Raw genomic sequence first — 57,155 nt, 5'->3', positions numbered from 1 at the left:
AGTTCGAACACGTTGCGGAGCAATTCCGGCTCCTGGTACGGCTTGCCCAGGTAGCGGTTCACGCCGATGTCGAAGGCGCGCTGGCGGTGCTTCTCGCCGGTACGCGAGGTGATCATCACGATCGGGACGTTGCGCAGGCGCGGGTCGGACTTCATCGCCGTGGCGAGTTCGTAACCGTCCATGCGCGGCATCTCGATGTCGAGGAGCATCAGGTCGGGCACGTGCTCGACCATCTTTTCCAGGGCATCCAGGCCGTCCTTCGCGGTGAGGACCTCGAAGTTGTTGCGCTCGAGCACGCGGCCCGTGACCTTGCGCATGGTGACCGAGTCGTCGACCACCATGACCATCGGAACCCGGCGCGCTTCGACCACGGGCGCGACCGGCAGGCGCTCGGGCGCAAGCACGGCCTGGCGGCGCACCAGCGGCGCGACGTCGAGGATCACCACGACGCTGCCGTCGCCCATGATGGTGGCGCCGAAGATGCCCGGCACCGATGCGACCTGCGGACCCACCGGCTTCACCACGATTTCGCGGTTGCCGATGACGTGGTCGACGCTGACCGCGGCACGCAGGTCACCGGCGCGGATCAGCAGCAACGGCATCTGCAGCTGGCCTTCGGCCTTCGCCGTGGCATGGCCGACCAGGTTGCCGAGGTCGTGCACCGGATAGTCTTCGCCGCCGTACTGGTAGACCGCATCGGCCTGCGCCAACTGGTCGCGCGGGATGCGGCCCACGCCGCGTACCGAGGCGATCGGCACCGCGAAGCTGGTTTCACCGATGCGCACGAACACAGCCTGGGTGACCGCGAGCGTCTGCGGCAGGCGCAGGATGAAGCGCGTGCCCTCGCCCGGCCTCGAGTCGATATCGATGGTGCCGCCGAGCTGGCGCACTTCCGATGCGACCACGTCCATGCCGACGCCGCGACCGGCCAGGCGGCTGACTTCGTCGGCCGTCGAGAAGCCCGGCTCGAAGATCAGCATGTCGAGGTCGCTGTTGCTCAGCACCGCGTCGCTGCGGACCAGGCCGCGTTCCTCACCGCGCTTGCGGATCGCGTCGCGGTTGAGGCCGGCGCCGTCGTCGGCGACTTCCAGCACCACTTCCGAACCTTCACGGCGGATCGCGATGCTGATGGAGCCTTCTTCCGCCTTGCCCGCCTTCTTGCGCTTGTCGGGCTTTTCCAGGCCATGCGCGACTGCGTTGCGGAGCATGTGCTCCAGCGGCGCGGTCATGCGTTCGAGCACGTTGCGGTCGAGTTCGCCCTGGGCGTTGCCGAGCTTGAGCTGGACGTTTTTGCCCAGTTCGCCCGAGGCCTGGCGCACGACGCGACGCAGGCGCGGCACGAGCGCATCGAACGGCACCATGCGGGTGCGCATCAGCCCTTCCTGCAGCTCCGAGCTCACGCGCGACTGTTGCAGCAGCAGGGTTTCGTACTGGCGCGTCAGGTCGTCGAGCGTGGTCTGCAGGCTGGTCTGGTCGGCCGCGGACTCGGCGAGCGCGCGCGACAGCTGCTGCAGGGTGGAGAAGCGGTCGAGTTCGAGCGGGTCGAACGTCGCGTCCGGCGTCTCGTTCTCACGCTGGTAGCGGGCCATGATCTGCGCTTCGGTCTCGATCTCGAGACGGCGCAGCTGGTCGCGCATACGGATGTTGGTCTGGTCCATTTCCGCGATGGCGCCGCGGAACGCACCCAACTGCTGTTCCAGGCGGGCGCGATAAATCGCGACTTCACCGGCGTAATTGACCAGGCGGTCGAGCAGGTCGGCGCGAATGCGCACCTGCTCCTGCGGTGCGCGTGCTGCGATGTCGTCTTCGTCGACCTGCGCGGCATCGAACATCGGTGCCGACAGCGGCTTGAGTTCCAGGGCGGGCGCGGCGGCGCGTTGCGGCGTGCCGGTGACCTCGTCCGTGGGCGCAGCGAGTCGTTGGCCCCGCGAGCGTGCGTCGAATTCGGCGATGAGCGCTTCGGGCATCGCGATCGCCTGGCGCGCACCGACGCGCGTGACCATCGCATGCAGGCGGTCGAAGCCGCGTTCGAGCAGTGGCACGCCATCGCTGCCGAGTTCGACGCGGTTCTCGACCACGGACTCGAGCAGCGATTCCATGGTGTGGCCGAGTTCGCCCACGGCCATGATGCCGGCCATGCGGGCACCGCCCTTGAGCGTGTGCAGGTCGCGCTGCAGTCCGATCAGCGGTTCACGCAAATCCGGGGCCGCGCGCAATTCGGCGAGCAGGCCGTCGGAATGATCGAGCAGGTCGGCGCCTTCCTCGACAAAGATGTCGACCAGCTCCGGATCGAGGCCGGTAAGGTCGAGGGCTTCGTCGGGATCTTCTCCGCCGGCCTGGGCCTGCGCCAGGATCGCCGCGACCGCGGGTTCCGGTTCCGGCAGGGTGCTGGCAGCGGCCAGCGCGGCGGCCGCAGCGGCGGCATCGCGCTGTGCCTGGGCTTCGGCTTCGCCGACTTCCTCGGCACGACGCACGGCTTCGGCTTCCGCCTCGGCGGCGGCTTGCGCGGCGGCAGCCTGCTCCACGGCGAGGCGTTCGGCTTCGAGACGCTCTTCGTCGGCGAGGCGCTGCGCTTCCGCCCGCTGGGCTTCCTCGGCAGCGGCAAGCTCGGCGGCAATGCGTTCGGCTTCGGCCTGTTCGGCCGCGATGCGTTCGGCTTCCGCAGCCTCGCGCTGCGCCTGGGCGAGGCGCTGGGCTTCGGCGTACTCGACTTCGAGACGCGCGTATTCGGCTTCTTCCTCGGCGGCGGCACGTTCGGCTTCGGCACGTTCGGCTTCGGCACGTTCGGCTTCGGCACGTTCGGCTTCGGCACGTTCGGCTTCGGCACGTTCGGCTTCGGCACGTTCGGCTTCGGCACGTTCGGCTTCGGCACGTTCGGCTTCGACGCGTTCGGCTTCGACGCGTTCGGCTTCGACGCGTTCGGCTTCGGAACCTTCGCCACCGTCAGCCAGTGGGCGTTCGGCTTCGAGGCGCTCGGCTTCGAGGCGTTCGGCTTCGAGGCGTTCGGCTTCGAGGCGTTCGGCTTCGAGGCGTTCGGCTTCGAGGCGCTCGGCTTCGAGGCGTTCGGCTTCGAAGCGTTCGGTTTCGAGACGTTCGGCTTCAACGCGTTCGGCCTCGAAGCGTTCGGTTTCGAGACGTTCGGCTTCGACGCGTTCTGCTTCGAAGCGCTCGGCGTCGACGCGCTCGACTTCGAGCTGTGCGGCCTCGAGTTGGAGGTTCAGCGAGTTGTCGGCAACGGCATCGAAGTCGTCGATCGTGAATGCCTCGACCTCCTCCAACGCGACGTCACCGTGACCGGCTTCGAACGAGCCCGCATCAAGGGCAGCAGCGGTGAGGGCGGCAGCCGGCATGGACTGCACCAGACCACCCGTGCCAAGGTCGACGGCCAGATCGGTGAATTCGCTGAGATCGAACGAAGTGAGCTCGGCTTCGTGTGCCGCTTCTTCTTCGACCTGATGGTGGCGTGCCTCCGGCAGGCTGTCGCGGAGCGCCTGCATGCGCGCAGCCAGGCCTTCGAAGCGTGGCACATGGGCGATCGGGGCCTGCAGGCCCTGCATGGTGCCGCGAATCGCCGCGGCGACGTCGCCCATCGCGGCCACGCCTTCGTTCGCCGGCACGACGCCGGCAGCGAGGAGACGCTTGATGTATGTCTCGGTCGGACCGGTGATTTCCGTAATCACCGGAACTTCGGTCATCGCAAAGGCGCCGTTGAGCGTATGCACGGCGCGCTGCAGCGATTCGGTCGCCGGTTGCGGCCCTTGGCGCGCGGTGTCCAGCCAGTCCTCGATGGTGACGAGGTGGCCGCCGACTTCACCGGCGAGGATTTCCAGCAGCACGGCATCGACCGACGCGGGAACGCCCGGGATGACCATCTCTGCAGCGGCCGGCGGCATTGCCGCGGGTTCCTCGAACACCGCCTCGTTGAGTTCCCCACCCGGTTCGCCCAGGTCGATGGAAACCACGGCGGCTTCGGCCAGCTCCGGAATGGCTTCGACGACCGGTGCGGCCGCTGCCGGGGTGAAGAATGCTTCTTCACCGGCGGCAAGGCGATCGGCGACCGCTTCCATGCCGCGGAGATCCGCGGTGATGGCTGCATCGCCACGCAACGCGGCGTGCAGCTGCGGCAACGTGTCGTGTGCCTGGCCGACGAGGGCCACGACCGCGGGGCTGGCCGGACGCGTGCCATCCAGCACGCGGTTGAGCATGTTCTCGACTTTCCAGCTGAACTCACCGAGGGTCTTGGCGCCGACAAGCCGGCCACTGCCCTTGAGAGTGTGGAAAACGCGACGGATGGGACGCAGGCGTTCGGCGTCTTCCGGGTTGTCGCGCCAGGGCTTGAGCAGTTCGCCGAGGTTGGCGATTTCTTCCTGGAGTTCCTCGAGGAAGACTTCGCGGATTTCGTCGTCGATGTCGTCGCTGCGTTCGAAACCGCCGGCGGCGACAGCATCGGCACTGGCAGCCACCGGTGCCGGCGCGCTGACCGCGGCCACATCGGCAGTGGCTTCGACCACGCCGTTTGCCGGTGTCGTGGTCGTTGTTTCGACCGGGCTCGAATGAGCCAGGCCGCGGAACGGCTCGATCTTGCCGAAGTCGAGCGCGTCGGCGAGATCGGGCGACAGCTGGAGTGCTTCTGCCGTCGTCAACGGCGCGCCGACTTCCTCCAACGCCGGCAGTGGCCAGTAGCGCAGGCGCTCCAGGGCGTGGCGGGCGATTTCGAGGATCTCGTCGCGTCCGGGGCGCTGGTCGCGCAGCGCTTCGAGGTAGTACTCGAGGCTGGCCAGTGCATCGGCCATGGTGTCGAGCTGCTGGCTGTTCGGAACCCGCTTGCGCGTGATCAGCTCGACATCGACGTAGCGCTTCACCGCGACGAGGTAGTCGGCGGGAAGCTGCTGTTCGAGCATGCGCAGGGCGCCGCCGACTTCATCGAGCAGGCGCGGAACCTCGCCGAGCTCGGCATGGTCCCAGCCGGTCTCGACGAAGGCCACGAACGACTGGCGCGCATCGCCGAAATTGGCGATGGCTTCGCGCACGACGACGTCGATGACCTTGTTGTGTTCGCCGGAGACGAGGTCTTCGTCGCCAGCCGCATCCGGGCGGCCCAGGCGTGCAACCTGGTCGTCCAGCGATGCATCGACATACAGCAGCGCACCGGCGACATCGAGCAGCGCGCCTTCGTCGGCGGCACGGTGGCCAGCGACGATTTCGCGCATGGCGTCGCGCTGTTGCATCACGACGTTGCGCGCCACGCCCAGGCCCATCATGCCGAGCGTATCGCTGACGCGGGTGAGCGCATCGACCTGCTCGCGCAGTTCAGTGACGTCGGTCTGGCGCGTGCGCAGGTGCAGGTCCAGCGCGTCCTTGACGCGCAGGAGGTCTTCCTTGATTGCCGCGGAGACGGTGTCGAGCAGCGCGCGATTGCGCCCGCTAAGGCTGCCGCGGGCGTGCTCGAGTTCGTCTTCGCTGGGCAGCTGGCCGGCGAGGTCGAACGTCTGGCGCAGACTGTTGAGGGCAGGATGCTGAGCCTGGCTGTGGGCGACGTGGTACAGCAGCTGGCGGGTCGGTTCCGCCGCGGCATCGGTGCGCGGGGCGCCGAAGGCGAAGCTGTCTTCGATCAGTGTCTGGCGCGCTTCGCGTTCGACGCCGGCGAAGGCCTGGCGCATGCCACGGCTGGCGTTGAGGGCGCCATCGCGCAGGGCATCGGCGACGGACGACGCAACCCAGAGCATGCGGCGCAGCGGCTCGGTGTCCACCTGCGCAAGCAACGACTCGATGGTCTTCGCGAGCTGGGAGGCATCGGCGGGCGTACCGTCTTCCGGCCATGCAGCCAGCGCGTCGCGCAGCGCACCCAGGTGCGTCACCAGTTCGTCGCGGGCCGGCTTGGGCGCCGACGACGCAGGTGCGGGAACGTCTTCCGGCAAGGGCCGGTCGAGATCGGGCGAGAACAGCACGCTCTCGTTCAGGCCGGTCTCACCGCGCGTCGCACGCAGCTCATTGAGCAGCGGCAGCAGCACGATCGGGATGTCGCGATGGCCGCCCTGCAGGCGTTCCAGGTAATCGGGCAGCTGCACCACGCCGCGCATCAGCGCCGCGCAGGCGTCGTCGCGCTCGGAGACTTCACCCCGCAGCAGCGACAAGGCGAGGCGCTCCATTTCCTCGGCCACCATTGCCGGCGCATAGAGCTCGATCATGCGCAGCGTGCCGTGCACCTGGTGCATGTAACCCGCACAGGTGCGCATGTGCGCCGTCTGCGAGGGATTCTCGGCAAAGGACTCGATCTCGTCGCGCGCCAGGCGCAGCGTCGCATCGAGTTCGGGTTTGACCCAGCCCAGCGTGGTCGTGTCGATCGCGTCACGCAACACGGTCATCGATTGCCTCCGTATCGGCGCGCGGCCGCGGCGCCTGCCCCAGGGGCGGGCGCGTACGCGGGGCGATTTGCCTTCAAGCCGTCCATCTCGTTATCGGTTCCGTCTCGCGTCAGGCCGGCAGCTTGAAGTCGGCGACCGAGCGGCGCAGGTCGGCCGCAAGCTGCGCCAGGTTTCCGATCGATTGCGCCGTCTGGCTCGCACCCTGCGAGGTCTGCGCGGTAATCGACTGGATGGTGTTCATCGTGGCGGTGATGTTCGACGCCGCGCTGGACTGCTGCTTGGCGGCCGACGAGATGCCCTGAATGAGGCCCGACAAGTCGGACGACACCTTTTCGATCTCGCCCAGCGCCGTACCCGCGTCTTCCGCGAGGCGTGCACCCGCGACCACTTCCGAGGTCGTCTGCTCCATCGAGGACACCGCTTCGTTGGTGTCGGACTGAATCGTCTGGACCAGCGTTTCGATTCGCTTCGTCGCGTTCGAGGCGCGTTCTGCGAGTCGCTGCACTTCGTCGGCCACGACCGCGAACCCGCGGCCCGCTTCACCGGCCGAGGCCGCCTGGATCGCCGCGTTCAGCGCCAGGATGTTGGTCTGTTCCGAGATGTCGTTGATCAGTTCCACGATCGAGCCGATTTCCTGCGACGACTCACCCAGTCGCTTGATTCGCTTCGAGGTTTCCTGGATCTGGTCGCGGATCGAGTCCATGCCCGCGATGGTCTGGCGCACGACGCCGGCACCCTTGGTCGCGATCTGCACCGAGCGTTGCGCCACGTCCGCGGATTCGGCGGAGTTGCGCGACACCTGGTCGATGCTCGCCGCGATTTCGCTGATGCGGTCGGAGGCGGAGCTGATTTCATGCGCCTGGTGCTGGGCGGCTTCGGCGAGGTGCATCGCGGTCGCCTGCGTTTCCTGCGCGCTGGATGCCACCTGCACCGAGGTGTCGGTAATCGTCTGCACGAGGCTGCGCAGCTGCTCGACGGCGAAGTTGATCGAGTCCGCGATCGCGCCGGTCATGTCCTCGGTCACGGTCGCCTTCACGGTCAGGTCGCCTTCTGCGAGCGAACCCATTTCGTCCAGCAGGCGCATGATCGCCTCCTGGTTGCGGTCGTTGAGTTCCTTGGTGCTCTCGTAGCGCTTCTTCTGCGCGCTGTTCAACGAGAAGAGCAAGCCGGCGATGGCGAGGATCGCGGCGATACCGGACAGGACCGAGATCAGGATGTGGCCCAGCGGGTTCTTGCTGCGGACCGAACCGAAGGCGGTGAGCGAGCGGAACAGCGATTCGCTCTGGCCCAGCAGGGTGTTGGATTCGCTGGTGATGGTGCCCGCCGCGGCCTGCGCGGTGAACAGGTTCTTGGAGCCGGAGCTGATCGCGTCCAGGTCCTTCTTCATGTCGGTCCACAGCGCTTCGGCCTGGCCGAGCGCGGCCAGCGCGCCGCCGTTGGACAGCGGGGTCACGCCGAGCGCGGCGTCGCCCTTGCGCAGGCCGGCAAGCACGTTGCCGAACACGGCGGCGGTACGGGTCAGCTGGTCGCCCGCGATCGAGGCGCCCTGGCCGCCGGCGCGCATCGCGGTGATGTTCTTGTCGATCTGGCCCGCGAGCACGTTCTGGCGCAGCGCGAGGTAGACCTGCGAGGCCGGCGAACCGCTGGACGACATCGCGCGCACCAGTTCGTCCAGGCGCGCCTGCAGCTGCGGGACCTTGGCGGCGAAGCTGTCGGCGTTGCTCGCCAGGCCGGTCACCGCGCCTTCGGAGGCGATGACCTGGTCGGCGTTCTTGCCCACCAGGTCCCACGTATTGGCGACGTTGCCGATGTCGCCCGACACGCCCAGTTCGCCACCGAAGCGGTCGTTGAGCTGCTTCACGTCGGCGTCCATCTGCGCCTTGGTGGCCTTGAAGGCCGCGTAGGCCTCCTTGTCACCGCCCACGGCCTCGGCGCCCTGCACCGCGAGCCGCTGCGAGTTCACCTGCAGCGACGAAGCCGCGGAACTGGCGCTGGCGAGGCGCGAACCCTTCCAGGTGGCGTAGCCGGCGTTGACGCCGAAGATGACCACCGAGATACCGAGGATCGTCAACCAGGTATTGACACCGAGGCCGCGGCCCTTGGGATTCATCACAGTACTCATGGTTCAACCTCGTTGGCGATTGCTGCTTGTTGCGTGCGATTTGATGACCGGGACAGGCGTCAGCCTGCGGCGGCTTGGCGGAATTCGGGTGTACGGGCCAGCCGGTCCAGGCTGAAAATGCCCCACGGCTGCTCGTCGACGCGGTAGGCCCGGTCGATGAAGTGCGTGTAGCGTCCCTGGTAAAGCGGATCTTCGGCGACCTGCGCGTCGGCGACTTTCTGCGGTTCGGTGAAGCTGCGCTGGCCGTAAAGCTCGTCGATCAGCACGGCAACGTCGCCGCCGGGCTGGCGCACGAGCAGCGCGCGCTGGCTTTCATGCAGCACGGTGCGCTCGCCCTCAAGGAACTGCTTGAGGTCGACGATCGGCAGCAGGTTGCCGCGTACGTTGGCGACCCCCAGCATCCACGGTTGCGCGCCGGGCACCTGGGTGATGGGCGGCAGCGGCAGGATTTCGCGCACCTCGTCGAAGCCGGAGGCCAGGCGGTGCGTGCCCACGCGGTAACCCACGCCGCGCCACAGACCGGGCGCATCCAGCTGTTCGGGAAGGCCGGCGACGTGTTCGAGGCTGCGACGCTCGTAGTCGGCCAGCCGCTCGAACGGGCCGAGCGTGGTGACGTGTTTCTTCACTTCAGTGCCCCAGCACCGCGTTGATGCGGGCGATCAGTTCGGATTCGCGCGGCGGCTTGACGATGTAGTCCTTCGCGCCCTGGCGCATGCCCCACGCCCGGTCGGTGTCCATGTCCTTGGTGCTGACGATCAGCACCGGGATGGCGCTGGTGGCCGCATCGCGCGACAGCGCGCGCGTGGCCTGGAAACCATTCATCCCGGGCAGGACGACGTCCATGATGACGAGGTCGGGCAGCTCGCGCTTGCAGGCAGCGATGCCATCCTCGGCGCTGCCCGAGGCCAGGACCTGGTGTCCATTGCGCTCAAGCAGCTGGGTGAGGACCGCCACGTCAGTCGGCGAATCCTCGATCAACAGAATACGTGCCATTGGTGCCTTACCCCCCCGGTCAGGCGTTGCGTGCGGTGTCCTGCACGTGATTACGAATTGCGTCCAGCAGTTCCTCGCGAGTGAACGGCTTGGTCAGATATTGCTCGGACCCGACGATGCGGCCCCGCGCCTTGTCGAACAACCCGTCCTTGGACGACAGCATGATGACGGGCGTGCTCTTGAACAGTTGATTGTTCTTGATCAACGCACAGGTCTGATAACCATCCAGACGCGGCATCATGATGTCGACGAAAATGATCTGTGGCTGCTGGTCGGCGATCTTGGCCAAGGCTTCGAAGCCATCGGTCGCGGTCACCACATCGCAACCTTCCCGCTTGAGCAAGGTCTCCGCCGTACGGCGGATGGTCTTGGAATCATCGATCACCATGACCTTCAGCCCGTCGAGGCTGCCGTTGCGACCCTCTTGCATGCTTTCAATCCCCTGTGCGATCTCGGCGGTCTCCGCGCGTCGCGAAGTGCCTTTATTTCAAGCATAGCGCGGACTGTCAAGCACGAATTTCGCCGCTCCCGTCCCTGAATGTGCGCGGGTGCACAATCGCGACCCGGTTTGCACTTGCTGCGCCAGAACATGACGTTTTGCGGCAAGCACCGACTGGGGCGCAACCCCGCCTGCTACCATCGCCGGCATCGTTTTCACCGCCACCAACATGCCCTTCCAGCCGGGTGCCGACATCGTCGTCGTGATGGATCCGATCGGATCCATCAAGATCGCCAAGGACTCCACCTTTGCCATGCTGCTCGAGGGCCAGCGCCGGGGGCACCGGCTCTGGTACGTGCGCCCGGGCAGCCTGGCGGCCGCCGGGGGGCAGGCGCAGGCAACGGTCGCGCCGCTCACCGTGACCGACGATCCGGCCGGCTGGTACGAACTGGGCGAGTGGAGCCGGCTGGTCTTCGGCCCGGGCCAGGTCGTGCTCATGCGCAAGGACCCGCCGGTCGATACCGCGTACCTCAATGACACCCACCTGCTCGGCCTGGCGCAGCGCGCCGGCGCCCTGGTCCTCAATGATCCGCAGGGCCTGCGGGACATGAACGAAAAGCTCGCCGCGCTGGAATTCCCCCAGTGCGTGCCGCCGACCGTAGTGAGCCGCGAGGCAGCGGTGCTGAAGGCCTTCGTGGCCGAGCATGGCGACGTGGTGCTCAAGCCCCTGGACGGCATGGGCGGGCGTTCGATCTTCCGGGTCCGCGCCGGCGACGCCAACACCAACGTCATCCTGGAGACGCTGACTGCCGGCGGCCGCGACCTAGCGATGGCCCAGCGCTACTTGCCGGAAATCACCGAGGGCGACAAACGCATCCTCCTGGTCGATGGCGTGCCGGTCGACTACTGCCTGGCCCGCATCCCCCAGGGTGACGAATTCCGCGGCAACCTCGCCGCGGGTGGCAAGGGCCGCGGCCAGCCGCTGAGCGAGCGCGACCGCTGGATCGCCGCCCAGGTCGCTCCGGAATTGAAGCGCCGCGGCATGATCTTCGTCGGCCTGGACGTGATCGGCGACTACCTCACCGAGGTCAATGTCACCAGTCCGACCTGCATCCGTGAACTCGATGCGCAGTTCGGGATCAACATCGCAGGCATGCTGTTCGATGCGATCGAACGCAGGCTGGGGGCCGGAACCTAGGGGCCGGAGCCCCGGAACCCGCCTTCCCTTCTCGAGTCCAGTCCCTGTCCCCATGAGCACCGTCGCCGCCCGCGTCCCGCCCCACCCTGGCGAATATGCCCTGGGCGAGAACCGCCGCATCAGCGCCACCATGGTGTTGTCGGTGCTGGTCCACGCCATGCTCCTGCTCGGTGTGGGCTGGGCGGTGGAGAGCGCGGCGCCGGTGATGCCGACACTGGACGTGATCCTGACCCAGACCACGTCGCCCCTGACCCGCAAGCAGGCCGACTTCCTCGCCCAGGCCACCAACCAGGGCGGCGGCGAGCACGACAAGACCACCCGGCCGCGCGAAACCCAGTCGGGCCCGGCGCCCCTGCCGGAACCCGGCATCGCCCCGCGCACGCTGCGGGCGCAGTCACCCGCGCCGCAGCCCGCGCCGCAGGACCGGGTGATCAGCACCTTGCAGGCCGATACCCAGGTCGCCAAGGCACAGGCCACGCCGCCGCCCGACGAACGCGTGCTGCCGCCCGGCCGCGAGAAGATCGCCCGCGACATGGCGATGGCGCGCCTGGCCGCGGAGATCCACCTGCGCTCGGACCGCTACGCGAAACGTCCGAAGCGCAAGTTCGTATCGGCCAGCACGACCGAGTACGCCTGGGCCGCGTACCTGAGCGAATGGGTGAAGCGCGTGGAGCGCGTGGGCAACCTCAACTATCCGGACGAGGCGCGCAGCCGCCACCTTGCCGGCAAGGTCGTCATCACCATCGCGATCCGCCGCAACGGCACCGTCGAGCGCATGCAGATCGTGCAGTCGAGCGGGATCGCGCTGCTGGATTCCTCGGCCTTGCGCATTGCGCAGCTGGCCGAGCCTTACGCGCCGCTGCCGAAGACGGAAGAAAACCCGGACATCCTGCACGTCACCCGCACCTGGCTGTTCATGCCGGGCGGGGAACTGATCGACGATTGAGGTCCGGGCCGCGCGATCGACGCGATTACCTGCCGCGCATCCGCTTACTTGTTCGCATCGCGCAGAGCCTGCTGCTCGGCAATGGTGAGCGCGACGTTGTCGCGCAAGTACGCCGGTTCGGCGAATTCCGGAGCCACCGTTTCGCCACGCGCGTAGGCCAGCGCGGCCAGGCGGGCGACGTCGGCGGCATGCGGCAGCGCGGTGGCATCGATGGCGGCGAAATGCGCACGCGCACGCGCCGCCAGCGCACCGTCCTGCGCGGCGAAGCCGGTGCCGACGCCGTGCCATCCAGTTGCCTCGGGCAGGATCACCGCATCCGGTGGCAGCACCCGCTCGGCATCGAGCGCGATGGCATCGCCATCGCGCAGTTCGAACGAAGCCGCATAGACCTCGCCCATGCGCGCATCGATCGCGGCAAGCACGTGCGGCCCCGGCGCCTGCAGCGCGAGCGCTGCGAGCGTCGAGACCGGCACGATCGGCCGGTCCAGCGCGAGCGCGATGCCCTGCCCGAGCGCGATCGCCAGGCGCACGCCAGTGAAGGCGCCGGGACCGCGGCCGATCGCAATGGCATCGAGCTGCGATTTTTTCACCCCGGCCTGCGCGAGCAATTGCTCCGCCCACGGCAACGTGAGCTCGGCATGCCGCCGGGGCGCGATCTCGAAGCGCTCGTGCACTTCGCCGTCGAGCCAGAGGGCGACGGAGCAGGCTTCGGTGGCGGTTTCGATGGCTAGGAGTTTCATGGGCGGGGAACGGGGAACGGGGAACGGGGAACGGGGAACGGGGAACGGGGAACGGGGAAGAGCCTACCGTTTTTGCTCGTCATCCCGGCGAACGCCGGGATCCAGCCGTTGACTCTACGGGAACGCAAAAAGCTGGATCCCGGCCTTCGCCGGTATGACGAAATCAGTCAAGACTTTCATCGTGCGCCCGGCCTGCCTGCGCCGCTGACTCGACCGAGAAAAACCCAACCACATCCTCCACCTTGCGCGTCTTCGGCAATGGCGGCAGCGAATCCAAGAACACTTTGCCGTACGTTTTCGAGCTGATGCGCGGATCGCACAGCACCAGCACGCCGCGATCGGTCTCGCTGCGGATCAGGCGGCCGGCGCCCTGCTTCAACGAGATCACGGCCTGCGGCAGCTGTTCGTCGCGGAACGGGTTGCCGCCGCTGCGGCGAATCGCTTCCAGGCGCGCCTCGAACACCGGATCGTCCGGGGCGGCGAACGGCAGCTTGTCGATGATCACCACGCTCAGCGCTTCGCCTGCGACGTCGACGCCCTCGCGGAAGCTCGCCGCGCCCAGCAGCACGCCGTTGCCGGACGCACGGAAACGCTCCAGCAGCACCGGTCGCGGCGCTTCGCCCTGCACGAACAACGGCCAGGGACCGTCGCGCAGCAATTCCGCGGCTTCGCGCAGGGCGCGATGCGAGGCGAACAGGATGAAGGCGCGCCCGCTGGAGGCCTCGAGCACCGGACGCAGCTTGTCGACCAGGCTTTCGCCGTAATGGCGGACGGCCGGATCGGGCAAACCGGTCGGCAGGTAACACAGCGCCTGTCGCGGCCAGTCGAACGGGCTCGGTGCCAGCAGCGTGCGCGGATCGCGCAGTCCGAGCTTGGTGGCGTAGTGGTCGAAGCGGCCGCCGATCGCCAGAGTCGCGGATGTGAACACCCAGGCCGCGTGCGAGCGCTCGCGGTGTTGCGACAACGGCCCGGCGACATCCAGCGGCGTGCGGCTTAGGCGGAAGCCGCGCGCGGTGAGTTCGTACCAGTGGACACCGGTGTCTTCGCTGTCCGCCTGCTGCGAGGGCGGCGCATGGTCTTCGCCCGTCGTGGCTGGCGGGTCGTCGTGCAACGGCATGTCGAAGTCGTCGTCGCCCACCCCTTGCCCGGCGTCGCCGCGCCAGCGCCGCAGCCGCGACAGGAATTCGCGCGCGCGCGCGGCGCAGCTCTCGAAACCCGGCGCGGATTCGCGCAGCGGTTCGAGCGCGGCGGCCAGGTGTTCGAGCGCCGCGTCGAGCGCGTCGAAGGCCTGCTCCGAGGCATCCAGTTCCGCGGCGCGGCGGCGCGTGCCGCGCACCGGCAGCTCGTCCATCGCCGCGCGCAGGGCCCGCACGCCATGTTCGAGCTCGCGCGCCGGTCCCTGGATCGCCGCCAGCGAACCGGCGACGTCCTTGCATTCGGCGATCGCGTCGCGCGCCAGTTCCACCAGGGGACGCGCGCTCAGGGCCTCACCGAAAAACTGCGCGGCGAGATCCGGCAACTGGTGCGCTTCATCGACCACGAACGCCTGCGCGCCGGGCAGGATCTCGCCAAAGCCCTCCTGCTTGAGCGCCAGGTCGGCCAGCAGCAGGTGGTGGTTGACGACGACCACGTCCGCCGCCTGCGCACGCTGGCGGGCCTGCACGACGAAACAGTCGGCGAAGAACGGACACTCGCTGCCGAGGCAGTTGTCGGCCGTCGACGTCACCATCGGCAGCAGCGGCGAATCCTCGGGCAAGGCGTCGAGTTCGGAGAGATCGCCCATGCGCGTGCGCCCGCTCCAGGCGACGATGCGCTGGAACTGCACGATCTGCTCGCGGTTGGCGAACTTCGGTTCGCCCTTGGCGTGGTTGAGGCGATACAGGCACAGGTAGTTCGCGCGGCCCTTCAGCAGCGCGGTCTTCAAGCCGCGGCCCAGGGCGTCGCGCACGCGCGGCAGGTCGCGGTGGTAGAGCTGGTCCTGCAGCGCGCGCGTGCCGGTCGAGATGATGGTCTTCATCCCCGACAGCAACGCAGGCACCAGGTAGGCGAAGGTCTTGCCGGTGCCGGTACCGGCTTCGGCGATCAGCGTGCCGCGGGTTTCGAAGGCCTCTGCTATCGCCGCGGACAGGTCCTGCTGCGCCGCACGGGGCGCAAACGCGTCGATCCGCGACGCGAGCTCGCCCCCTTCGCTCAATGCCGCGCGACTGGCTTCGGCTAGGCGACTGGACATCAGTAGCGATTCAACGCGGCGACCGTACAGGCGTCGCGGCGCGTGCGTGCGGTGCGTGCGTCCGCGGCGGCGGCCTGCACGCGCGCGGTGGCCTGCGCCTCGCTTTCATCACGACGGATCACGCGATCGTTCGCGCGCAAGAGCGCTCCCTGCACGAGGGTTTCCCAATGGCGGCGGCACAGGGGACCGGTGGCGGAGCCCAGGTCGATCGCCTGCTTCGCGTAGAGCTCCGCCTGGGCGGCCTCGCCCAGCAGCAGCGCGACTTCAGCGCGTTCCTGCAGCAGGGCGGGATCCTCGGCATTGAGCTGCAGCGCGCGGTCGAGCAGGTCGGCCGCGTCGCGATACATGTGCTTCGCCTCGAGTTGCTCGGCCTGCTGGCGCAGGTCCTCGACCTGCGGGTCGCGCAGCGGCTGCACGTCGAGCTCGGTCGGACTGGCCGCCCCTGCCGCACGGATGGTCCGCACCAGCGCGGCGGCATCGAATGCGGGGGCATCGGATTCGGGGGCGGCAGGTTGCGGCGCCGGAGTCACGCAACCGCCGAGCACCAGTACCCCGGGCAACAGCCACGAACCGCGCGGGGTCGAGTGCAATCGGCTCATTGCTGGTCCGGCGGCGGAGGCGGTGCCGCGTCGCCCTGCTTGTCGTCGTCCTTGCGGCCGAACCCGAACCAGTCGCGCCAGCCACCGCCCTGCTCTTCCTGCGCTTCGGCCTGCATCGGGCACGGCGCGTACTGCGGCGCGAAACCGGCGACGAAGGCGAAGCGGCGCGCGCCCGCGCAGTCGGCGTCGGTGGTGTTGCTGCCGACCACCCACTGCCAGTCGACACCCTTGTCGCCCATCTGCAGCGAGGCGCTGGGCAGGCGCGAGAAGATCGCCGACCACACCCGCATCGCACCGGTGGCGCCGTACAGGCCGGTTTCCTTGTTCTGGTCGTTGCCTACCCAGATCACGGCGAGGTGGTCCCCCGTCCAGCCAGCGAACCAGCTGTCGCGGCCGTCGTTGCTGGTGCCGGTCTTGCCGGCGGCATTGAGACGGCCCAGGCCATCGCGCACCAGCTGCGCCGCGGTGCCGCTGGTGACGGTCTGCTGGCCCGCGATGGTGATCAGGCGCGCGGCGATGGCATCGCCTTCCTGCGCCGGCGCCGGCTTGGTGTCGTAACGATTGAGGGCGCGGCCATTGGCGTCGAGCACGCCGCGCACGGCATGCAGGGGCTGGATCTGGCCGCCACTGGCGAGGAACTGGTACAGCTGCGCCATCGCATACGGGCTCTGGTCGAGCGCGCCGAGGATCAACGACGGCCGCGGCTCGGCCTGGATGCCGGCGAGCGTGCGGATCAGGTCGGCGATGCGCTCGGGCGCGACCTTCATGCCCACGCGCACCGTGGCCTGGTTGTAGGACATCGCCAGCGCGTCGATCAGGCGCACGCTGCCGTGGCTGCGGCCATCGGAATTGCCCGGGCTCCACTTCTTGCCACGGCCGAGGTCGACGGTGACCGGGGAATCGTCGACATAGCTGGCCAGCGAATAGCGGTCCGGCGTCGCCAGCGCGAGCAGGTACACGAACGGCTTCAGCAGCGAGCCCACCGGACGCTGCGCTTCCACTGCACGGTTGAAGCCGTGCTCGCTGTACACGCGGCTGCCGACGACGGCAATGACTTCGCCGTTGTGCACGTCGGTCACGACCAGGCCGGCCTGCAGCGGCGGACGACGCTTGTTGTCGAGATCCTTGAGCGTGCGGGCCACCGCGCCTTCGGCGAGGGCCTGGGCCGATGGCGACATGCCCGTCATCACGCTCAGGCCGGCGCCGACGAGCTGGTCGGCGGGGTAATCGCGCGCCAGCTGGCGGCGGACGAGATCGACGTAGGCCGGGAAGCGGTTCGGCGCGAGGCTGCCGGGCACCTCGGTGATGCCCAGCGGCGCCTTCAGCGCGCGCTGGTATTCCTTCTCGTCGATCAGGTTGGTTTCGCGGAATTCGCCCAGGGCGAAGTTGCGGCGCTCCAGCGCACGCTCCGGATTGCGGCGCGGGTCGTACCACGACGGGCCGCGCACGATGCCGACGAGCAACGCCACCTGCTCGGTGCTCAGGTCGCGCAGGTCGCGGCCAAACCAGAATTCCGAGGCCGCCGCGACGCCGTGGATCGCCTGCGAACCGCGCTGGCCGAGGTAGACCTGGTTGAGGTAGGCCTCGAGGATGTCGCGCTTCTCGTAGCGCGCATCGATGATCAGCGCGTACAGGATCTCGTTGAACTTGCGGCTGAGCGTCTGCTCCTTGCCGATGCCGAGCAGGCCGCTGCGGGCAAGCTGCTGGGTCAGGGTGCTGGCGCCCTGCTTCGTGCCGGTCGCGGTCTTGAACGCCGCGCGCAGCATGCCGCTGAAGTCGATGCCGATGTGGTGGTTGAAGTCGCGGTCCTCGACCGCCTGCAGGCCGGTGACGAGCAGCTCGGGTACTTCCTCGATGCGGACCAGACGGCGCTCTTCCTGCTTCTGGCCGTAGAGCGTGGCGATGCGCGCCGGATCCAGGCGCGCCACCTGCAGCTTGCCCTTGCCGGCGACATCGCGAACGCTGGCCACGCGGCCGCCGGACACCACCGCTTCGATGCGCCGCGCCGGCACCGCACCGTCGACGTCGTTGAAGCCGCGGCTGGAAATCCTCCAACGCCCGCCGTTCTGGGAATAGCTGCCTTCGCGGCTGCCATCGCCCTCGTGGTAGCCCGCGGCGTCCAGCTCGGTCTTGAGCGTGCGGGAGTCCAGCACCAGCCCCGGCCGCAACGCCAGCGGGCGCGCATAGACGCGGGTCGGAATCTGCCACTGCAGGCGTCCGAAACGCTCGGTCACCTGGTGGTTCAGGTACAGCGTGTAGGGGATGAGGAAGCCCAGCCCCAGGCCCATCGCCGCCAGCGACCAGGTGACCAGGCGGCGCTTCCACTGTCCCGTTTCGTCGCCGTCCGCCGGGGCGCCGTCTTCGTCTTCGTCGTAATCGATTGCCACGAGATGCCAAAATAACCGGGCTTGGCCCGAACTGGGCGAGTCTAGCGCAGGCGGATCGTGGCTCCCCGCGCCGGCAGTCCCGGTTCCGGCATGCCGGTTCACGCGGGATTGAGGCAGTCATCGAAACGGAGTTGGACGCGAATCCCATGGGCATGAACTGGACCGACCTGCGGTTCTTCCTCAATCGAAGCGCGGGGCTGTTCAGGCGTGGACTCGCAAGCCTGCGCACGCGCGGGCTGCGGGCATCGTGGGCGCGCGTGCACAAGCACCTGCGCAGCGCACCGGTGTCGCAGCGGCGCGCGCTCTACTTCCCCGAGGCGGCGGCGTTCGCCCCCTTCGCCCTGCCCGCGGCATCGGCTGCCGCACCGCGGGCGAGCATCGTGATCCCGGTGTTCAACCAGTTCGCGCACACCCTGGCGTGCCTGCGGGCGCTGGCCGCGCACATGCCGCGCGCCTCGGTCGAAGTCATCGTCGTCGATGACGGCTCGTCGGACGAGACCGAGGCCGCGTTGCTGCAGGTGGCCGGGCTGCGCTACCACCGCCGCGCGCGCAACGGCGGCTTCATCGCCGCCTGCAACGACGGCGCCGCCCTGGCGCGCGGCGACTACCTGGTGTTCCTCAACAACGACACGATTCCGCAGCCGGGCTGGCTCGATGAGTTGCTGAGGACCTTCGCGGACCACCCCGACTGCGGCCTGGCCGGCGCGCAGCTGCTGTATCCGGACGGCCGCCTGCAGGAAGCCGGCGGGATTGTCTTTGCCGACGGCAGCGCGCACAACTACGGCCGCTTCGAATCGCCCGACGATCCGCGCGTTGCCTTCCTGCGCGAGGCCGACTATTGCTCCGGCGCGGCGATCGCGGTGCCCCGCGCCCTGTTCTCGCGACTGGGCGGCTTCGACACGCGCTATGCGCCGGCGTACTACGAAGACACGGACCTCGGCTTCGCGGTGCGCCAGGCCGGGCTCCGCGTGCTGTACCAGCCTGCCTCGCGCGTGGTGCACATGGAGGGCGCGACGGCGGGCACGGATACCAGCAGCGGCATGAAGGCGTACCAGGTACGCAACCGCTCGGTGTTCCAGGAGAAATGGCACGAGGCGCTCGCCGTGCAGCCCCGCGCCGACACCGATGCCGATGCCGCCGCCGTCCGGCGACGCCATCCCACCGTGCTGGTGATCGACGAATCCACGCCGCGACCCGACCGCGACTCCGGTTCGCTGCGCCTGGTCAACCTGATGCGCCTGCTGCGTGGTGAAGGCGCGCACGTGGTGTTCCTGCCCGCCGATCGCGCGCACGACGGCGCCTACACGGAGGCGTTGCAGCAACTCGGCATCGAGGCCTGGCACGCGCCCTTCGTCCAGAGTCCCGCGGCATGGCTGCGCCGGCATGGGCACCGCTTCGACACGGTCGTGGTCTGTCGCCATTTCGTCGCCCGCAACTTCCTGCCGATGCTGCGCCAGCACGCCCCACGGGCCCGGGTCGTGTTCGACAGTGTCGACCTGCACTACCTGCGCGAACGCCGCGGAGCCGAGCTCGCCGCCGACCCCGCGCTGCTGCGCGCCGCCGAGCGCACCCGGGCGCTGGAACTGGACGTGATCGCCCGCAGCGACGCCACGCTGGTGGTGAGCGAAACCGAGCGCGCGTTGCTGGCCCACGATGCCCCGCAGTCGCGGGTCGAAGTGCTGTCCAACCTGCACCATGTCGCCGGACCGGGCCGTCCGTTCGCGCAACGCCACGACATCGTCTTCGTCGGCGGTTTCCGGCATCCGCCCAACGCCGACGCGGTGCAATGGTTCGTGTCGGCGGTGTTTCCGCTCATCCGCATGCGCTTGCCCGCGGTGCGCTTCCATTGCATCGGCGGCGACGTTCCGGACGAAATCACGATGCTGGCTGCGCAGCCGGGGGTGGTCGTGCACGGGCACGTGCCCGACATCGCGCCCTACATGGACGGCGCGCGGATCGCAGTGGCGCCGCTGCGCTATGGCGCGGGTGTCAAGGGCAAGGTCAACCTGAGCATGGCGCACGGACAGCCGGTGGTGGCGACCTCATGCGCGGTGGAAGGCATGCACCTGCGCCACGCCGAGGATGTGCTGGTGGCCGACGACGCCCAGGCGTTCGCGGATGCCGTGCTGCAGGCCTACCAGGACGAAACCTTGTGGCGACGACTCTCCGCCAGCGGCCTGCTCAACGTGGAGCGCCACTTCTCACTGGATGCCGGACGCGATGTGGTGCGTCGCGTGCTGCTGGCCTGATCGCCACCGCGGTCAATACGAATCCTCCCGGTCCGCGGCGGCCGCGGCCATGCGCAGGCGATCCGCAAACGCGGCGAGCCCCGCCGCATCGGGATCCAGCGAACGCGCGGACTGCAGTGCGGCCTGTGCGCCGGCTATCTCACCGGCGCTGAGGCGCTGGTCGCCGAGCGCGATCCAGCGTTGTGCGAGTTCACGGCGACCGGCGCGCACGGCGCCGGTTTCGCCTTCCAGGGCGCGGCGCGCGTCAAGACACGCGCCCGCACGTACCAGGCGATTGCCGCGCAGCGCTTCGTTGAAGCATTGCATTGCGACGGGTGCCAGGCGCGCTGACGCCGCCTTGACCCCTGGGTCCTGCGGCGCGATCGCGCTCGCGGCGCGCAGCTTGTCGAAGGCGCTGTCGCCCGGCGGCGTGATGAGATCGCCGCGGGCCTGGGCGTTCGCGGCATCCGCCAGCAGTTGCGCGACGCGCCTGCGTTGCGATGCCGTGGGCGCCGGGACGGCGACCTGTCGTTGCGATTGACGCGCGCGAACGAGATGCTGCTGCGCTTCGGCAATGGCCGGCACCTGCGCGGCTGACGTGCCCGCTACCGTGCCCGCTATCGTGCGCGCCTGCGCCAGTTCGGCCTCGGCCTCGGAAAAACGGTAGTCGGCGGCGAAACGATCGCTGCGCTGGGCATGCGCCGATGCGACCGCATGCACGCCGCGTAGCGCATCGGCGTCGTCCGGATTTACCTGCAGCGCAGCCTCGTAAGCCTCCAGGGCCTGATCGAGTTCCTTACTTGCAAGATGATGATCTGCCTGCCTGCGCTTCTCTTCCGCGGCACGCGTCAGCGCGGCCAGCAGATCGGGGAGTTCGACATGGCCGGCATCGGCGGCCTGCACGCGCCGCACCACCGCGGCGGCGCCGGCCGCATCGCCCGCGGCCAGCTGCGTCTTTGCCTGCTGCAGCAGGTCCGAGAGCACGTCCTCACGCCCTTCCAGCGCCCCGATGCGATCGGGCTCCAGCTCGAGCACGCGCTGGTACAGCGGCAAGGCGCCATCGCTGCCTTCGAGCTTGCCCGCCGCATGCGCGCTCGCGGCCATGCGCAGCAGTGCGTCGATGCCGACCGAGCCGGCTTCGGCGCGCCGCAACTGCTCCCGCAACGCATCGGCCTGCGCACGCGGCACGGACAACTCGTCGGCGAGCTGCAAGGCCTCGTGTGCGCGCGCGAACTGGCGGCGCGCAACCGCCGCGCGCGCCTGCGCCAGCGCGGCCTGGCCCACGCGGTCCAGCCCGGCGCGCGCGTTGGCGCGGTCGGGATCCAGCGCCAGTGCGGCCGCGTAGAGCTCGCGCGCGCCGCTGCCATCGGCGGCGGTGAGCCGGCCCTGGGCGAGGGCGCGCTCGGCCTGCATGCTCAGCCGTTCGGCGCGGGTCTGCGGCCACAACCAGTCGGCCAGCGGTTGCCGCAGGCCGAACAGGAGCACGGCGAAACACAGGGCGATGGCGATGATCCATTGCCAGTCCCACGAGCGGAGTCGCCGTGCGATGACATTTGCACCCGATTCGTCGAAACGCCCCAGCGACAGCGGGCGTCGTTGCGAACGTTCGGGGTCGGGATCGTGACCGGGACCGGGATCGTGCATCGTCATTGCGGCGAGGATAACGCCATGCGAAACGGAGGCCGTGAGCGCAGTCAGACTTCGACCCGGTTAACAGGCGTCAGGTGCGGTTGGCATGTTCCACGCCGGGAAGCGCCGAAAGCTTGCCGAGCAGGGCCGACAGTTGGCCATAGTCGTTCACGCGCAAGCGCACGCGCAGGCGTACGTGCGCGCCATTGCGCTCCAGCTGGCTGCTGATGCTGGCGACATGGGCATTGGCCTGCGCGATCACGTTACTGACTTCCTTCAGCAGCCACTTGCGGTCGAGCGCCAGCACTTCCACATCCACTTCGTAGCCGCCGCCCTTGCTGCCCCATTCCACCGGCAATTCCCGCTGTGGCTGCGCCGCGACGAGGCGCAGGTACGAGGGACAATCCGGACGGTGCACGCTGACACCACGGCCGCGGGTGAGGTAACCCACGATGGGTTCGCCGGCCACTGGCTGGCAGCAGCGTGCGAGCTGCACCAGCAGGTTGCCGACGCCCTCCACGGTGAACTCCGTACTCCCCCGCGCCACCTTGCGCGGCGCGCGCGGCACCTGGATGCCGGTAGTTGCGGATTCGTCCGGCACCGTCGCCGCGCGCTCGAGTTCCAGCAGCACGCGACCCACCTGGTGCGGGCCGACATCGCCCAATGCCACCAGCACGTGCAGGTCGCCGTCGCTGTCGACGTTGAAGCGTTGGTGCACCGGCGCGAGGTCGGCGCCGAGCAAGCCGAGCCGGCGCAGTTCCTTGTCCAGCATCTCCTTGCCTTCCTGCTCGTTGCGCGCACGGTCGAGCTTGTGGAACCAGGCACGCACCTTCTCGCGCGAACGCCCGCTCGCGAGGAACCCGTTGGCTGCGACCAGCCAGTCGCGCCGCGGTTCCTCGGTCTTGCCAGTGAGGATCTCCACGCGGTCCCCCGTGCGCAGCTTGTGGTCGAGCGGCACGATGCGTCCGTCCACCTTGGCGCCCCGGCAACGGTGACCCACCTGCGTGTGCACCAGATAGGCGAAATCGAGCGGCGTGGCGCCCACCGGCAAGTCCATCACCTCGCCCTTGGGCGTAAGCACATAGATGCGATCCTCGACCAGTTCGTTGTCGAACTCGCCGCTGAGCGCGCCCTCGCCTTCCTCGAGCAGCTTGCGCATCCACGCGATCTTGCGATCGAACGCCGCGTCGGCGCTCTGGCTCCCGGCCTCCTTGTACTTCCAGTGCGCGGCAACGCCGAGCTCGGCCTGCCTGTGCATGTCGAAGGTACGGATCTGCACTTCCAGGGTCTTGCCTTCCGGCCCGATCACCGCCGTATGCAACGAGCGGTAGTCGTTGCGCTTGGGCCGCGCGATGTAGTCGTCGAACTCGCTCGGGATCGGCGCCCAAGTCGAATGCACCACGCCGAGTGCGGCGTAGCAGGCGGCGACATCGTCGACCAGCACGCGCACGGCGCGCAGGTCGTAGAGCTCGCTGATCGGCACGTCCTTGCGCCGCATCTTCTTCCAGATGCTGTAGATGTGCTTGGGACGTCCCGCGACATCGGCCTTGACGCCCTGCGCGGCCATCGCCTGCTGCAGCGTCCGTTTCACCGCCTCGATGTAGCGCTCGCGGTCGCCGCGCTTCTCGTCCAGCAGGCGCGCGATCTGCTTGTAGGTATCGGCTTCGAGATAGCGGAAGGCGAGGTCTTCCAGTTCCCACTTCAACTGCCAGATGCCCAGGCGATTGGCCAGCGGCGCATGGATGTCGCGGGTGAGTTCGGCCAGCGCGCGCTGCTCGGTTTCCGGTAGCGTGCCCGCGTTGCGCATCCGCGCCAGTTGTCGCGCCAGCAGGATCGACACCACGCGCAGGTCGCGGACGATGGCCAGCAGCAGGCGGCGCAGCCCTTCGTTGCTGGCATGCGATCCGCGCTCGGCATGCAGCGACCACACCTGCGACGCCGCGTTCTGGCCCTCCACGAGCGCGGCGACGGCCGGGAACTTCTTCTCGATTTCCGCGGCGCCCGCCGGGGGCGGGCAATCGTGCAGGAGTGCGGCGGCGACGGTTTCGCCATCGGCGCCGAGCCTGGCCAGCGACGCCAGCGTCGCTTCGACGATCGGCTGCGCATCGCGCATCACTACGTCCGCGTCGCCGTATGCCGCCTGCAACGCGCGCCGCAGCGGCGGCGCAATGGCCGCTGCCGCCTGCGCGGTGGCGGGCGACGCAAGCAGGGCATCCAGATCGATGGCGGAAGCGGAAATCACGGTGGGGGCGTCGCGATGAAATCGTAGCGGCCGGTCTACACTAGCCCCCAACCGTCCGGAGGAACAGTCATGCCCTCGATCCGCCTGCGTCCGCTTTGGCATTCGCTCATGTTCGTGGCCCTGGCCGCGGTCGTTCCCGCTGCCTTCGCCCAGCCGCCGATCGAACAGCAGATGAATCCGGCGCAGTTCAAGGCCGCGGGCCTGGACAAATTGTCGCCACAGGAGTTGGCCAACCTCAACGCCTGGCTCAACAACACCCTCGAAGTCGAGACCACCAAGGCCGCGACCATGGCGAAGGAAAAGGTCGAAACCGAGAATCGCGGCTTCGTGAGCTTCGGCAAGACCGATCCCATCGTCGCCAGGATCGTCGGCGAGTTCCGCGGCTTCTCCGACGGGCGCAGTTGGACCCTGGACAACGGCCAGGTCTGGGAACAGGTCGATTCGGCCTCCCTCGCCGGCGTGCACAAGACCGATCCGCAGGTGCGGATCACGCCCGCCGTAGTCGGCAACAAGTGGTACATGCAGATCGAGGGTTACAACACGCGCGCCGGCGTGCGCCGGGTCAAGTGATGGCCGGCGGCAAGCTCCAATGCATGCGGCTGTTTGGATTCGCCATGGCCTTGCTGGCCCTGGCCGCCCCCATTGCCGCCTTCGCCGAACGCCCCTACGTAGCCATCGAGCAACGCCTTTCCGCTGAACAGATGCGGGCGACGGGGCTGGACCAGCTCACTCCGGAACAGCTGTCCCTGCTCAACCAGTTGCTGCGCGAGGAGCAGGCGACGGTCGCCGCCGACAGCGCGGCGACGGAGCGCTCCCGCAAGCTCCACGAAGCCGATGCTCCGGTAACCAGCACGCTGAAGGGCGAGTTCCATGGCTGGAAACCCGGGACCGTGTTCGAATTGGCGAACGGCCAGCGCTGGCGCGTGGTCGACGGCGAGTACGTCACCAGCACGCGCCTGCAGAATCCGAAAGTCACGGTGCGGCCCGGCGCCCTCAGCAGCTGGTTCATCCAGATCGAGGGCGTCAGCATCGGCACCAAGGTCAGGCGGGTTGAACCCTGATGCGGGCACGCCCCGCCTGACATATTCCTGAAACCTGCCTCGGACAACATGGCGCGTTTTCAAAGGCATGCTCAGTGGCATGTTTCCAGCCGCGCGCGAAGCGTCCGGCTGGCGCAAGCGGAGGAACACCATGTTGCGACAGATGCTTTTGGGCGCCGCCCTGGCCCTTGCGGCTGCAATGCCGGCACAGGCGCAGGATTCCCCGGTCCGTCTCGAACAACGCCTGAGCCCCGAAGAAATGCACGAGGCCGGGCTGGACACGCTCACGCCTGCGCAACTGGCGGCTTTGAACCGGCTGCTGGTCGAGAAAGCGGCAACGCCTGCAGCGGCAACGCCTGCATCGGCCCCGGCACGCACCGCAGCCGCCACCGACCAGAGTGCCGATCCAAGCGCCGACCAGAGCGCCGATCAAAGCCGCACCTATGTCGGCCTGGACGACCGGCCCATCCACAGCCGCGTGAAAGGCAGCGTGGCCGGCTGGGAACCTGGCACCGTGTTCGCGCTGGAGAACGGCCAGCAGTGGAAGGTGCTCAAGGGCAGCATGAAGCTGCGCGCACCCATGGAGGCGCCGGAGATCGTCTTGGTTCCCGGCATCGCAGGACGCTGGTTCCTGCAGGTCGATGAAGACCTGCCCAAGGCGCGCGTCTACCGTATTGACTGAGGCGTGACTTGACAGGCGTGACGCGCTGCGGCGCTCAACGCCGCAGCGATGCCAGCCGCTGGACCAGCTTCTTCGGCGACACGCCGCCGCGCGCACCCAGCTCCTGCGCGAACAGCGAGACGCGCAGCTCTTCCAGGTCCCAGCGCAATGCCTGCCATTCGGGCACGTCCGCTTCACCCTGCTCCGTCGCCAGCGCCAACGCATCGGCGAACGGCTTGAGCTCGAGCATGCGGGCCTGGTCGCGGGTGGGATCGCGCAACGCGCGCTCGCCGCGTAGCGACAGGGCCTTCAGGTAACGCGGATATTCGCGCAGCGCGTCGGCAGGCACTTCGCGCAGGAAGCCGGGCGGCGTCAGCGCCGCCAGGTGCGCGCGCATGTCGTCGAGGTTGCCGCTGGCCCAACCCATCAGCGGCGATTCCAGCTTCGCGCGCACCTCGGCCACGGCGGCGAGGATCACTTCGGCCTGGCGCAGGCGTTCCATGGCCTCCGGGAAGAGCTGCTTCGCGACAAGTTCGCGGCGTTCGGCGAAGGCGGCTGCATCGCGGATGTCGGCCAGGCCATCGCGGGTCAACGCGTCGAACGCACCATCAACGAGGTCGCCGCGCAGGCGATCGCCTTCTTTCAAGCCATCGGTGCGGGGCGAGGCGGATTCGATCGCGGCATAGAGCAGGCCGATCTTCGGCGACACCGGCAATTGCTTGCGCGCCTGCTTGAGCTTGTCGGCGAGCGCGATCACCAGCAGGCGGCGCACGCCGCGCGGATGCGCGCGCTGGGCAACGTCACGCTCGGCATGCACGCGCAGCGACACGCTGTCGCCGTCGTCGTGCAGCGCCGGATACGCAGGCACACCGCCCGCGCCGGGAACCGAAGCCGGAATGGCCGCCTCCGGAAACGCCGTCAACCCCGCCTGCGCCAGCCCGTCGGCCGCCTTCGCCGCGAACGCCGCGGCGGCGCGCTCACCGAAGCGGCGGCGCAGGTCGTCGAGGTCGCGCGACTCCGCCAGCACGCTCTTTCCATCGCGATCGAGCAGGCGCAGGTTGATGCGCAGGTGCGGTTCCAGCGTGGCCTCGTCGAAATCGATCGTAGCCACTTCCACCCCGGTGAGCTTGCGCAGGAAGCGCGCCAGTTCGCCCGTGAGCGAGTCGGCGCCGGGCTGTGCATTCGCCTCGTGGAACGCGCGCGCGAAATCCGGCGCCGGCACGAAGTTGCGCCGCAGCGTCTTCGGCAACGACTTGATCAGTCCGGCCGCCTTGTCGGCGACGAAGCCGGGCGCGAGCCACGACAGGCGCGCCGGATCGAGCGCATTGAGCAGGTGCAGCGGCACCGCGACGGTCATGCCGTCATCGGGTGCGCCGGGCTCGAAACGGTATTTCACCGCCAGCCTTGCATTGCCGAGCGTGAGATAAGGCGGGAAGCGCGCGGCCTCGGTTTCGCCACCGATCATCAGGTCGTCGAACGACCATTCGAGCTTCGCCTTCTCCGCCGGCGGCAGTTTGTTGTACCAGGCGTCCAGCGCCTGCGCGTTGTGCACGTGCGGCGGCAGGCGGTCGAGGTACCACTGCGCCATCCATTCCTCGTCGACGACGAGGCCGGCGCGGCGCTGCTTGGCCTCCTCCTCGTGCGCCTTCGCCAGGGTGGCGAGGTTGCGCGGCAGGAACGCACAGCGCGTGTTGATCTCGCCGGTCACCAGCGCATCGCGGGCGAAGATGACGCGGCTTTCCTCCGGGAACAGCGCGCCGTAGTGCACCGGGCGCTTGGGCGCGAGGACCAGCCCGAACAGGCTGATCTGCTCGCTGCCGACGACACGGCCCTGCGATCGCGCCCAGTGCGGATCATGGTGGCGCCGCGACAGCAGGTGCGGCAGCTCGCTGATGGCCCAGTCCGGTTCGATCGTGGCATTGGTCAGCGACCACACCCGCTCGGTATCGAGCAGCGTCGCCGAGAGCAGCCACGGTGGCGGTTTCTTCGCCAACGGCGAGCCGGGGAACAACTGGAACTTGCGCCCGCGCGGGCCGTCGTAGAAGCCCTTGTCGCCGCGCTGGCCGATCTGCGTCGGCAGGCCGGCAATCAACGCGCGATGAAGCGTGGCGAAGGCGGCATGGTCGAAATCACCCATGGCGCCACGCACCGGCCATGCCAGCTCGTCGCACAGCAGCTTCAGCTGGCGGTGCAGTTCGCGCCATTCGCGCATGCGCAGGAAGCCGAGGAAGTGCTTGTCGCACCACGCGCGCAGCTTCGACTGCGTGAGTTCCTCGTGCGCGGCCTGGTAGGCATCCCACAGCTTGAGGATGCCGACGAACTCGGAGCGCGGATCGGCGAACTGCGCGTGGGCATTGTCGGCCGCGGCGCGCTGGTCGGCCGGTCGCTCGCGCGGATCCTGGATACCGAGGAAGGCAGCGATGGCGAGCATCTCGCGCAGGCAGCCGTGCGTGTTGGCGGCCACGAGCATGCGCGCGAGCTTGACGTCCACCGGCAGGCGCGCCATCTGCTTGCCGATGGTCGTGAGCTGGCGTCCTCCGCCTGCAGTATCGATGTCGACGGCGCCGAGCTCGGCCAGTTGCTGCCAGCCATCGGCGACCGCACGCGGATCGGGCGGCTCGAGGAAGGGGAAATCCTCGATGCGCCCCAACCCCAGCGACAACATGCGCAGGATCACGCCTGCCAGGGCGGCACGGCGGATTTCCGGGTCGGTGTAGCGCGGGCGTGATTCGAAGTCGGCTTCCGAGTACAGGCGGTAGCAGGTGCCCTCGGCGATGCGGCCGCAGCGGCCCTTGCGCTGGTCGGCGCTGGCCTGCGAGATGTCCTCGATATGCAGGCGGTCCAGCTTGCCGCGCGGGCTGTAGCGCTTGATGCGCGCCATGCCCGGATCGACGACGTAGCGGATGCGTGGCACCGTCAGCGAGGTTTCGGCGACGTTGGTGGCGAGCACGATGCGGCGCTTGGTGCCGGGATTGAAGACGCGGTCCTGGTCGCGCACCGACAGCCGCGCGTACAGCGGCAGCACTTCGGTTTCGCGGTACTTGCGGCGCTCCAGCGATTGGTGCGCGTCGCGGATCTCGCGTTCGCCGGCGAGGAAGATCAGCACGTCGCCGCGCGGATCCTCGCGGGTGATCTCGTCGCAGGCGCCGACGATGCCGTCGTTGACCGTGCGCTCGCCGTCATCCTCGCCATCACCTTCGAGCGGCCGGTAGCGGACCGTCACCGGGTAGCTGCGGCCTTCGACATTCACCACCGGCGCGTTGTCGAAGTGGGCGGCGAAGCGCTCGGTGTCGATCGTGGCGGAGGTCACGATCACCTTGAGGTCGCGACGCCGCGCAAGCAGCTGCTTGAGGTAGCCGAGCAGGAAATCGATGTTGAGGCTGCGTTCGTGCGCCTCGTCGATGAGGATGGTGTCGTACTGCGACAGCCAGCGGTCGGACTGGATCTCGGCGAGCAGGATGCCGTCGGTCATGAACTTGACCGCGGTCTGTTCGCCCACGTTCTCGGTGAAGCGGACCTGGTAGCCGACCGCGCCGCCCAGCGGCGTCTTCAGTTCTTCGGCTACGCGCCGCGCCACCGCGCGCGCGGCGATGCGGCGCGGCTGGGTGCAGCCGATCATCCCCGCGGCGCCGCGGCCGGCGGCGAGGCACAGTTTCGGAATCTGCGTGGTCTTGCCCGAGCCGGTTTCGCCCGCGATCACCACGACCTGGTGTTGGCGGATCAGCTCGACGATGCGTTCCGCCTCGCCGGCGATCGGCAGCGACGGATCGACGGGCGCCTGCGGCAGCGCGGCGACGCGGGATTCGCGCTGGGCCACGGACACCGCAAGCGCCTGCGCGAAGGCAGACTGGGCCTTGTCGTCGGCCGGCTTGCCGCTCCAGCGCGACCACAGGCCGTGCAGCCGGCCGCGGTCGCGGCTCAGGGCGCCATCGATGGCGCGGCGGGCCTGGCGCAGTTCGGCCTCGCGCACGGGATCGGCCGGCCGGGCCTCGCCCCTGCCGCCCCGTCGTGACGCGGGCTTAGCGTTTGCATCGATAGGGTTCATCTATCCAACTGAAAGAAATAATCCACTTCAAACCGTCCACGTGCCGGCCTATTGTCGCCGCAAGCACCCCGCGCAGGCACCCCGCGCAAGCACCCCACTCAAGTACCCCACGCAAGTAACCCAGGGAGATCAGCATGGCCAAGAAGAAGTCCTCGAAGTCGGATTCGCCCGAGTCCGGATCTTCGAAACCGAAGTCCGTCGAGACTCCGACCGGCAATGCGCCCGCCATCGATATCGGGATCAGCGGCAGCGATCGCAAGAAGGTCGCGGAAGGCCTGGCGCGCTTCCTGTCCGACAGCTTCACCCTGTACCTGAAGACCCACAATTTCCACTGGAACGTGACCGGGCCGATGTTCAACGCCCTGCACCTGATGTTCGAGACCCAGTACAACGAACAATGGGTGGCCCTGGACGAAACCGCCGAGCGCATCCGCGCCCTGGGCTACAACGCGCCGGGTTCGTATGCCGAATTCATCCGCCTGTCCTCGATCCCCGAGGAGCCTGGCCTGAGCGACACGGCCGCGTGGCGTGAAATGGTCCGCCAGCTCGTGACCGGCAACGAGGCGGTGGCGCGTACCGCGCGCAAGGTGCTCAAGACCGCGGACGACGCGGGCGACGACCCGACGGTGGACCTGATGACCCAGCGCCTGCAGGTGCACGAGAAGAACGCGTGGATGCTGCGATCGCTGCTGGAATGACCCAGGCCAGCCCCCGCCTGCGCTCCCGGACCCCCGCATTGCGGGGGTCTTGCGTTTTGCAACCACGCGAATTCGGACAAATCCGGGGCACCTGCGCGGCAATGCCTCAGGGGCGTGAGAACCGCGGCCTTTAGAATGGGCGCATGTCCGATTCCGCTCTCGACCTCCTCCGCCGTATCTTCGGCCACCGCGAATTCCGCGGCGAACAAGCCCAGATCGTCGAGCAGGTCGCCAACGGCGGCGATGCCCTGGTGCTGATGCCCACCGGCGGCGGCAAGTCGCTGTGCTACCAGTTGCCGGCACTGCTGCGCGAAGGCTGCGGCATCGTGGTGTCGCCGCTGATCGCATTGATGCAGGACCAGGTCGAGGCGCTGCGCCAGCTCGGCGTGCAGGCGGCGTACCTGAACTCCTCGCTCGACGCGACCGAAGCCGGGAATATCGAACGCCAACTGCTAAACGGCGAACTCGACCTGCTCTACGTCGCCCCCGAGCGCCTGCTGACGCCGCGGTTCCTGTCGCTGCTCGATCGCGCGCGCATCGCCCTGTTCGCCATCGACGAGGCCCACTGCGTGTCGCAATGGGGGCACGACTTCCGCAAGGAGTACCGCGAGCTCACCGTGCTGCACGAACGCTGGCCGCAGGTGCCGCGCATCGCGCTCACGGCCACCGCGGATGAACCGACGCGGCAGGAAATCGCCGAGCGCCTGGCGCTGGAAGACGCGCGCCGCTACGTCAGCTCCTTCGACCGGCCCAACATCCGCTATCGCGTCGTGCAGAAGGACAGCACGGTGCGGCAGCTGCGCGACTTCCTGCATGACCACCGCGGCCGGAGCGGCATCGTGTACGCGTTCTCGCGCAAGCGCGTGGACAGCATCGCCGGACAATTGCGCGAACTCGGTTTCGATGCCCTGCCCTACCACGCCGGCATGGACGCGGCATCGCGCGCGGCCAACCAGCGTCGATTCCTGCAGGAGGACGGCGTGGTGATGGTGGCGACGATCGCCTTCGGCATGGGCATCGACAAGCCGGACGTGCGCTTCGTTGCCCACGTCGACCTGCCCAAGTCGGTGGAAGGCTATTACCAGGAAACCGGACGTGCCGGACGCGATGGCGAACCCGCCGAAGCCTGGCTCTGCTACGGCCTGGGCGACACCATCAACCTGCGCCAGCTGATCCTGCAGTCGGAAGCGGGCGAGGAACGCAAACGACTGGAACTGCGCAAGCTCGATGCACTGCTGGGCTATTGCGAGTCCACCGCGTGCCGCCGCCAGTCGCTGCTGGGCTGGTTCGGCGAAGCGCACGCAGGCGCCTGCGGCAACTGCGACAACTGCCTGGAACCGCCGCAGAGCTGGGACGGCACGATCGCGGCGCGCAAGGCGCTGTCATGCGTCTATCGCAGCGGCCAGCGCTTCGGCGCGGCGCATGTCATCGACATCCTGCGCGGCGTCGGCACCGAGCGCGTGCAGCAGTTCAGGCACGATCAGCTCAGCACCTGGGCCATCGGCAGCGATCTCGACGAACGCCAGTGGCGCAGCGTGTTCCGCCAGCTGGTCGCCCATGGCCTGCTCGAAGCGGATGTCCATGGCGCGTTGTTGCTTACCGAAGGTGCCGGCCCCGTCCTGCGTGGCGAGCGCAGCCTGCATTTCCGCGTCGAGCAACCCAAGCAGCCGCGGCGCAGGCGCGATCGTACGACTGCTGCCTCGGACCAGGAATTCGACCTGCCGCCCGACGCGCTGGTGCGCTTCAACGCCCTGCGCAGCTGGCGCGCCAATACCGCACGCGAACAGAGCGTGCCGGCCTACGTGATCTTCCACGACAGCACCTTGCGGGCGATCGCGATGAGTGCGCCCGAAGACCTGGACGAACTTGCCCGCATCCCGGGCATCGGCGCCGGCAAGCTCGACCGCTATGGCGAGGACGTGCTGCAACAGCTGTTCGACGCGGCGTGAGTGACGGACGCGCGGTCAACGCAGGCAATCATCAACACCCCGCGACTACAAAGCCTCAGGGAGATCAGCTTCATGGCGGGAAGTTCGCAAACATCTTGTCGAGCCCCGCCGTCACCGCTGCATCCACTTTTTCCGGTGAGTTCGGCACCGTTCCACTCGCGCTGCCGCGCCATACCGCCTGCTTGGTGCGAGTGTCGAACATATCCACCACCAGCGTTCCAACGGTGTAGTTGCGCACGGTCGTGGTCGCCGAACCCATGCCGCCCCAGCCGCGATAGCCCCAGCCGCCCATCCCGGTGCCGCTATAGAAGGTATCGATGGACTGCTGCTGCGCACGCGATATGTTCGCGACCAGGGCTATGTCGCCATCAGGCGCCTGCGTCCAGCCCTTCGCCTGCAGCCGGGCGTCGATGCCCTCCACGATCCGTTGCGTCACGAGCGGCGAGGTGCCTTCGGGCTTTTTCGCCCAGTAGTAGGTCTTGTACGAACCGAATTGCGCCGACGGATCGTGGTCCGTGGTCACCGTCGGTGTAGAGGCGCAGCCGGCCAGCAGCAGGAGTACGAATGCCATGGCAATGGATTTCATTGGAGTGCTCCGCAGGATCGAGTGACGGACATGCTGGGAGAGAGGCTTCTTCAGGGCGCATTGACCACTACGTACTGCACGTTCGTGCCCGAGTACTGCGGCTGGTACCAGGTACTTCCGCACTGCTGGTAGGCAATCCCGTTGACCACGGTGCTCACGCAACTGGGCGGCACCGAATACACGATCGACCCGATCACCGCACTGGTGACTGCAACGGCCGTGGTCACCGCCGCCGCCCTCGCAACGGGATGATCCCAATCGTTCCATCCGTTATTGTTATCGACGTCCACGTGGACGTCGCGGTTGACATTCACGTTGGTGTTGCGATTGACGTTGCGGTTCACGTCGCGATTGACGTTCTGGTTGCGGTTGACGTTCTGCGTACTGCGCTCCGCGCCGCCGCCTGCGCGGGCCTGGTGATTGACGCTGCCGTGTGCGGAGGCACGGGCACCTCCGCCACCGCCGCCACGGCCTCCGCCGCCGCGTTGCGCCTCCACATTGGAGATGCCTGCCACGGCAACCGTCGCGAACAGCAGCAGGGCCAAGTGCCAACGGCGAGTTTCGTTCCTGGAAGCGCTCATGATCACTTCTCCTCCACGACGGCCACGCCGGTTTTGACCAGCTTGAGCTGGTGCGCGTCGGCGGGCGGCGAGAACTGGAACACGGTGGCATCCACGGGCGTCCGGGTATCCCAGTGCAGCTGCGCCCTGTATTGCGGCAGCGACGGGTCATCGCCACTGATGATCACCAGTTTCTTCGGCAGTGAGGTTTCCTGCGAAATCCAGACCTGCCAGTCGGCATCTTCCTGGCGGAAGGCGTACTGATCCACGCTTTCGGAGTCGAGCGTGGCCGGCCCGACATAGGCGGCCTCCTGGATCTGGTCCTTGGGCGCGTGTTCGGTGCCCCAGAAGAACATGTCGGCCAGCGGGAATTCGATTCCGTACTTCTCGGCAGCGTTGACGACCAGCTCACCCAGCGTGTGTGCCTGCGTGTCCGCTTTGGCGTAGTACTTCAGGCGCGGCGAATAGATCACCAGCTGCTTGCCATCGAAGTACACCTGGCGCTGCTTCCGGTCGCTGCTTATCTCGACGAAGAGCTTGTCGGGTTGCTGCACCCGGTAACGCACCTGCTCGTCGAGCTCGATCTTCTGGCCGTCGTCGAGTACTACCTCGGTGGTGGCGTCGGAAGTCAGCGAGAATGCCTTGAGCGAACGAAGCGCCTGACCCATCTTGTCGAGGGCGGCCAGCGCCTGCGGATCGCGCAACTCAGCAGCGGCAGCCTCGGTCGCCTCGGCTTTCTTGGTTGCCTCGGTCGCTTCGGCTTTCTTCGCCGCCTCTGCTGGCATCGCCGTCGCGCACACCAGCGCAAGCGAGCACGCCAGCGGCAAATACATGGGTCGTAGCTTGGTGGACATCGTCGTCTCCTGAGGGCAGTCGGCTTTCACGGTGGCCCATTCGCTTCGTGCGCGACGCGCTGGTGTTCCGGGATCGATTTCGTCAAATGAACGGCGCGAAGTCGTTGATCGTGCCGGCCAGCGGCCTGATCAGGCGGCGATGCGGTGGCGCCGTCGGATGCCTGCGCGGTACCGGTTGAGGGATTCGGCACCGTCTGTCGTTAAAGACCGATGAAACCCACCCGAGGAGCTGGCGTCGTGCCGGCTCACACTTTCGGCACCGTCGCGAATTGAGCCGTCTTGGCCATGCGGCGTGCACGGCGTCCGGTGTGGCCTTGCTTGATGGCCCGACGTTTCCTGGCCAAGGCATCGCCTTCGTGCTCATAGGTCAGGTTGTCGGCCTTCTTCGGATCGAAATAGCCGATGTAGCCACCATGCGCCACGCCGAACGAAGGCAGGTGGTGGAGCGTCTTGCCTCGAGTGACGGCGCCCATGAAGTTGTTGCGCGAGCCCGATTCCGAGGAAGGCGTGAAGTACAAGGGCAGCACGAAATCCGAGACGCCGATGCCGTCGATCGGGTAGGACTGCGCCTGCACGGCGTCGCACATCTCGAACCAATGGAACACGTCGCGGTCGCGCCCTTCAGGATGCGGGCCCTGCACGACCAGATTGATCTGCGGATCGGCAATCATTTCCAGCGCTTCATGGGAGAGGCTGACGCTCCAGTCCTCCTGCAGGCCTTCGCTCAGATCCAGATACACCACGCCCGCCGGGACGCCACGGAAGTCCGCGTCGTGCGCACCGGCCAGCTCCTCGTTGAACTTGTCCAGCACGTACAGCACGCCGTCGCCGCGCATATCCAGCGGATCGAACCTGAAACGCTGTTTCCCCTTGTGGGCCGTGTGCCCCTCCAGGCGGAGCGTCGCGCCGAAGCCCCAGTAGGGCTCGAAATCGCGCGCGATCTGGACATTGATCGCCCGGATCACCTTCTGCATATGGATGTCGCTGATGGCCCCGTGACTCAGATTGAATACCGAAACGATCATGACCTGCCCTCCATTGGCTCGACACTCGGGGCCAACGTCAGACGCAGGACAGGGAGGCCAAAGCCCGCCACCCAGCCAAGGGCGCCAGGTCGAACCACGACCTGGCGCCCCATCTCCTGGTCAGTGAGCCGACCGCCTACTTCGTGGTCAAAGAGACATCATCCAACAGGAAAGAAGTAGCCACCTGGCTACCTTCGATACCTTCGAAGTACACCCTCACTGTCTGCCCCTTGTACGCCGACACATCGAAGGTCCGCTGCACGTAGGTGCTGCCCTTGTTGAGGTTGGAGTACGTGGCCAAGGCGGTTAGCACGGCGTTGCTGGTATTGCGCAACTGGATCTTGAGTGTGTCGTAGGCCGACGTCGTGGTGGTTTCGTCGCTGTCCACGCGCAGCCAGAAGCCCAGCGTCGCCGTGGCAGCCGTGCCTGGAATCGCCACCGTCTGGTACGCGTAGTCGGTATGCGCCGACCCGTAGCCATCGAGCCATGCCTTCCAGGTCCCGCCGTGCGCGGCATAGCTTGCATCGTTGGTGATCACGCCACTGGACGCGGTCCAGTTGGTCGAGCCGGATTCGAAACTTCCATTGACCATGCGCTCGACAGCGGAGCCGTTGTTGACGCTGAACAGCACGGCACTTGAAGTGGCGTTGTTTCCCGCGGCGTCGTAGGCCTTCGCGGTCAGGCTGTGCGTCGCGTTCGACAGCGTGGTGGAGTCCAGCGCCATCGAGTAGGGCGAGGTTATGTCGTTGCCCTTGAACGTGCCATCGACATAGAACTCGACCTTGTCAACACCTACATTGTCGGACGCGGTGGCCGCCAGCGTGATGGTGCCGCTGCTGCCGGATTCGGAGGCGCTCACCGTCGGCGGCGTGACGTCGGCCGGACCGCTGCCCTGGCTGACCCACACCGGTGCGGACCACAGGCGCAGGCCGTTGGCCTGGGTGACGAGCGCGTAATAGAAGTGCTCGCCATTGGCCGGGGTGAAGCTGTAGGTGTCGCTACCTTCGGTCAGCTGCGTCACCGTGCCGTTGCGACCGGGCACGCCTTCGAAGAACTGCACGCGCTGCACGGTCTGGCCATTGGTGCTGGCGTAGTTGGCGGTGAGTGTCAGCGCACCGTTGTTGGTGAAGCTTTCGCCCATCACGTGCCCGTTGCCGGTAAGCACAAGCTGGCCGGCCTTGTCCTCGGTGGCGAAGGCGCGACGGGCACGCAGGGCATCCAGGAAGTTCGTCATGTCCAGCGCCGCCGCCGTGGGCAGCAGCACGCCGGTGCGGTTGGTGAACGACAGGCCCCAGTTGGCACAGTGGTTGTCCTGGTCGCTCGATGGCGCGACGTGGTAACCCGCTTCCAGCAGCTTGTTCCAGGCTCCGACATAACTGCTGCGGCCGGTTTCGGTCTGCGTGGTATTGGTCGAGAAGGCCGAGCTGTTGAGCACCTCGGCCATCACCATCACGTCGGCGCCGTTCGCGTCGTAACCCAGCGCGGTGCCGTTGACGAGGAACTGGCCAGTGGTCGCGGGGTGGTTGAACTGACCGATCCAGCCGCGGCTCTTCATCGTCGCGTAAAGCGCCGGGTAGTCGCTCTTGGCGGTGTAGACCTCGCCGATCAACTGGTTGGAGCCGTTGTATTCCCACTCGGCCAGGGCATCGGGGTTGAACAGGTTGAGGTGCCCGCCGTTGCTGATCACACCCCACTCCAGGCCGTACAGCGCCATGAAGTTCGGATGCGCCGCGCGGTAGTCGCTCGCCTGTTGCAGGCCGCTGTGGAACATGTTGATCGCCGTTGCCGGCACCGCCGATGAATTGGTGCCAGTCGAGCCGTCGAACATATGGTTGTGCTCGGAGGTGAGCAGGAAGTCGCCGCCGGCCTGGTTCTGCATCATCGCGTAGGCGTCGCTCGGGCCCATCGTGCCACCCTGCGGCACTTCCGAGCCGCTGCACTGCGCCACGGGCGTGCCACCGTCGCTGTGATTGGTCTGGCTATGGAGGTTGCCGTAGTAGATCGTGTAGGGAAGGCCGCTATCGGCAGGCACGGACTGAGCGGTGATGTTTTGGGACGAGAGCTTTGCATCGCGCGAACTCACCTTCAGTGCCCTCATCGACCTCGTCGACGCGGCATGCACGGTGCCGACCATTACGTCGTAGCTCTGTTCGATGATCTCGTCCGCGAACGCGATCATCGACATCTCGACGCGATCATCCACCGTGAGTGCAGTGTCTTCGGCCTGGTTCATCGCCGGGACCGCGCGCAGGCGCAACGTGTAATAGCCATCGGTCAGTGGCTCCCCGCTGGCGCCACGGCCGTCCCAGCTGAGATGCACGAGCCCTCGATGTTTGTTGAACGGCGCGATACCGGCGTAGTGACGCACGACTCGGCCGTCGGCTGACAGGACATCGAGCGTCCATGCAGCAGCCACGGAGGCGCTGGAGTATGGGTAGTCGAACATCAAGCGAACAGGAACCTGCCCGCCCTGGGCCTTGAAAGGCGCCGCCAGCATGGCGTTGAACTCCGCATGATCCGGATGGACGAACTCGCCGGCCGAAACGGTACCGCACAGCATCATCAGCGCCGCGGCGAGCGTTCGCCGGCGCACAAAAAAGGTGTTCATTGATTGGTTGCTCCCCGGGAAGCGCATCCGTGCGCAAGAAGTCCTCGGCCCGCTCGCACCCTGCCAAGAACACGCGTCAGAATGATGACAACGCGTAGCTCGCCGCTCTCGCGAAGGCAGGTCGCTCTATCGAGGCGTTCTGCAGGGCCTAGGGAGCAGGCCTCTCCCCTACACGATTCCCGGCTATGGCCTGCTCACGCGCGCAGCGAACTAATCGCCTTCGCCGTAATGGGGACGCGGCTGAGATGAGGTCCACCTGCGTTCCAGCAGGTGGAGGGTATAGAGCGGGAAGGCGTGCTTGCGCAGCACGGCATTGATGCGGTTACACACGTACTGGTCGTCGTCCTCGCCGGTCACGGACAGGATCGAGTTCGCGTGGCCGTTGCAGTAGGCGACAAGTTCGTCCAATAGGCGCGACAGGCATTGCTCGAAGCTGTCTATCAGCGCATCGAGTTGATCGCGTCGTTCAAAGGAGAATTTGTCCACACTTGAGATTCCCATATACAACTCTTGTCATGGCGGCGCCGCGATCCCTTGAGGGCCGCGGATTCGATGCCCGACTGATGCATCGAGGGAGAAGAACTTTCACTGCATCAGCCGGCCACCGTTTGATACGCATTGGCCCTCCTCGAGATGACTTGGAAACGACACATCCGAGGCATGCGGCCAGGAGCGCGACGACATGCCTCGGAACCACCTAGGTTATGAGCAGCAGGATCGGTGCGGGACCGCTGGTCGCCAGTGCCCAGAACACACCGGCGACCAATGCAATCCCCAACACCGCCCGTTGAACGTATTCCAGTTTGTCGGTAGAGCGTTTTGGTTTTCCGGCGGTCATTGATGCGTCTCCTGCTGCGACACCAATGAAACGCTTCCGCCAGGACGTGATCTGCGATTCGCATCACGCACCACGGGAAATCAGACTTTTCCCCATATCGCCTATTACGCGACCCGGCGACTCGGCGATAGGGCCTTGTCGGCGAGCGCAGTCTCCCCTCATGCAGCGCATTCAAAGGGAGGTTGGACCGCTTGGCAGCCTTCGCGATGCACGCTCAGAGTCAGCTCATGCGGCGTTCTTTCGGATCCGCAAGATGGTGTCGCGCATCGATGTGGACGACGCGCGGGCCCATTCTCATCGCTAGCCGTCGCCTCGCTCGTGTTGCCTTTCGGCATCCCGGTTGACCCGGGTTCCACTCGCACGTGCAAGGACGGTTGCGATGTAGATGGTCATGCACATGCTTGCGAAAGCGATCCAGGCGTATGGCCGTAGCAACGGCATTCCGATCAGGATCAGACCGTCACTGTTGCCTGGGACTAGTGTCGCCCCGACGCCCATCAGGCCACCTCCGAGCAGGCAGCGTCCAGCAGTGACACCTTTTCGTGGCTTGATGCCGGACTCCCCGGCCGTCCAGCCGCCAATCAACGCGCCCATGAATAACGCAACGAAAAGCAGCAGGCTCGGCACCATTTCAAAGGTCGCGCCGCGCGCCAACCGACCCAGCGTGTCGGTATAGGACCAACCACCTACCGTCACGAACACGACCAGAAAAGACAGCCCCATGATGGTTGTTGCGACATGAGGCGACCAGATGTAGCGCATTGGCTTGACGCCTGTACGCCGGATGCTCCGGCCGTGCGTAAGCAGCCGCACGATGAACACGACTATGCATGCGGTCATCAGCCAGGCCGACGCCATCAGGATGATCGATGGGTCATCCAATCGCTGCGGGGCGGCCAGCCACACCATCGCCAGACTGCCAAGGAAAAAGCCGGCGAGCGTAGCCAGGTAAGCCCATTGCCTGGCACCAATACCCGCAATGGTGCCTACGGCGCAGGTGCCGTTGATGAATGCCCCGATTCCGAGGAGCACGCCGCCGACGACCGTGGTTGTACTGGCTCTATAGCCCTGGGGCGCGTGTGGAAGCAGTCCTGCTGCGTTGAGGATTATCAGGCCGCCACCGACCCAGAGCGAGGCTTCCAGGAGTGCCGCCAATCGCCGATACCGGCGCTCGACGACGATCTCCCTGATTGCACCCACGGTGCATATGGGACCGCGCTGATTGGCGAATCCCAGCAGGCCGATCGCGGCCAGGCCAATCACGAAGGATGTGACGTTCATCAGGAGAGCCTCGGTCCGGCGTTTGCCGGGGGATCTCTTCGTTGTGGGCTTCGGCGCTACAGCCGCGTTTCGCGGGCCAGTTTCCGATCGCTGGGGTAATCCTACTCATCACTTCCAACCGGACAACAATCTTTCGATGGCCGTCCGGTCAATATCCAGCTTACTCAACCGGCGTGATCAGCTGTCTTCAGAAGGCTGTTGCGGAGCGTGACGACCTCCCTTTGCAACCTGGAGAAATCCTTGGCGCTGAGTCCAGTCGCACCGTTCAGATCAGCAAGCGCCTTGATCGCCCTTTCGCGCAGTCGCCGTCCGCCCTGCGTTACCTGAATACGCACCTGCCGTTCGTCGGCCGGATCGCGCGCGCGTTCTACGTAACCCATCGCCTCAAGCTTCTTCAGAATGGGCGTGAGGGTGTTGGACTCGAGGAAGAGCTTCTCGCCGAGGCCACTAACGGTCTGGTCACTCTCTTCCCACAGGGCGACGAGGGTGACGTATTGCGTATACGTGAGCCCGAGTTCATCGAGGATTGGCCGGTAAATCTTGCCGAAAGCCAGGTTCGCCGAGTAAACCGCGAAGCATAGGAACTCGGACAACTTCAGATCCGACCCCTGTTTGGTTTTTGTATTCATCTCCGTCTCGCTGTTAGAGAGCCGGGCCATACTATATAGCGCATGCGATACAATCGCAAGCGTAAGGCTCCATCTGACCGGATCGGACTTGCGGCGTCCCAGCCACGGCCATTCATGACACCTGCGCCAGCCCTGGCCCCGGATCCTTGACTTCGCCACTGCTGATCAGCATGATCATCGAATCGCATGCGCTTTAATCGCATACGATGACTGGAAGATGAACGACAACGGGCCGCCACCTTGCAATGAGTTCGGTACAGGCCTAACCTACATCCATCGCATACGATTTAAACGGATGCGCTGCAACACCCCTCCCCCAAGCTGAGAAATCAATCATGAACAAGACCCAGAAAATCCTCTTCACCGGCAAGACCCACACTACCGTCAGCCGCGGCTCTGATGCCAGCCACGGCAACGTGGACCTGAGGCTGTCTTCCCCTGGCGGCACCGATCAGGTGTTCGAGGGCGTCGCAAACCATCCCCTCGCGGAAAAACTGTTCGCCGGTGCCTGGTCGGCCTGCTACATCGGCGCACTCGCCCTTGTGGCTGCCCAGAAGAAGATCACCCTTCCGGACGACCTCTCCGTCGACGTCAAGATCGAGCTTGTCCAGGCCGGAAACGAGTATGTCCTGCAGGCCGGGTTCGATGTCCGCATGCCTGGCTTCGAGCAAGAAGTCGCCGAGCAGATCGCCCACGCCGCGCATGAAGTCTGCCCGTACTCCAAGGCTACCCACGGCAACATCAATCTCGCCCTGAACGTCACCACGGCGTAACCCAACAACGTCAAGGGGAGTGGCCGGCTCAATGGGCCGGCCGCCTCCCGAACATAAGCAGGAGAAATGAACATGGCACGCATTGCCAATGGCAAGGTCGCCCTGATTACCGGTGCCGGCCAAGGCATCGGACAGGCCATCGCCGAGCGGCTCCACGCCGACGGCTTCAAGGTGGCGGTTGCTGACTTGAACATCGAAACCGCGAACAAGGTGGCCGACCGGCTCGGGGGCAAGCAGAACGGCGCACTCGCCCTCCAGGTCGACGTCGCCGATCGCGACAGCGTTTTCGCCGTGGTTAACCAAGCGGTGTCTGAACTGGGTGGGTTTGACGTCATCGTCAACAACGCCGGCATCGCGCCGTCGTCCCCGATCGAGGAAATCACCCCGGAGAGTATCGAGAAACTCTTCTCCATCAACTTCAACGGAGTCGTCTGGGGTACGCAGGCCGCGACCGCTGCGTTTCGATCACTCGGCCACGGTGGCAAGATTATCAGCGCGGCGTCCCAGGCCGGACACATCGGGAATCCCGGCATCGCCTTGTACTCAGCCACCAAGTTCGCCGTGCGAGGCTTCACCCAGACGGCCGCGCGGGACCTGGTGAAGCACGGCATCACCGTCAACACCTACGCCCCTGGCATTGTCAGGACGCCGCTGGTCGAGGACTTGGTGAAGGAAACCGCCGCGGCCGCAGGGAAGCCCGAGGCATGGGCCTGGGAGCAGTTCACGAAGGGCACCGCCCTCGAGCGACCGTCCGAACCGGCGGAGGTGGCGGCTGTTGTCTCCTTCCTGGCCGGCCCTGACTCGAACTACATCACCGGTCAGTCGATCCTGGTCGATGGCGGAATGGTCTTCAATTGATTGCCTCGCTCTCAGTCTTCTAAGCATTCCTGAGTTGCGGCGAGCGTTCCCCACTTTTACGGCCCGCCTCCACCCGTCCCTAGCGTGCCGCCCCCCTCGGTCGCGTTCGGGTGTGGGCGGGCCACCTTACAGACGAAGAAATCCGTCTTACGCACCCCTGCACATGGCATCCGCTCATGACTACTGAACAAACCGGCTACCACCCCATCAACTGCGAGTTCCACGACCTGCTCGAAGACCTCGCGACTCTGCGCAGGTCAGCGAAGATCGGCTTCGTGGATGAAAGCGGCCTCACCCAGCATCGCGATGCCGTGATTACGGACGTGTTCGCTCGCGATGGCGCGGAGTACGCCTCGTTGTCCACGGGCGAGACCCTGCGTCTCGATCGCCTCGCGGAGGTTAACGGTGCACGCCTTGCTGACTACGGGGAGAGCTCGATATGCGCGTTTTAGTCGTCCACCTGCCAGCGGGTGAAGACTAGCCCAGTGGCGCCTTGAGCCAGGGATAGCCATTGGCGCCTTGATGATAGGCGTAGTCGAACAGACGCTTCATGTATTCGCTATCGAATTTCTGATCATGTGGATGATTGAAGTCGGAACCGACATGGGCAAGGTAAAAATTCGCCCCATCCATCTGGGCGGTGTGAAAGATCCGATCCAGGTCGTTGATGCCCTGGGACTGGATCAATGCACTGATCGCCCGGCTCCCGATGCCCAAGGTGCGGCGTTTCGTCTCGGACCAGTCGGGTTGGAGCTTTCCATTGCGAATGACGTAGACATTGCGTTCCCGCCGAAACAGGGTTCCGGTAGCCCTGTTCAACTCCTCGATCGTGCGCGATGGGTAGGCGAATACCTGTGCGAGCACGCCGCCATCGACATGCATTTCCTGAAATCGTTCACCGTCGACTTCCACGTCGATCATCACGGGTGAAACCGCGCCAGGAATACTCATCGAGGCGATCATGACGCTGCGAAAAAGGTCCAATGCGCCTGGCGCGGCGCTGGACGCGATAGCGCCCATGTTCCAGGTCACCGGTCGTCCGGAATCCAGGTCGGTCGTGCCGATCTGCAGGACACGCCCTTTGCCGTACTCCGTCGCAATGGCCGCGAGCAACTCCGGGGTGACATGGCTCGCAACCAGTCGCGCGAGCGGCTTGCTGTCTGCCATGCCATCGCTGGCGAGGCGGGTGAACAAGCTGCGCGGATGAAATACGTCCTTTGGGCCTATCGAGGTGGCGATGTGCCGGATGACGTCATCGTACTTGGGCCCTAGAAATGCGAACGGGGCAACGAGCGCGCCGGCGCTGATCCCTGTGACAACACGAAACTGCGGTCGCGTTCCATGCGCGCTCCACCCGGCCAACAGCCCCGCCGAAAATGCCCCGGTGTCGCTGCCGCCGGAAACTGCGAGCAGGTTCAGCGGGAACTCGTCGATCTGCTTTCCAGCGTTTGCGAACGCTGCGGTCTCGCGCTGATTGTCCTCGATCACGCTTTCAATGAACGGTGCCAGGTCGCGGTCCATCCAGAAGCGGGCGTTGGCGATGCCCGGAATGATCGCTCGCTCGGTCAAGGCTGGCGGCACGGCGTGCCGCCGCGGCAGCAGCGCTCGCAAGAGCGCGTCGACGGTAAAGGAGAAAGGCCTGGACAGGAATGCTTTCAAGGAAGTTCGTCGAAGAACAGGTAGACGGTGGCGATCTTGCCGTCGCGAACGACGATGAAATCGGTCCCGGCATAAGCGGGTGGCTTGCCAGGACTTCCCGACACCCACCGGACCCGACAGCCATCGCCCACCTCTTCGGGCGGCGAGAGCGGCTGGTACTGGAAGTCAGGATGCGTCGCCTTGATCACGCCTGCGATGTGATCGATCGCTTCCCGGCCACGGTGCGTGCCGTTAGGTTCGCAGAACACCGCATCGTCGTGGAAGATCTCTTCAATCGCCGCACGTCGACGCACGGGGTCGATCTCTCCAAACACGTCGTGGAGATTGCGAAGCAACAAGGTCGATGCAGATTGCGGCATGGTCTACTCCGTGTGCTCAGACATCCGGATCCGTGTGCGCGTGGTTGACGAATTTCTCACCTGGATCTGGCGATACAGGTTACTGCCAGGAGCCGCCTGAAGATGCCTCAGGCGAACGCCGCCGCGATCTCGGCATTGGCTCCTTGCAGCGCCTGCGTCCGCGACTCGTCGCCCATCGCCAGGCCTTCCGCACGAACGAACTGAAGATCCGTGACTCCGAGGAATCCGAACACGCTCTTGAGATAGGTCTCCTGATGGTCCATGGCAGCCATGGGCGTATCGCTTGCGTAGACACCGCCGCGCGTCGATGCGACCAGGACACGCTTTCCACCGGCCAACCCTTCCGGGCCATTCTCGGTATAGCGGAAGGTCTTTCCGGCCACCGCGATCCGGTCGATCCATGCCTTCAATTGGCTCGGGATGCTGAAGTTGTACATCGGCGCACCGATGACCACGACGTCGGCTTCGAGGAAGGTTTCGAGATCGCCTGTGCCTGTGTCGACGTCCTTCTGTAGCTCGGACGATTCGGGATTTACGCCCTGCGCCGCGGCGAGATGTGTTCCGGCGAGATGATGTACCGGCTGCCCAACCAGGTCACGGTAGACAACGTGCGCGTCCGGATGCTTTTCGCGTGCCGCGTCGACGAGCTTCGCCGTCAACTGCCGGCTGACGGAATGCTCGCTGAGGATGCTGGAATCGATGTGAAGGAGTTTCATGGTGTTGGCCTGGAAGTCGAGGGATGGAACGCCCCCTAGGCGACGTTCCCGCCAGGAATCTATGAATCCCCTCCGCGAGCCACTAGGCGGCGCCATGGGATTTCACTCGTCCAACAAAGAGGGCAATGCGGACAAGACCGCATTCCTTGGTGCTCCCCTGCGCTGGCGCGGGCTTTGGCCGGGCCAGTACCCGACGCCATGTCTCCCTCCCGGGATTTCCGCGATTCGTGGACGGGTGAAATCCCATTGCACCGTCTAGTGGAGCAATTACCTCAGCCCTACAGTTTCGCCACGCAAACCGGCTTTCACTGTCAGGGAGCCCCGATCGTTACGGGCTCTCCATGAGGGACGCAGGTTGGCGCAGGCATCCGCCTTGGGGCGAACGCCTCTAGTGGTTCACCTCGCTTGTCACGCCATCCATCTCTCAACACAAAGGAAATCCTGAAATGTCTGCTACCTCTTCAACGCTGGTCGCTGCCAAGAGCTCGACCACCCTGCACAACACTGCCGAACTGCTTGGACGCTTCTTGCTTGCAAGCCTGTTTCTGATGTCGGGCATCGGCAAGATCACCGCCTATGGCGCAACCGCTGGCTACATGGCTTCCCAGGGCGTCCCGGGCATCCTGCTGCCCCTCGTTCTCCTGATCGAGGTTGGCGGCGCCCTTGCCATCATTGCCGGCTGGCATACCCGCGTCGTTTCGCTGCTGTTGGCGGGCTTCAGCCTGCTGGCCGCCCTGCTCTTCCACAACAACTTCGCCGATCAGATGCAGATGATCATGTTCCTCAAGAACGTATCCATCACGGGTGCATTCCTGATGCTGGCCGCGAATGGAGCCGGGCGCTTCAGCCTGGATGCACGCGCCGCGAAGTGATCAGCCTCAACGGGACCGCTCGGTCATGACGCCCGATCCCATTCCTGTCGATGTGGAACAGGCTGCGGTAAGCGAAATGCGCAGCGTGGATGCGACAGGCGTCCACGCTGCGCCAGCGCCACGACAGGGACGCCTCCGGAGGTGGCCTCGTGCGGGGAGCCCTCGGCTCAGGGACAATGCTTCCACCTCCGACACTGCGGAGGCTTCCGCCCGGAGGCAGTCCATGGTCGATCTCAACGACATCGCCCTGTTCGTGCAGGTGGTGAAGGCCGGCAGTTTTGCAGAGGCCGCCCGGCGGGCGGGCGTTCCGTCGAATACGGCGAGTCGCCGCATTCAGCAGCTGGAGGAGCAATTGGGTCTGCGCCTGCTGCATCGCTCGACGCGGCGCCTGACACTGACGGACGCAGGCGAAGCGCTCTATGCGCGCAGTGCAGACCAGGTCGAAGCGCTGTCGGAGGCCACGCTGGAACTGGCGGAGGGCAGCCACATCCCCAGCGGCAAGGTGCGGGTGGCCGCGCCGGCGGATTTTTTCAACTGGTTCGAACTCGCATGGGTGAGGGAGTTTCTCGCGGACCACCCGAAGGTGCGGCTGGAATTCGCGCTCAGCGATGCCCGCGCGGATCTCGTCGCGGCGGGTATCGACGTTGCCATCCGCAGCGGTGTGATCACCGAGCCCACCCTCGTCGCACGACGCGTCGGTAGTAACCGCGCCCGCCTGATGGCGAGCCCTGCGTATTTGGCCGCGCATGGGATGCCGCAATCCTTCGAGGAACTGGCGACGCACGACTGCATTGCGATGCAGCCTGCCTCGGGCCGAATCATCTGGCGCCTGGATGGCCCGGATGGCCAGGTCGAGACAGAGGTTCGCGGCCGCTTCCACGCCAACGCGGCGCTCGCACTGCTCAAGGCGTGCGTCGCCGACATGGGCATTGCCCTGCTGCCTGACGTAATGACCACCCAATATGTACGAGACGGCCAACTGGTCCAGGTCTTGCCCGATTACCGCGTTGCGGGCCTTGAGCTGTTTCTCGTGTACCAGAGCCGGCGGCAGCTGCCGCGTGCCGTGAGCGCATTCATTGAGTTTGTATTGGCCAGGATGGTCGCCTCCGGATTAGTCGAGGCTGAGACTTCTGCTTTGCAAAGGTAGCCGAGCGCGCAATCAACGCGCGTCCCCAGCTCCCTGGCACGCATTGCCCGCCTGGCGCTCGCCCCCAATCACAACGCCGCCGTCGCGCAGCAGCGTGGCCGGGCATTCGTCTCTGAGCGTGGCCATTACATCCACCCGTGGCTGGATGAAATCCGCCTACGACGACTACTGAACATGACGTGCGCTCCCTAGATTCTTCTGTAGGGCAAGCCCTGGCGTCATGCGGCATTCCGTGTATCGCACCCGGGATCGCGTGCGCCTCGACTATTGGAGACCTTATGAACATGCACGCTGCTAAGCCTCTAAGAGAGACAACCACCGATATGCGCGGCCACCGCGCGATCGTCTACCGCACGCGCGGCAGGACACACGGGCCTATTACCCGCCTGATGAGTCCTTCGGACCTCGGCGAAAGGCTGAAGCCTTTCGTCTTCCTCGACCTTATTGATGCAAGGAATCCATCCAGCAACAAGATCGAGATGGGGCTGCACCCGCATTCTGGTATCGCGACACTTACCTGGTTGCTCGAGGGTTCGGTCGATTACGAAGACGATCTGGGACGCAAAGGGCAAGTGGAGGCCGGATGGATGGAATGGATGCGTGCCGGCAGCGGAGCTTGGCACGGCGGCGGATTTGGAAATTCCGATCGCTTGCGAGGGTTCCAGGTCTGGCTCGCATTGCCGCCTTCTGACGAACTCGCGCAGCCCTACAGCAAGTACATCGGCCCATCTCAGTTACAGAGCGAGGGACCAGTGACCGTTCTGCTCGGCCAGTACGGGCAGGCTGCGGGCGTCATCGACGCGCCTTCGCCTGTCAATTACTTCTCCGTGAAGCTCAAGGCGGGAGAAAGCTGGCGATACCAGCCGCCGCTGGGCCACGAGGTCGCGTGGGCTGCGGTCAGCATCGGATCTCTGGCGGTCCACGAGCCGATCGAAGCAGGGGAAATGGTTGCCTTCGAAGACGGTGACCAGGCCATCGAGTTCTTCGCCACGCAGGACACGGAATTCGTATTCGGCTCGGCGGCAAGGCACCCGCACGAGCTGGTGCTGGGCTATTACTCGGTTCACACGAGCCTTCAATCGCTGATACGTGGCGAGAATCGCATCCAGGAGATTGGGCGCAGCCTTCGAGCGCAAGGACGACTCAAGTAGAACCGCGGGGCTCAACGGAGGCGGCGCTGCCGCCTTCGCGAAGTCAGCGCAACATCGCCCGCCCGAGATAAAGTTCCTCGATCTCCCAACGCAGCTTGTTCTCGATGGCGATCCGTTCGCGGAAGCCCAGCACCGCGGCGGTGGCATCGAAAAGATGCGCGTCAAGATCAAACTCGCGCAGGCGCATCTTGGTCATGAACATGTTCTCCTGCCGCACGTTCACGTCGATGTGCTGGTACCGCTGCAGGAAGTCCCTGGACAGGAAGTCCTGGATGGAGTTGATCTTGTGGTCGATGTAATGCTTCTGCCCCCGGACGTCGCGGGTAAAGCCACGAACGCGATAGTCGACGACAACGATATCCGATTCGAAGGTCTCGATAAGGTAGTTGAGGGCCTTCAGCGGCGAGATCAGCCCGCAGGTCGCCACATCGACATCCGCCCGGAACGTCGCGATTCCATTGCCGGGGTGGATCTCCGGATAGGTGTGGACGGTGATGTGCGACTTGTCGAGGTGTCCCAGCGCCGTCTCCGCGACCGGCCGATGGCCGGTTGGCGAAGGATTCGCAATGGGTTCCTCGGAAATCAGCATCGTGACCGATGCGCCCTGCGGATCGTAGTCCTGCTTTGCGATGTTCAGGACATTCGCGCCGATGATGTCCGCGACCTCGACCAGGATCCCGGCGAGCCGATCCGCGTTGTAAGCCTCGTCGATGTACTGGACGTAGCGGTGCCGCTCGTCTTCCGTACGCGCGTAGCTGACGTGGTAGATGTTGAACGAGAGGGCTTTCGTCAGGTTGTTGAAGCCCTGGAGACGAAGTCGGGGAAGCGGCTTGAGCATGGCGTGTCAGCAGTCGGGAGAGTGTTCGGTGGTGGGACGATCGCGGAAGGCCAGCACTATCCACGTAGCCGCGACGACGACAGCAAGCGCGACGAGGCCTCGGCCAGCCCATGCCTGATCGCCCAGCAGGTAGGTGCTGCACAGGCGTTCGGGGGCCTGTTGGTACAGGACGCCTGCGGCACCGGTCATCCACGCCCAGTTCAAAACAAAGAAGGCCTGTATCGTGGGGCGCGCTTCACGCAGCGAGATGCAGGTCAGCCAGCCAGCCAGCAGGACCGAGGCGACCTTGAGCCATCCGACGGCAGGGCCCAGCACGGCTGCATCGAGCGACAACGGCAGCATCCAGAGCGCGGAGATCACCATCGCCACGGCGAGTCCACTGAGGCCGCCGGCGTTGATGTAGCGCAACCAGCCCGGCCCCGATCGCGCGATCGACATTGCGCTCCACCAGCCGATCGCGAAGAGCAGCGGCAGCTCGAGCACCATGTGGGTGAGCATCCGCTGTTCGAGCCAGGGCTGGAGCAGCGCGAGTGCCGCCAATGCGGCGCCCGGAGCAATCGCCTTCCAGGACGAACAGGTCACTGCGCATGCACCTGCTGTGCGAGGCGATCGAACGCCTGGTCCGCGGCCTCCGGATCGAGCGCATCGAAGAGACGTCCGTGCCGATCGACGAGGAACAGCGCACCGTTGTGCGTGTAGCCGCCGTCGCCGTCCGGAAGGACAACGATGCCGAAGGTATCCAGGAGGCGGCCGAGATCGGACGAATCGGCGACGGTCGCGATCGTCCACGTCGTGGCGTCAGCTTTCATGCGCCGGGCATAGCTCGCCAGTTCCTCGGGCGTATCCCGAGCCGGATCGAAGCTGATGGTCAGCAGGCCGACCTGCTCCTGCAATCCGGCGTCGCGCAGTTTCGTTTGCAGATACGATTCGCTCGATGCCGTCAGCAGGCACAGCGACGTGCACTGTGTATAGACCAGCGTAACGACGGTGAACGGCTTCCCGCCGGCAATCTGCCTGAGTTCCGTTCGCTGCCCATGGCTGTCAACGAGGGGAATGGACGGCAACACGTGTGGCGACGCTGCCAGTGCCTGCTGTCGGGCCTGGTCGCGGGTGACGGCACGGAAGCCGTGCGTGACGTGGTAGGCGCCGAGCATGGTCACGACCGCGATCGCCGCAAGCGCCAGCCAGGTCGGGAGCATCCGTGGCGTGATGCTCATGGGTTTGTCTCGTCATCCGCCGCCAGCTCGGCCGCAGTCCAGGGAATACGGCGGTCGCCGGTGCGCGTGCGTACCGCCGCAACGTCAGCCTCCGTGAGCGACGCCGCGTTGTTGCCCCATGAAGTACGCACGTAGTTCAGCACCTCGGCTATCTCGCGATCGTTGAGGTGAGTGAAGCCTGGCATCAGGCCCGCGTAGTCCACTCCGTTGACGTCGACGGGACCGCTGAGGCCGTGCAACGTGAGTGCGGCGAGCCGGTCGGGCTCCCCCTTCACCCACGGGGAGCCGGCCAGCGGGGGAAACACAGGGAATCGCCCTTGGCCTGCGCTCTGGTGGCAGCTCGCGCACGTCGTCGCGTACAGCTCCGCAGGCGTGATGCGTCGGCTCGCGGCGGAAGATCGCACCGCGACAGGCGCCTTCAAACGAGCCAGGTCGGTGGGCGGGCTGATCTGCGTCCACAGCACCACGGCCCAGGCAGCCAGCCCGACGAAAAGACTCCCGATCAGAAGGCGGTGGCGCCCCATGCGAGTGATGCCCGGTGCTAGCCGGTCGACGCCTGTGGCGCGGCAACTGGTGGCCGCTCGGTCTTCGGTGCGACCGAACTTGCCTGATCCGACGCATGCGTGGCGATGTAGTAGACCGCCCACCCGAGCAACAGGGCGATCAGTGCCAACAGGATCTTCGGCACCGGGCGGTTGAGTTCCTGCGGATCAGGATTCTCGGTGTCGCGAACGGAGGCCGCTTTGTTGACGTCCATCAGTGTGCTCCCCCTGCAGACGCGCCGTTGCGGATGGCGGTGGCCACGGCCTTCGCTTTTGCCGCGTCGGTGGGCTCGGTGGCGTCGTACTTGCGGCGCATCGCTTTCAGGTAAGCGACCAGATCCTTGGCATCCTGCGTCGGCACGATCTCGCGGCCAGGCGGTTTCGCCGTTTCCGCCAGCGGCACCGTGTACTGACCGGGCCTGATCTCGACACTGACGACCGACTCGAACAGGAACGGAAACGCCGGCATCACGCTCGCCGGCACATAGGCACGCGGCTGGTACAGATGCCCGTAGTGCCAGTCTTCCGACGGGATGCGGTCACCGACATTGAACAGATCGGGTCCCGTGCGCATGGTGCCGAGCAGTGTCGGTCGATCGTAGAAGTAGTCCGCGGCGACCGAAGGACGCCCCCAGCCGCGCGATGCGTCGGCACGCCCGGCGCCCGTGGCGCTGGGCTGCTGCGTGTGGCACGCCATGCAGCCGTTGGCGATGTAGACCTGGCGGCCGCGGAGCTCCTGAGCCGTATAGGGTTTGAGCCCAGCTGGCGGAGGCACTTCCTTGAGCTGCAGGAAGGGAGCGGCGATCATCGCGGTAGTGGCCAGCGCGAGCGTCAGCACCGCGCCGACGACGAGTTTGACTTCGTTTTCCATCTCAGTTGATCACGGTCAGGGGGGCCGGGGCCTGCGCGTTACTCCGCACTGCAGCGGCGATGGCCAGGCGCTGGCGCTCGGCGGCCTTGAGCGCCAGGTAGAAGTGAACGGCGAACACGATGTGCCCGATCGTCATGAGCGAACCGCCGACGCTGCGGCCGATCAGCCAGGGATGGGTCGCCTTCACCGATTCGATGAAAGGCTTGGCGCCGTCCAGCAAGCTCAGCCCCTGCAGGACACCACCGATGCTGAGCATCACGATGTAGGTGCCGAACCCCGCGACCACGAGCCAGAAATGGAGGGAGATCAACGCCGGCTTCGGCCAGTTGACGTCGAGGACGCGCGGTACCGCGAAGTACATGCCGCCGAAGAGCACCATCGACACGAACCCGTACATGCCGATGTGGGCGTGGGCGACGGTGAAATGGGTGAAGTGCGTGATCGAGTTGAACGAGCGCAGCGCCTCGAAGGAGCCCTGCACCGAGGCCAGGGTGTACATCATCGCGCCGAACACGATGAAGCGGAGCGTGTGCGATCGCTTGAGCGTGCGGAAATGGCCTTTGAGCGTCAGGTGAATGTTGGTCGTGAACGCCAGTACCGGGACCAGCATCATCACGCTCTGCACGATCGACAGCGTGACCAGCCATTCCGGGATCGGGCCACCAATCAGGTGATGTGCGCCCACCTGGCCGTAGAAGAACGCCAGCGTCCAGAAGCCCAGCAACGAGAGGTTGTAGGACTGCACCGGGCGCCCGATCACCTTGGGCAGGAAGTAGTAGATGCACGCGATCGACAGTGGCGTGTAGAACAGCCCGAGCACGTTGTGCCCGTACCACCAGTTCATCGTCGCCTGCTCCACGCCGAAGTGGAGACCCGGGATGTTGGCGACGATGTACAGGATCGGAAACCAGAACAGCGCGGCCCCCATGTACCAGACCGACACGTACAGATGATGCACGCGGCGTTGGCGCAGCATGGCGACCATCGGCAGGCCGATCATCATGCCGCCGATCGCGAACGCCGTGCCGATGTACCAGGGAATCTCGAGCCATTCCATGCCCGTGCTCAGGCCGTTGGCGAGGCCGAAGATGCCGGCGACGAGGCCGCCGTTCCAGATGAACGCACCGGTGATGATGAGACGGGGGAACTGCAGCGGCGTGCGCAGCAGGCGCGGCAGCAGCCAGACCACCAGCCCCAGCAGTCCCATCGGCACCCAGCCATAGGCGACGACGTTCAGATGCACGGTGCGCAGCCGACCGAACGTGAGCCAGGCCTGCTCCACCAGCAGATCGGGGGCGTGAAGCTTGATCGAACTGAGCAGACCCGCCGCCGAGCCCACCAGCAGCCACACGACCGCGAAGGTGAAGAGCACGAATACCGGCACCGCCGTGGCACGGTCGGCCGCGGCGCGGTCACGCAGTTCGGCCTGCTGCTCGATACTGTGTGCGGCGAGGCGCGCGACGCCATTGGCCGGATCGTCGAAGCGGCCGATTTCTTCCGGCGCGAAGATCACTTCGGCGCCGCTGGAGTCCTGTTCGAAGAGCCCCTTGCGCAGCGACCAGATGAAGGCGAACAGGCCAGCAACCGACAGGATGAAGGTCGCCAGGAGGAGTGCGGTGGGGTTCATGGAACGGCTGTGCACGGGGGAAGGCGCGTGCAGGCTACGCTCGCAGCAACAGAGCCGTAAGGCGCAGATACAGGGGCGAAAAACCAGATCAGATGCGCTGATTCAGGATTCCCGGCCATCGCCCTTCACCGCTGTCCCAAGCGACGCGACCACGGTAATGGGCTCGGTGCTAGCCTTTGCGGGGTGGATAACAGATCTCTCCCTTTCAGGCTTCTGTTCGCGATCAGTCGAGCGCGGGCGAACACCGCGTCATGAAGCCCCGCGCCATGAAGCGCTATGAAATGCTCGCGGCGGAATTCACCGCCTCGATCCAGAACGGCACGTTGCGGCCCGGCGACAAACTGCCTTCCGTGCGTGTCGCGAGCAGCATTCGCCGCGTGAGCCCGGCGACGGTCTTCGAGGCCTACTACCTTCTCGAAGCACGCGGCCTCATCCGATCCAAGGCACGCTCCGGTTACTACGTGGCACAACCCGCGCAGGCACTGGCGCCCGAACCAGAGCGGACATCGCAGCCCGGCGGCGAAGCGCGCCCGGTGGCGATCAGCGAACTGGTCCTCGGAATCCTCGAGTCAGCGATGTCGCGGGACGTTGTTCCCCTGGGCTCGGCGTTCCCAAGTCCGCGACTGTTTCCACTCGAGCGTCTCGGCCGCGCCACGGCCATGTCGGCACCCAAACTCGATCCGTGGGAGACCATCGACGACATGGCTCCCGGCAACTCGGCGTTGCGCCAGCAGATCGCCCTGCGTTACCTCATCGATGGCGTCCAGATCCGGCCGGACTGGATTGTCGTGACCAATGGCGCGATGGAAGCGCTCAACCTTTGCCTTGGCGCCGTCTGCAAGCCAGGCGACGCCGTCCTGGTCGAGTCGCCGTGCTTCTATGCCTGCCTGCAGGCCCTGGAGCGATTGGGACTGCATGCGGTGGAGGTCGCCACCGATCCCCGCGAAGGCGTTGACCTGGCTGCGCTGGAGGCCGCCATCGTGCGCCACCGCCCCAAGGCCTGCTGGCTGATGACGAATTTCCAGAACCCGCTCGGCAGCACCATGAGCGAGGAAAAGAAGAAAGCACTCGTGTCCCTGGTCACGCGGTACGGGCTTCCTTTGATCGAAGATGACGTATACGGCGAACTCTACTTCGATGGACGGCGCCCGGTTCCCCTCAAAGCGTTCGATTCCGAAGGCTGGGTGATGCACTGCAGCTCGTTCTCCAAGACGTTGGCGCCGGGCTATCGCGTGGGCTGGACGAGTCCGGGACGGTTCCTGCGCGCGGTCACCTACCAGAAGCTGACCTCGTCGATCGCGACCTCGTTGCCTGCGCAAGTCGGCATCGCCCGGTATCTCCAGCGCGGCAGCCACGAGAAGCACCTGCGCGAACTGCGGCTCACCCTCAGGAAGAATCGCGACCACTACATCGAGGCGATCAGCCGTTTCTTTCCCGTGGCCACCCGGGTAAGCCGACCCGCCGGCGGCTACTTCCTGTGGGTGGAAATGCCAGAGGCGGTCGATTCACTTGCCCTGCATGGCCAGGCGAGGGCAGCCGGCATCAGCATCGCGCCGGGGCCGATGTTCTCTGCGTCAATGGATTTCAGGAACTGCGTGCGTATCAATTTCGGCCATCCCTTTACGTCACGCGTGGAAGCTTCGCTGCAGAAAGTTGGGCGCTTTGCCATTGAATTGGCGAGTGCACGCCCGCGAAAAATGACGGTGAAACCAACTAGGCGCTTAAGGTAAAGGTCGACGCCGTACTTGCTCGCCTGAAGCCCTAACCTGAATGGTTCGCGCCCCCCCACGGGGGCTCGGTCTTCGGAGGGAGTTGACGCCATGGTGTATATGCACTATTGTTCGCTCCATGAACACCCAGCGCCATTCCAAATCAGAAGCCGCCAGCCTCGTCTCCGAGGTGACCCGGCACTGTCTGATGACCCGTACTCGCCGCATCTCCCGGGTCATTACCAGCCTCTACGACCAGGAACTGCGTCCGTACGGATTGAGTTCGTCGCAGTTCTCCTTGCTGGTGCTCATCGCCGGCAGGGACGGTGCCAGTCGCGCCGAGATTGGCCGCGCCAACCACCAGGAGCGATCGACGTCCACGCGCAATCTGCAGTTGGTGCTGGACCAGGGCTGGGCGGAGGAGATCATTCCGGAGAAAGGGCGCAGCCGCCCCATCCTGATTTCCAAGGCTGGCCGGGATCTGCTCGCCAGGGCCATGCCGGCCTGGCGCACGGCCCAGGTCAAGGCGAAACAGCTACTCGGTGTTGACGGTGCATCTGCCATCGTGCAGCTGTCTGCGGGCCTGCCCGTTGAAGAGCTGGCCGGATAACTCCCTTTTTTTATCACGCATGTTGTATCTACACCTTATCTCCGAGAACCAATCATCATGACCACCGTAAAGGCCGCCGCAGTACAGATCAGCCCCGTGCTCTACAGCCGGGAAGCCACCATTGAAAAAGTTGTTCGCAAGATTCGCGAACTCGGCCAGAAGGGAGTGCAGTTCGCCACCTTCCCGGAAACCGTGGTGCCGTACTACCCCTACTTCGCTGCAGTGCAGACGGGCATCGAGCTGTTGTCAGGCAAGGAACACATGCGCCTGCTGGAGCAGGCCGTGACGGTCCCCTCCCCCGCCACGGATGCGATTGCCCAAGCTGCGCGCGAAGCCAACATGGTGGTGTCCATCGGCGTCAACGAGCGCGACGGCGGCACCATCTACAACACGCAGCTGCTCTTCGATGCTGACGGCACGCTCGTGCAGCGTCGTCGCAAGATCACGCCGACACATTTCGAACGCATGGTCTGGGGCCAGGGCGATGGCTCGGGCCTGCGCGCGGCGGATACCAAAGTTGGGCGAATCGGCCAGCTGGCCTGCTTCGAGCACAACAACCCGCTCGCCCGCTACGCCATGATGGCCGATGGCGAGCAGATACATTCCGCCATGTACCCGGGCTCGGCCTTCGGCGAGGGCTTCGCGCAGCGCATGGAGATCAACATCCGCCAGCACGCCCTGGAATCGGGTTGCTTCGTGGTGAACGCAACCGCCTGGCTCGATGCCGACCAGCAGGCGCAGATCATGAAGGACACCGGCTGCTCGATCGGCCCGATCTCCGGCGGCTGCTTCACCACGATCGTCACGCCGGACGGAATGCTGATCGGCGAGCCTCTTCGCGAGGGCGAAGGCGAAGTCATCGCCGACCTCGATTTCAGCATGATCGACCGCCGCAAGCTGCTGATGGACTCGGTCGGTCACTACAACCGTCCGGAGCTTCTGAGCCTCCTGATCGATCGTACGCCTACGGCGAACTTCCATGAACGCAACGCCCGGTCGGCGAACGATGCCGCAGGCGGCTTTGAAATCCTCTGATCGCACACCGCGGAACAACGTCCTCATGAATACTTCAAACGAAAGCCCCATCCTGGTCACGGGCGCTGCCGGTGACGTCGGCGCCATCGGTCGCAACGTCGTTGCCATGTTGCTGGCCAAGGGCCACAAGGTCCGCGCACTGGTGCGGCGCGAAGACGAACGCGCCGAGAACCTGCGCAAGCTCGGCGCCGAGGTCGTCGTCGGCGACCTGACCGATCTCCAGTCGGTGCACCGTGCCATTGAAGGCTGCAAGCGCATCTACTTCGGCATGTCGATCTC

The 57,155-nt window shown here is 66.0% G+C and carries 48 protein-coding genes and 3 pseudogenes (2 of these 51 only partly in view); 19 read left to right on the top strand and 32 right to left on the bottom strand.

Going from position 1 to position 57,155, the window contains the following annotated elements:
* A pseudogene (locus tag ACYVGE_RS01540) lies at positions 1 to 2,273 on the bottom strand (response regulator); its annotated part reaches 28 nt to the left of the window's first position; the annotation flags it as partial.
* A 158-nt stretch (positions 2,274 to 2,431) separates the two neighbouring features.
* Between ACYVGE_RS01540 and ACYVGE_RS01535 the strand changes: the two are divergent.
* On the top strand, positions 2,432 to 3,259 hold the full coding sequence (locus ACYVGE_RS01535) for a pentapeptide repeat-containing protein (RefSeq protein WP_460727263.1): 828 nt from the start codon (positions 2,432 to 2,434) through the stop codon (positions 3,257 to 3,259).
* Between the two features lie 925 nt (positions 3,260 to 4,184).
* On the opposite strand, the pseudogene ACYVGE_RS01530 reads toward ACYVGE_RS01535, so the two are convergent.
* From ACYVGE_RS01530 to ACYVGE_RS01510, 5 genes and pseudogenes are all read right to left on the bottom strand, one after another.
* A pseudogene (locus tag ACYVGE_RS01530) lies at positions 4,185 to 4,793 on the bottom strand (Hpt domain-containing protein); the annotation flags it as partial.
* 1,681 nt (positions 4,794 to 6,474) lie between these two features.
* Positions 6,475 to 8,487: a methyl-accepting chemotaxis protein gene (locus ACYVGE_RS01525; protein ID WP_310051169.1), complete on the bottom strand. Its 2,013-nt coding sequence runs from the start codon at positions 8,485 to 8,487 to the stop codon at positions 6,475 to 6,477.
* 59 nt (positions 8,488 to 8,546) lie between these two features.
* Positions 8,547 to 9,113 (bottom strand): chemotaxis protein CheW, encoded by a 567-nt coding sequence (locus tag ACYVGE_RS01520; protein WP_460726434.1) that lies wholly within the window; start codon positions 9,111 to 9,113, stop codon positions 8,547 to 8,549.
* Position 9,114: 1 nt separating this feature from the next.
* Positions 9,115 to 9,480, bottom strand: coding sequence for a response regulator (locus tag ACYVGE_RS01515; RefSeq protein WP_310051163.1), 366 nt, complete (start codon positions 9,478 to 9,480; stop codon positions 9,115 to 9,117).
* Between the two features lie 19 nt (positions 9,481 to 9,499).
* Positions 9,500 to 9,910: a response regulator gene (locus ACYVGE_RS01510; RefSeq protein WP_460726431.1), complete on the bottom strand. Its 411-nt coding sequence runs from the start codon at positions 9,908 to 9,910 to the stop codon at positions 9,500 to 9,502.
* Positions 9,911 to 10,148: 238 nt separating this feature from the next.
* On the opposite strand from ACYVGE_RS01510, the gene gshB reads away from it, so the two are divergent.
* Both gshB and ACYVGE_RS01500 read left to right on the top strand, forming a co-directional pair.
* The gene (gene gshB / locus ACYVGE_RS01505; RefSeq protein ID WP_460726429.1) at positions 10,149 to 11,117 is read left to right on the top strand and encodes a glutathione synthase; all 969 of its coding nucleotides are present in this window, start codon (positions 10,149 to 10,151) and stop codon (positions 11,115 to 11,117) included.
* 52 nt (positions 11,118 to 11,169) lie between these two features.
* Positions 11,170 to 12,063, top strand: a complete 894-nt coding sequence (locus ACYVGE_RS01500) for an energy transducer TonB (RefSeq protein WP_460726427.1) — start codon at positions 11,170 to 11,172, stop codon at positions 12,061 to 12,063.
* A gap of 44 nt (positions 12,064 to 12,107) precedes the next feature.
* On the opposite strand, the gene tsaB is transcribed toward ACYVGE_RS01500, so the two are convergent.
* From tsaB to mrcB, 4 genes are all read right to left on the bottom strand, one after another.
* Positions 12,108 to 12,803 (bottom strand): tRNA (adenosine(37)-N6)-threonylcarbamoyltransferase complex dimerization subunit type 1 TsaB, encoded by a 696-nt coding sequence (gene tsaB, locus ACYVGE_RS01495; protein WP_460726425.1) that lies wholly within the window; start codon positions 12,801 to 12,803, stop codon positions 12,108 to 12,110.
* A gap of 163 nt (positions 12,804 to 12,966) precedes the next feature.
* The gene (locus ACYVGE_RS01490) at positions 12,967 to 15,033 is read right to left on the bottom strand and encodes an ATP-dependent DNA helicase (protein WP_460726423.1); all 2,067 of its coding nucleotides are present in this window, start codon (positions 15,031 to 15,033) and stop codon (positions 12,967 to 12,969) included.
* Complete coding sequence (locus ACYVGE_RS01485; protein ID WP_460726421.1) at positions 15,033 to 15,632, bottom strand: hypothetical protein; 600 nt, start codon at positions 15,630 to 15,632, stop codon at positions 15,033 to 15,035. Before ACYVGE_RS01485 ends, ACYVGE_RS01490 begins: the two co-directional genes overlap by 1 nt.
* Positions 15,629 to 18,019: a penicillin-binding protein 1B gene (mrcB, locus tag ACYVGE_RS01480; protein WP_460726419.1), complete on the bottom strand. Its 2,391-nt coding sequence runs from the start codon at positions 18,017 to 18,019 to the stop codon at positions 15,629 to 15,631. The genes ACYVGE_RS01485 and mrcB overlap by 4 nt, the downstream gene beginning before the upstream one ends.
* Positions 18,020 to 18,165: 146 nt before the next feature.
* Here mrcB and ACYVGE_RS01475 point away from each other — a divergent pair, with 146 nt between their 5' ends.
* Positions 18,166 to 20,268, top strand: coding sequence for a glycosyltransferase (locus tag ACYVGE_RS01475; protein ID WP_460727261.1), 2,103 nt, complete (start codon positions 18,166 to 18,168; stop codon positions 20,266 to 20,268).
* A 12-nt stretch (positions 20,269 to 20,280) separates the two neighbouring features.
* Here ACYVGE_RS01475 and ACYVGE_RS01470 read toward each other — a convergent pair whose 3' ends face one another.
* Together ACYVGE_RS01470 and ACYVGE_RS01465 are read right to left on the bottom strand one after the other, a co-directional pair.
* Entirely contained in the window at positions 20,281 to 21,897 is a 1,617-nt protein-coding gene (locus ACYVGE_RS01470) for a hypothetical protein (RefSeq protein ID WP_460726417.1), read from the bottom strand.
* A 70-nt stretch (positions 21,898 to 21,967) separates the two neighbouring features.
* The gene (locus ACYVGE_RS01465; protein ID WP_460726415.1) at positions 21,968 to 24,118 is read right to left on the bottom strand and encodes a RelA/SpoT family protein; all 2,151 of its coding nucleotides are present in this window, start codon (positions 24,116 to 24,118) and stop codon (positions 21,968 to 21,970) included.
* A 69-nt stretch (positions 24,119 to 24,187) separates the two neighbouring features.
* Here ACYVGE_RS01465 and ACYVGE_RS01460 point away from each other — a divergent pair, with 69 nt between their 5' ends.
* The 3 genes from ACYVGE_RS01460 (at position 24,188) to ACYVGE_RS01450 (ending at position 25,840) form a co-directional block, all read left to right on the top strand.
* Positions 24,188 to 24,688: a hypothetical protein gene (locus tag ACYVGE_RS01460; protein ID WP_460726414.1), complete on the top strand. Its 501-nt coding sequence runs from the start codon at positions 24,188 to 24,190 to the stop codon at positions 24,686 to 24,688.
* Between the two features lie 44 nt (positions 24,689 to 24,732).
* Positions 24,733 to 25,179, top strand: coding sequence for a hypothetical protein (locus ACYVGE_RS01455; protein ID WP_460726412.1), 447 nt, complete (start codon positions 24,733 to 24,735; stop codon positions 25,177 to 25,179).
* Between the two features lie 130 nt (positions 25,180 to 25,309).
* A complete protein-coding gene (locus tag ACYVGE_RS01450) occupies positions 25,310 to 25,840 on the top strand; it encodes a hypothetical protein (protein ID WP_460726410.1) in 531 nt (176 codons plus the stop codon).
* Between the two features lie 34 nt (positions 25,841 to 25,874).
* Here ACYVGE_RS01450 and hrpA read toward each other — a convergent pair whose 3' ends face one another.
* Positions 25,875 to 29,864, bottom strand: a complete 3,990-nt coding sequence (gene hrpA, locus ACYVGE_RS01445) for an ATP-dependent RNA helicase HrpA (protein WP_460726408.1) — start codon at positions 29,862 to 29,864, stop codon at positions 25,875 to 25,877.
* A 218-nt stretch (positions 29,865 to 30,082) separates the two neighbouring features.
* Here hrpA and ACYVGE_RS01440 point away from each other — a divergent pair.
* Both ACYVGE_RS01440 and recQ read left to right on the top strand, forming a co-directional pair.
* Positions 30,083 to 30,562: pseudogene (locus tag ACYVGE_RS01440) on the top strand (Dps family protein); the annotation flags it as partial.
* Positions 30,563 to 30,705: 143 nt separating this feature from the next.
* Positions 30,706 to 32,511 (top strand): DNA helicase RecQ, encoded by a 1,806-nt coding sequence (gene recQ / locus ACYVGE_RS01435; protein ID WP_460726406.1) that lies wholly within the window; start codon positions 30,706 to 30,708, stop codon positions 32,509 to 32,511.
* Positions 32,512 to 32,581: 70 nt separating this feature from the next.
* On the opposite strand, the gene ACYVGE_RS01430 is transcribed toward recQ, so the two are convergent.
* The 9 genes from ACYVGE_RS01430 to ACYVGE_RS01390 form a co-directional block, all read right to left on the bottom strand.
* Entirely contained in the window at positions 32,582 to 33,097 is a 516-nt protein-coding gene (locus tag ACYVGE_RS01430; RefSeq protein ID WP_460726404.1) for a DUF4136 domain-containing protein, read from the bottom strand.
* Positions 33,098 to 33,147: 50 nt separating this feature from the next.
* Positions 33,148 to 33,678, bottom strand: a complete 531-nt coding sequence (locus tag ACYVGE_RS01425; protein ID WP_460726402.1) for a hypothetical protein — start codon at positions 33,676 to 33,678, stop codon at positions 33,148 to 33,150.
* Between the two features lie 2 nt (positions 33,679 to 33,680).
* Complete coding sequence (locus tag ACYVGE_RS01420) at positions 33,681 to 34,511, bottom strand: DUF2092 domain-containing protein (protein ID WP_460726400.1); 831 nt, start codon at positions 34,509 to 34,511, stop codon at positions 33,681 to 33,683.
* Positions 34,512 to 34,756: 245 nt separating this feature from the next.
* Positions 34,757 to 35,536: a hypothetical protein gene (locus tag ACYVGE_RS01415; RefSeq protein ID WP_460726398.1), complete on the bottom strand. Its 780-nt coding sequence runs from the start codon at positions 35,534 to 35,536 to the stop codon at positions 34,757 to 34,759.
* A gap of 136 nt (positions 35,537 to 35,672) precedes the next feature.
* Positions 35,673 to 38,144: an Ig-like domain-containing protein gene (locus ACYVGE_RS01410; RefSeq protein ID WP_460726396.1), complete on the bottom strand. Its 2,472-nt coding sequence runs from the start codon at positions 38,142 to 38,144 to the stop codon at positions 35,673 to 35,675.
* Positions 38,145 to 38,354: 210 nt separating this feature from the next.
* Complete coding sequence (locus ACYVGE_RS01405; RefSeq protein WP_460726394.1) at positions 38,355 to 38,630, bottom strand: hypothetical protein; 276 nt, start codon at positions 38,628 to 38,630, stop codon at positions 38,355 to 38,357.
* A 211-nt stretch (positions 38,631 to 38,841) separates the two neighbouring features.
* Positions 38,842 to 38,982, bottom strand: coding sequence for a hypothetical protein (locus ACYVGE_RS01400; protein WP_460726392.1), 141 nt, complete (start codon positions 38,980 to 38,982; stop codon positions 38,842 to 38,844).
* A 300-nt stretch (positions 38,983 to 39,282) separates the two neighbouring features.
* Positions 39,283 to 40,263: a YeeE/YedE thiosulfate transporter family protein gene (locus tag ACYVGE_RS01395; RefSeq protein ID WP_460726390.1), complete on the bottom strand. Its 981-nt coding sequence runs from the start codon at positions 40,261 to 40,263 to the stop codon at positions 39,283 to 39,285.
* A 164-nt stretch (positions 40,264 to 40,427) separates the two neighbouring features.
* A complete protein-coding gene (locus ACYVGE_RS01390; RefSeq protein WP_460726388.1) occupies positions 40,428 to 40,892 on the bottom strand; it encodes a MarR family winged helix-turn-helix transcriptional regulator in 465 nt (154 codons plus the stop codon).
* A gap of 335 nt (positions 40,893 to 41,227) precedes the next feature.
* Between ACYVGE_RS01390 and ACYVGE_RS01385 the strand changes: the two genes are divergently transcribed.
* From ACYVGE_RS01385 to ACYVGE_RS01375, 3 genes are all read left to right on the top strand, one after another.
* A complete protein-coding gene (locus ACYVGE_RS01385) occupies positions 41,228 to 41,665 on the top strand; it encodes an Ohr family peroxiredoxin (RefSeq protein WP_460726386.1) in 438 nt (145 codons plus the stop codon).
* A 72-nt stretch (positions 41,666 to 41,737) separates the two neighbouring features.
* Positions 41,738 to 42,523: a (S)-acetoin forming diacetyl reductase gene (locus ACYVGE_RS01380; RefSeq protein ID WP_460726384.1), complete on the top strand. Its 786-nt coding sequence runs from the start codon at positions 41,738 to 41,740 to the stop codon at positions 42,521 to 42,523.
* A gap of 176 nt (positions 42,524 to 42,699) precedes the next feature.
* Entirely contained in the window at positions 42,700 to 42,975 is a 276-nt protein-coding gene (locus ACYVGE_RS01375) for a hypothetical protein (protein WP_460726382.1), read from the top strand.
* 25 nt (positions 42,976 to 43,000) lie between these two features.
* Here ACYVGE_RS01375 and ACYVGE_RS01370 read toward each other — a convergent pair whose 3' ends face one another.
* The 3 genes from ACYVGE_RS01370 to ACYVGE_RS01360 form a co-directional block, all read right to left on the bottom strand.
* Positions 43,001 to 44,182, bottom strand: a complete 1,182-nt coding sequence (locus tag ACYVGE_RS01370; RefSeq protein ID WP_460726381.1) for a patatin-like phospholipase family protein — start codon at positions 44,180 to 44,182, stop codon at positions 43,001 to 43,003.
* On the bottom strand, positions 44,179 to 44,541 hold the full coding sequence (locus tag ACYVGE_RS01365; protein WP_460726379.1) for a nuclear transport factor 2 family protein: 363 nt from the start codon (positions 44,539 to 44,541) through the stop codon (positions 44,179 to 44,181). Before ACYVGE_RS01365 ends, ACYVGE_RS01370 begins: the two co-directional genes overlap by 4 nt.
* 107 nt (positions 44,542 to 44,648) lie before the next feature.
* Positions 44,649 to 45,257, bottom strand: coding sequence for an FMN-dependent NADH-azoreductase (locus ACYVGE_RS01360; protein WP_460726377.1), 609 nt, complete (start codon positions 45,255 to 45,257; stop codon positions 44,649 to 44,651).
* 446 nt (positions 45,258 to 45,703) lie between these two features.
* Between ACYVGE_RS01360 and ACYVGE_RS01355 the strand changes: the two genes are divergently transcribed.
* From ACYVGE_RS01355 to ACYVGE_RS01345, 3 genes are all read left to right on the top strand, one after another.
* A complete protein-coding gene (locus ACYVGE_RS01355) occupies positions 45,704 to 46,129 on the top strand; it encodes a DoxX family protein (RefSeq protein ID WP_460726375.1) in 426 nt (141 codons plus the stop codon).
* Positions 46,130 to 46,352: 223 nt separating this feature from the next.
* Positions 46,353 to 47,276 carry a LysR family transcriptional regulator gene (locus ACYVGE_RS01350; RefSeq protein ID WP_460726373.1) on the top strand — a complete coding sequence of 308 codons (924 nt, stop codon included), beginning with the start codon at positions 46,353 to 46,355 and terminating at the stop codon, positions 47,274 to 47,276.
* 278 nt (positions 47,277 to 47,554) lie between these two features.
* Positions 47,555 to 48,427, top strand: coding sequence for a pirin family protein (locus tag ACYVGE_RS01345; RefSeq protein WP_460726371.1), 873 nt, complete (start codon positions 47,555 to 47,557; stop codon positions 48,425 to 48,427).
* Between the two features lie 43 nt (positions 48,428 to 48,470).
* On the opposite strand, the gene speD is transcribed toward ACYVGE_RS01345, so the two are convergent.
* Genes speD through ACYVGE_RS01310 form a run of 7 tightly spaced genes read right to left on the bottom strand, consistent with a single transcriptional unit; the run spans position 48,471 to position 53,522 of the window.
* Positions 48,471 to 49,265, bottom strand: coding sequence for an adenosylmethionine decarboxylase (speD, locus tag ACYVGE_RS01340; protein ID WP_460726369.1), 795 nt, complete (start codon positions 49,263 to 49,265; stop codon positions 48,471 to 48,473).
* Between the two features lie 6 nt (positions 49,266 to 49,271).
* Complete coding sequence (locus tag ACYVGE_RS01335; RefSeq protein WP_460726367.1) at positions 49,272 to 49,847, bottom strand: hypothetical protein; 576 nt, start codon at positions 49,845 to 49,847, stop codon at positions 49,272 to 49,274.
* Positions 49,844 to 50,482, bottom strand: a complete 639-nt coding sequence (locus ACYVGE_RS01330) for an SCO family protein (RefSeq protein WP_460726365.1) — start codon at positions 50,480 to 50,482, stop codon at positions 49,844 to 49,846. Before ACYVGE_RS01330 ends, ACYVGE_RS01335 begins: the two co-directional genes overlap by 4 nt.
* Complete coding sequence (locus tag ACYVGE_RS01325) at positions 50,479 to 51,006, bottom strand: c-type cytochrome (protein ID WP_460726363.1); 528 nt, start codon at positions 51,004 to 51,006, stop codon at positions 50,479 to 50,481. The genes ACYVGE_RS01330 and ACYVGE_RS01325 overlap by 4 nt, the downstream gene beginning before the upstream one ends.
* 17 nt (positions 51,007 to 51,023) lie before the next feature.
* Positions 51,024 to 51,239, bottom strand: a complete 216-nt coding sequence (locus ACYVGE_RS01320) for a hypothetical protein (RefSeq protein WP_460726361.1) — start codon at positions 51,237 to 51,239, stop codon at positions 51,024 to 51,026.
* On the bottom strand, positions 51,239 to 51,895 hold the full coding sequence (locus ACYVGE_RS01315) for a cbb3-type cytochrome c oxidase subunit II (RefSeq protein WP_460726359.1): 657 nt from the start codon (positions 51,893 to 51,895) through the stop codon (positions 51,239 to 51,241). The genes ACYVGE_RS01320 and ACYVGE_RS01315 overlap by 1 nt, the downstream gene beginning before the upstream one ends.
* A 1-nt stretch (position 51,896) precedes the next feature.
* Positions 51,897 to 53,522 (bottom strand): cbb3-type cytochrome c oxidase subunit I, encoded by a 1,626-nt coding sequence (locus ACYVGE_RS01310; protein ID WP_460726357.1) that lies wholly within the window; start codon positions 53,520 to 53,522, stop codon positions 51,897 to 51,899.
* Positions 53,523 to 53,788: 266 nt separating this feature from the next.
* On the opposite strand from ACYVGE_RS01310, the gene ACYVGE_RS01305 reads away from it, so the two are divergent.
* The 4 genes from ACYVGE_RS01305 to ACYVGE_RS01290 all read left to right on the top strand — a co-directional run.
* Positions 53,789 to 55,252 carry an aminotransferase-like domain-containing protein gene (locus ACYVGE_RS01305; protein WP_460726355.1) on the top strand — a complete coding sequence of 488 codons (1,464 nt, stop codon included), beginning with the start codon at positions 53,789 to 53,791 and terminating at the stop codon, positions 55,250 to 55,252.
* 118 nt (positions 55,253 to 55,370) lie between these two features.
* Positions 55,371 to 55,841, top strand: coding sequence for a MarR family winged helix-turn-helix transcriptional regulator (locus ACYVGE_RS01300; protein ID WP_460726353.1), 471 nt, complete (start codon positions 55,371 to 55,373; stop codon positions 55,839 to 55,841).
* Between the two features lie 57 nt (positions 55,842 to 55,898).
* The gene (locus tag ACYVGE_RS01295) at positions 55,899 to 56,876 is read left to right on the top strand and encodes a carbon-nitrogen hydrolase family protein (RefSeq protein ID WP_460726351.1); all 978 of its coding nucleotides are present in this window, start codon (positions 55,899 to 55,901) and stop codon (positions 56,874 to 56,876) included.
* Positions 56,877 to 56,901: 25 nt separating this feature from the next.
* Positions 56,902 to 57,155, top strand: the 5' portion of a protein-coding gene (locus ACYVGE_RS01290; RefSeq protein WP_460726349.1) for an NmrA family NAD(P)-binding protein. Its footprint extends 664 nt past the window's final position; the window shows 254 of its 918 coding nt (coding positions 1-254); the start codon lies at positions 56,902 to 56,904; the stop codon falls past the right edge of the window.

This window comes from Lysobacter rhizosphaerae (assembly GCF_054779795.1).
This window is presented reverse-complemented; position numbering and strand designations above follow the sequence as displayed.

Bases quoted from the DNA above. Each gene is read 5' to 3' on its own strand.
- ACYVGE_RS01425 (WP_460726402.1), bottom strand. From the start codon at position 33,678: ATGAGCGCTTCCAGGAACGAAACTCGCCGTTGGCACTTGGCCCTGCTG.
- ACYVGE_RS01450 (WP_460726410.1), top strand. From the start codon at position 25,310: ATGTTGCGACAGATGCTTTTGGGCGCCGCCCTGGCCCTTGCGGCTGCA.
- ACYVGE_RS01475 (WP_460727261.1), top strand. From the start codon at position 18,166: ATGGGCATGAACTGGACCGACCTGCGGTTCTTCCTCAATCGAAGCGCG.
- ACYVGE_RS01395 (WP_460726390.1), bottom strand. From the start codon at position 40,263: ATGAACGTCACATCCTTCGTGATTGGCCTGGCCGCGATCGGCCTGCTG.
- ACYVGE_RS01415 (WP_460726398.1), bottom strand. From the start codon at position 35,536: ATGATCGTTTCGGTATTCAATCTGAGTCACGGGGCCATCAGCGACATC.
- ACYVGE_RS01315 (WP_460726359.1), bottom strand. From the start codon at position 51,895: ATGGAAAACGAAGTCAAACTCGTCGTCGGCGCGGTGCTGACGCTCGCG.
- ACYVGE_RS01365 (WP_460726379.1), bottom strand. From the start codon at position 44,541: ATGCCGCAATCTGCATCGACCTTGTTGCTTCGCAATCTCCACGACGTG.
- ACYVGE_RS01320 (WP_460726361.1), bottom strand. From the start codon at position 51,239: ATGGACGTCAACAAAGCGGCCTCCGTTCGCGACACCGAGAATCCTGAT.
- ACYVGE_RS01380 (WP_460726384.1), top strand. From the start codon at position 41,738: ATGGCACGCATTGCCAATGGCAAGGTCGCCCTGATTACCGGTGCCGGC.
- ACYVGE_RS01305 (WP_460726355.1), top strand. From the start codon at position 53,789: ATGAAGCGCTATGAAATGCTCGCGGCGGAATTCACCGCCTCGATCCAG.
- recQ (WP_460726406.1), top strand. From the start codon at position 30,706: ATGTCCGATTCCGCTCTCGACCTCCTCCGCCGTATCTTCGGCCACCGC.
- ACYVGE_RS01355 (WP_460726375.1), top strand. From the start codon at position 45,704: ATGTCTGCTACCTCTTCAACGCTGGTCGCTGCCAAGAGCTCGACCACC.
- ACYVGE_RS01345 (WP_460726371.1), top strand. From the start codon at position 47,555: ATGAACATGCACGCTGCTAAGCCTCTAAGAGAGACAACCACCGATATG.
- ACYVGE_RS01430 (WP_460726404.1), bottom strand. From the start codon at position 33,097: ATGAAATCCATTGCCATGGCATTCGTACTCCTGCTGCTGGCCGGCTGC.
- ACYVGE_RS01390 (WP_460726388.1), bottom strand. From the start codon at position 40,892: ATGAATACAAAAACCAAACAGGGGTCGGATCTGAAGTTGTCCGAGTTC.
- ACYVGE_RS01470 (WP_460726417.1), bottom strand. From the start codon at position 21,897: ATGACGATGCACGATCCCGGTCCCGGTCACGATCCCGACCCCGAACGT.
- ACYVGE_RS01400 (WP_460726392.1), bottom strand. From the start codon at position 38,982: ATGACCGCCGGAAAACCAAAACGCTCTACCGACAAACTGGAATACGTT.
- ACYVGE_RS01525 (WP_310051169.1), bottom strand. From the start codon at position 8,487: ATGAGTACTGTGATGAATCCCAAGGGCCGCGGCCTCGGTGTCAATACC.
- ACYVGE_RS01420 (WP_460726400.1), bottom strand. From the start codon at position 34,511: ATGTCCACCAAGCTACGACCCATGTATTTGCCGCTGGCGTGCTCGCTT.
- ACYVGE_RS01300 (WP_460726353.1), top strand. From the start codon at position 55,371: ATGAACACCCAGCGCCATTCCAAATCAGAAGCCGCCAGCCTCGTCTCC.
- ACYVGE_RS01360 (WP_460726377.1), bottom strand. From the start codon at position 45,257: ATGAAACTCCTTCACATCGATTCCAGCATCCTCAGCGAGCATTCCGTC.
- ACYVGE_RS01510 (WP_460726431.1), bottom strand. From the start codon at position 9,910: ATGCAAGAGGGTCGCAACGGCAGCCTCGACGGGCTGAAGGTCATGGTG.
- ACYVGE_RS01490 (WP_460726423.1), bottom strand. From the start codon at position 15,033: ATGTCCAGTCGCCTAGCCGAAGCCAGTCGCGCGGCATTGAGCGAAGGG.
- ACYVGE_RS01330 (WP_460726365.1), bottom strand. From the start codon at position 50,482: ATGAGCATCACGCCACGGATGCTCCCGACCTGGCTGGCGCTTGCGGCG.
- ACYVGE_RS01375 (WP_460726382.1), top strand. From the start codon at position 42,700: ATGACTACTGAACAAACCGGCTACCACCCCATCAACTGCGAGTTCCAC.
- ACYVGE_RS01500 (WP_460726427.1), top strand. From the start codon at position 11,170: ATGAGCACCGTCGCCGCCCGCGTCCCGCCCCACCCTGGCGAATATGCC.
- speD (WP_460726369.1), bottom strand. From the start codon at position 49,265: ATGCTCAAGCCGCTTCCCCGACTTCGTCTCCAGGGCTTCAACAACCTG.
- ACYVGE_RS01310 (WP_460726357.1), bottom strand. From the start codon at position 53,522: ATGAACCCCACCGCACTCCTCCTGGCGACCTTCATCCTGTCGGTTGCT.
- ACYVGE_RS01460 (WP_460726414.1), top strand. From the start codon at position 24,188: ATGCCCTCGATCCGCCTGCGTCCGCTTTGGCATTCGCTCATGTTCGTG.
- ACYVGE_RS01485 (WP_460726421.1), bottom strand. From the start codon at position 15,632: ATGAGCCGATTGCACTCGACCCCGCGCGGTTCGTGGCTGTTGCCCGGG.
- gshB (WP_460726429.1), top strand. From the start codon at position 10,149: ATGCCCTTCCAGCCGGGTGCCGACATCGTCGTCGTGATGGATCCGATC.
- ACYVGE_RS01385 (WP_460726386.1), top strand. From the start codon at position 41,228: ATGAACAAGACCCAGAAAATCCTCTTCACCGGCAAGACCCACACTACC.
- ACYVGE_RS01455 (WP_460726412.1), top strand. From the start codon at position 24,733: ATGGCCTTGCTGGCCCTGGCCGCCCCCATTGCCGCCTTCGCCGAACGC.
- hrpA (WP_460726408.1), bottom strand. From the start codon at position 29,864: ATGAACCCTATCGATGCAAACGCTAAGCCCGCGTCACGACGGGGCGGC.
- ACYVGE_RS01410 (WP_460726396.1), bottom strand. From the start codon at position 38,144: ATGAACACCTTTTTTGTGCGCCGGCGAACGCTCGCCGCGGCGCTGATG.
- ACYVGE_RS01515 (WP_310051163.1), bottom strand. From the start codon at position 9,480: ATGGCACGTATTCTGTTGATCGAGGATTCGCCGACTGACGTGGCGGTC.
- ACYVGE_RS01325 (WP_460726363.1), bottom strand. From the start codon at position 51,006: ATGGGGCGCCACCGCCTTCTGATCGGGAGTCTTTTCGTCGGGCTGGCT.
- tsaB (WP_460726425.1), bottom strand. From the start codon at position 12,803: ATGAAACTCCTAGCCATCGAAACCGCCACCGAAGCCTGCTCCGTCGCC.
- ACYVGE_RS01295 (WP_460726351.1), top strand. From the start codon at position 55,899: ATGACCACCGTAAAGGCCGCCGCAGTACAGATCAGCCCCGTGCTCTAC.
- ACYVGE_RS01350 (WP_460726373.1), top strand. From the start codon at position 46,353: ATGGTCGATCTCAACGACATCGCCCTGTTCGTGCAGGTGGTGAAGGCC.